Below are 56,916 nucleotides of genomic sequence, written 5' to 3'. Positions count from 1 at the left end.
TCTCTCCTTCCGCACCATTCTTGAAAAACCCAGCATTAATTTGCTGGGTTTTTTCTTTTTTCTGATTCTGGACTCGGTAGATCTCTGATTTATCGAATTAAAAAAGCGAGCTCATGGCTCGCTTTTTTTCTATCTATTGCTTTTTATCGACCGCTTTCTATGTGCTCTGAAGTCTTTTACATACCTAGCGCATACTTCAATACTTGCGCTTTGATCGGCCCTGAGTTTTCCGCCAGCTTCAATGCTGCATTACGAGCGAACTTCAATGGCCCTAAATCATTACTGAAGCCTTTGTAGAACACATCCATGCCCGTTTGCATTAACAAGTTATCTGGTCGACGGGCGCGCTCATATTTGGCAAGCAATGTATCGTTAAGTTGTTCTTGCTGCTCGGTAACCGCAAGCAGAACATCAACATCTTTGAAGCCGAGATTCACACCTTGCCCAGCAAGTGGGTTGATTGTATGAGCAGAATCCCCCACTAACACACAATTCTTGTTTGAATAGCTTTGGGCATGGCGACGAGTGAGCGGGAATGAGCCAAATTGTAGAACTTCAATATCACCCAACTCGGCAGGGAAATGACGCAGGATCTCTTCTCTTAACTGAGGTTTAGTCATAGCGCATAATTGTTTAATGCGTTTTGGCGAGTCATACCAAACCAACGAACCCTGCCCGACTTCTTTACCGTCTTCAGTTAATGAGCATAACGGCAAGAATGAACGTGGACCTGACGGAGTAAATTGTTGCCAAGTGATGTCTTGTTGCGGAAGTTCAGTTTTCACGTTGATCAGCATACAGTGTTGACGGTAGTCCCATGCCGTTACACCAATACCCGCCAATTGACGAACTTTTGAGTTCGCGCCATCTGCACCAATCACCCAATTAGCTTCAAACTGCTCGCCGCTTTCTAGCGTTACACGGTTTACCTCGGCAAATTCTATATCTTTCAATCGCTCTGGGCACATCACCGTTAAGTTGTCGTATTGTGCGAAAGTTTGCCAAAGGCCTAGTTGGATTAGGCGGTTTTCAACAATGTATCCTAACTGCTCCAACGAAAGCTCATCAGAGTGAAAACGTGTACGACACTCAGGATGTTCCCACGTTTCCAAACGACGATAAGGGCACACTCGCATGCTTTCAATCGCAGACCATGCACCTAATGAATCAAGTAACTTCACCGACTGATGAGAAATCGCGGAAACGCGAACATCCAACGCCTGAGAAACCTCAAACGCCTTTGGCTCTGCGCCTTCGACCATTACAACGCTTCTGCCTTGCTTGGCAAACCCAACAGCCACTGCTGCCCCGACCATGCCGCCACCGATTACGGCGATGTCATACTTGTTCATTTTTTGCTCTTCATCGTATTGATTAATTGGCGTTTTTTAATTGTACGTTCCATGGCTATTTTTACAAAATTGTTTAACAAAAAACCTTGCTGTATATAGGGCAAAAAACTAGATTTCATCAGGGTTTGCAGAGAATTCGTCAGATCACTAGTCAGGTGCTTTTTAAAGCAGTACAATACGCCGCTTACCGCCGAGATGGCGGCTATAATTTGGGCAATAGCTCTCCGATTTAAGTACAACTGAACGAGCGAAAGTGAGATGAGTAAGAAACTGCTAATTAAAACCTGGGGCTGCCAGATGAACGAATACGATTCATCAAAAATGGCCGACCTGCTTAATGCTGCAAACGGCTACGAGCTGACCGAAGAGCCAGAGGAAGCAGACGTACTTCTACTTAACACCTGTTCGATCCGTGAAAAAGCGCAAGAGAAAGTTTTCCACCAGCTTGGTCGTTGGAAAACACTAAAAGATAAAAAACCTGGCGTAGTTATCGGCGTAGGTGGTTGTGTAGCAACTCAAGAAGGTGACCATATCCGTCAGCGTGCTCCATACGTTGACGTAATCTTTGGTCCACAAACTCTTCACCGTCTTCCTGAGATGATTAAACAATCTCAATCGGATGAAGCACCAGTAATGGACATTTCATTCCCAGAAATCGAAAAGTTTGACCGTCTACCAGAGCCTCGTGCTGAAGGTGCAACGGCATTCGTTTCTATCATGGAAGGCTGTTCTAAGTACTGTACTTACTGTGTAGTACCGTACACTCGTGGTGAAGAAGTAAGCCGTCCAATGGATGACGTACTGTTCGAAATCGCTCAGCTAGCAGATCAAGGCGTACGTGAAGTAAACCTACTGGGTCAAAACGTAAACGCGTACCGTGGTCCTATGCACGACGGTGAAATCTGTTCATTTGCAGAGCTGCTTCGTTTGGTTGCATCTATCGATGGTATTGATCGTATCCGCTTTACAACAAGCCACCCATTAGAGTTTACTGATGACATCATCGCAGTATACGAAGACACACCTGAGCTAGTGAGCTTCCTTCACCTACCAGTACAAAGTGGTAGTGACCGAGTGCTGACTATGATGAAACGTCCTCACACTGGGATTGAGTACAAGTCGATCATCCGTAAACTGCGTAAAGCACGTCCTGATATCCAAATCAGTTCAGACTTTATCGTTGGTTTCCCTGGTGAAACAGACAAAGATTTCCAAGACACAATGAAGCTAATCAAAGACGTAGACTTTGACATGAGCTTCAGCTTCATCTTCTCTCCACGTCCAGGTACGCCAGCGGCAGATTACCCTTGTGACCTATCAGAGCAAGTGAAGAAAGAGCGTCTATACGAGCTACAACAAACAGTAAACACGCAAGCAATGCGCTACTCTCGTCAAATGCTAGACACTGAGCAACGCGTTCTGGTTGAAGGTCCTTCTAAGAAGAACCTAATGGAGCTACGCGCTCGTACAGAAAACAACCGTGTAGTAAACTTTGAAGGTAGCGCAGACCTAATTGGTCAATTCGTTGACGTGAAGATTACGGACGTATTTGCTAACTCACTACGTGGTGAGCTAGTACGTACAGAAAAAGACATGGACCTTCGTAGTGTGATTTCACCAACGCAAATGATGGCGAAAACACGTCGCGAAGATGAGCTAGGTGTAGCTACTTTTACGCCATAAGCTCGTACAAATAGCCATTGAGAGCCTGGTCGTTATCAGGCTCTCGTTAAGTGGCATAAAATGAGAGGCAACATTGAGCAATAAAATCGTAACGCTAGAAATCAATCTAGAACCTTCAGACAACCGCCGACTAGCAAGCCTGTGCGGTCCATTCGATGACAACATCAAGCATTTAGAACGTCGTCTAGGCGTTGAAATTAACCACCGTAGCGACCTTTTCACCATTGTCGGTAAACCTCATACCGCAGCAGCTGCGCTGGATATCCTGAAAACCCTTTACGTAGACACCGCTCCTGTCCGCGGCGAAACCCCTGATATCGAACCAGAGCAGATCCACCTGGCAATCAAAGAATCGGGTGTACTGGAGCAGAATACCGAATCGAACTTCGAACACGGTAAAGAAGTCTTCGTTAAAACGAAAAAAGGTGTGATCAAGCCTCGTACACCAAATCAGGGTCAATACCTGATGAACATGGTGACGCACGATATCACCTTCGGTATCGGTCCTGCTGGTACTGGTAAAACTTACCTAGCGGTTGCAGCAGCCGTTGACGCACTAGAGCGCCAAGAAATCCGTCGTATTCTATTAACTCGTCCTGCGGTTGAAGCAGGTGAGAAACTGGGCTTCCTACCTGGCGATTTGAGCCAGAAAGTCGACCCTTACCTACGCCCTCTCTACGATGCCCTATTTGAAATGCTGGGCTTTGAGCGCGTAGAAAAGCTGATTGAACGTAACGTGATTGAGGTAGCACCTCTTGCTTACATGCGTGGTCGTACTCTAAACGACGCCTTCATCATTCTTGATGAGAGCCAAAACACCACTGTAGAGCAGATGAAGATGTTCCTGACGCGAATTGGCTTCAACTCTCGTGCGGTTATCACCGGTGACGTCACTCAAATTGACTTACCTCGCGGTGCGAAATCGGGTCTTCGTCATGCAATTGAAGTACTGAGCGAAGTTGACGACATCAGCTTTAACTTCTTCCAAGCTGACGACGTAGTGCGCCACCCAGTGGTAGCGCGCATCGTTAACGCTTACGAGAAGTGGGAAGCGCAAGACCAGAAAGAACGTAAAGAGTTCGAAAAACGCCGTCGTGAAGAACGTGATGCCAAACTGCTAGAAGCAGCCAAAGCAGAACTGAACGCACAAGTCGCGGCAACTAAGGAATAACCATGGCAATTGAACTTGATTTGCAACTGGCAGTCGAAAATGAAGAAGGCTTACCTTCTGAGCAAGATTTCCAATTGTGGCTAGATAAGACTATCCCTCTTTTCCAACCACAAGCGGAACTGACAATTCGTATTGTCGACGAGCAAGAAAGTCACGAGCTAAACCACGAATACCGTGGTAAAGATAAGCCGACCAATGTGCTGTCTTTCCCATTCGAAGTACCACCTGGTATGGAAATGGACCTACTAGGCGATTTGATCATCTGTCGCCAAGTTGTTGAAAAAGAGGCAGTAGAGCAGAACAAGCCTCTACTAGCACATTGGGCGCATATGGTTGTACATGGCAGCTTGCATCTGCTAGGTTATGACCATATCGAGGATGATGAAGCTGAAGAGATGGAATCCCTCGAAACAGAAATCATGCAAGGTATGGGTTATGAAGACCCGTATATTGCTGAAAAAGAGTAACTTTGGTTGCTCGACAGGGAAAGGCGAACCACCCAGATAACCATCTCGTGCTCGTCTTTCTATGTGAGCTATCACACATCTGATAGCGTTACTTAATTGAGAAACAATGAACGAAGATAATTCTCCCTCTTCTAATGAAGGCAAGAAAGAAAAGGCAGAAGGTCCGAGTAGAAAGTCCTTCTTTGAACGTCTAGGTCAACTATTTCAAGGCGAACCAAAAGACCGCCAAGAGCTTGTGGATGTAATCCGCGACTCAGAAATCAATGACCTGATTGACCACGACACCCGCGACATGCTTGAAGGTGTTATGGAAATCTCCGAAATGCGCGTGCGTGACATTATGATCCCGCGTTCGCAAATGGTTACTGTTGAGCGCACAGACGATCTAGATACTTTGATCGCACTGATCACTGATGCTCAACACTCTCGCTACCCTGTGATCAGCGAAGATAAAGACCATGTGGAAGGCATTCTACTAGCGAAGGACTTACTCAAATACTTGGGCTCAGGCAGTAACCCATTTGATATCGAAGAAGTAATTCGACCAGCAGTCGTGGTACCGGAAAGTAAACGCGTCGACCGCCTGCTAAAAGAATTCCGTGAAGAACGTTATCACATGGCGATTGTTGTCGATGAATTCGGTGGTGTTTCTGGTCTTGTGACTATCGAAGATATCCTTGAAGAAATCGTAGGGGATATTGAAGATGAGTTTGATGACGATGAAGAAACCGATATCCGTAAGCTGAGCAAACACACGTTTGCTGTCAGAGCTCTGACAACCATTGAAGAGTTTAATGAGACATTCGGTACCAACTTCAGCGATGAAGAAGTGGATACCGTTGGCGGCATGGTAATGACTGCTTTTGGTCACCTACCATCGCGTGGCGAAGTCGTGGATATTGAAGCATACAGCTTCAAAGTAACGGCTGCCGACAACCGTCGTGTCATTCAACTTCAAGTGACGATTCCAGACGAAGAAAAGCTGGTTGAAGCCACTCAAGAGTAACGCGATACCCTAACATCGGGAATATCAGAAAAATAAAATGATGAATGTACTCTTTCATCGCCTCAAGCGGCCCTTAGTGGCCGCTTTTGTTGGCGCCTCCACTACCCTAGCATTTGCCCCTTACCAGTTATGGCCAATCGCCATACTCAGCCCTGCCATTCTACTTATTCTTCTTGCAAACCAATCGCCTAAGCGCGCGCTTTGGATCGGTTATGCCTGGGGGCTAGGTCAATTTGCGACGGGTGTAAGCTGGGTTTACGTCAGCATTGCTGGCTTTGGCGGCATGCCGCTAATTGCAAACCTCTTCCTTATGGGCCTACTGATCGCTTACCTGTCGGTTTACACCGGCCTGTTTGCATGGCTCAGCAACAAGTTCTTCCCAGAATTTACCCTAAGCAAAGCACTGCTTGCAGCCCCTGCATTATGGCTAGTCACCGACTGGCTGCGCGGCTGGGTAATGACAGGCTTCCCTTGGCTATGGCTTGGCTACAGCCAAATTGATGCGCCATTTGCTAGCTTTGCGCCTATTGGTGGTGTAGAGCTATTAACCCTGTTCATCATGATCAGTGCTGGCGCATTGGCGTACGCATGGATCCACAAGCAATGGTTAATGATCATCATCCCTTCGGTGCTATTAAGTGCGGGCTTTGGTATCCGTCAGTACGATTGGGTCACTCCACGTGTGGAAGACACCACCAAAGTTGCGCTGATCCAAGGTAACGTCGACCAGAACCTAAAATGGCTACCGAGCCAACGCTGGCCAACCATCATGAAATACGCGGACCTCACTCGTGAGAACTGGGATGCTGATATCATCGTATGGCCAGAAGCCGCGATCCCTGCATTTGAAATTGAAGTACCATCGTTCCTAAGAAACATTGATGCTGCCGCGAAGATGAATAACAGCGCCATCATTACCGGTGTCGTTAACCAAGGTGAAGATGGCCAGTTCTACAACAGCATTCTATCGCTCGGTGTGAATCCATACGGCGATTACAGCTTTGATATGGATAAGCGCTACCACAAACACCACCTATTACCATTTGGTGAGTTTGTGCCGTTTGAAGATGTACTGCGTCCACTAGCGCCATTCTTCAACTTACCGATGTCATCGTTCAGCCGTGGCGACTTTGTTCAGCCAAACATCGTGGCGAACGGTAAGCATATGGACCCAGCACTGTGTTATGAAATCATCTTCAGTGAACAAGTGCGCCAGAATGTTACCGACGATACTGATTTCATTCTAACGCTGTCTAATGATGCGTGGTTTGGTCATTCGATTGGTCCATTGCAACATATGGAAATCGCTCGAATGCGTGCTCTTGAGCTTGGTAAGCCACTTATTCGTTCGACCAATAACGGCGTAACAGCGGTAACCGACCATAAAGGTAAAATCATTGAGCAAATCCCTCAATTTGAAACCGCAGTACTTCGTGCAGAGCTTGTACCTACCGACGGACAAACTCCGTATCGTATCGTGGGCACATGGCCGCTCTACGTTTGGGCTGGATTGAGTTTGATGTTGGCTTGGTGGTTACCAAGAAAGAAAAAGTCATAAACGCAAAAAAGAGGCTCTAGAGCCTCTTTTTTATTCCATCACGTTTTAACGTCTCACTATGGTTTCAGTGACTGACGACTAAAGCCAGTATGATTGCACTTAATGCATGGAATGATCACGGTTGGGTGGTTATATGTCGTCTTGTGACCACATTCGTCACAGACTAAAGTACCAAGGCCAATCACCTCGCCCGCTTCATAAAGCCCTTGATGCTCTAAGTCATCAAATAGCTCTACCCACTCCACTTTGGTTCTGTCGGTAATATCGAGCAGACCTTGCCAAATCGAATCAGCAATCGTGAGATAGAAAGGCCCACTCTTACCTTCTTCATAATTGTCCGAGAACTCTTTTAAATCCGCTTTTACATAAGCTGATATCAGTGAGAGTTCGTCTTTGGTCATGTCGTTGGCAGCATCCACCACTTTGCCCGACGTTTCGAATACTTTGTTAACTTCATCCGGACTGTGCTTCAAGGTTTCAATCACATCCTCGAGCATTTCCTCATAACCTGCTTTACGTTTAGGCATAACTGACCTCCATCTTTCCACTACCAAGCGTCACTTCAGACGCATGGGTATAGATTGGCTATTGTTGTGATCCCTAGCTTTAGGTATTCTATGACGATCTATTTAAGTCTGTTCTAACCGAACTCACAAATTCCAAGATAACCGGATACCATCGATGCAAGAACAATACAATCCACAAGACCTTGAACAGAAAGTTCAAAAGCACTGGGATGACAACAAGACCTTTGTTGTAAGTGAAGACCCAAACAAAGAAAAATTCTACTGTCTATCCATGTTCCCATACCCAAGTGGTCGACTGCACATGGGTCACGTGCGTAACTACACCATCGGTGACGTAGTATCTCGTTTCCAACGCCTACAAGGCAAAAACGTAATGCAACCAATCGGTTGGGATGCGTTTGGTCTACCTGCAGAAAACGCAGCGGTTAAAAACAACACCGCGCCTGCACCTTGGACTTACGAAAACATCGAATACATGAAGAACCAACTTAAGCTTCTAGGCTTTGGTTACGATTGGAACCGTGAATTCGCAACATGTACACCTGAGTACTACCGTTGGGAACAAGAGTTCTTCACGAAGCTTTACGAGAAAGGTCTGGTTTACAAGAAGACTTCTTCTGTTAACTGGTGTCCAAACGACCAAACTGTTCTTGCAAACGAACAGGTTGAAGACGGCTGCTGCTGGCGTTGTGACACGCCTGTAGAGCAAAAAGAAATTCCTCAGTGGTTCATCAAGATCACAGAATACGCTCAAGAACTGCTTGACGATCTAGACAAGCTTGAAGGTTGGCCAGAAATGGTGAAAACCATGCAGCGCAACTGGATCGGTCGTTCTGAAGGTGTTGAGCTAAAGTTTGAAGTGAAAGGTCAACAAGACCTAGAAGTTTACACAACTCGTCCAGACACTCTAATGGGTGTGACTTACGTTGGTATCGCAGCAGGTCACCCTCTAGCGACTATCGCAGCTGAGAACAACCCAGAACTAGCAGCGTTCATCGAAGAGTGTAAGAACACCAAAGTTGCAGAAGCTGAGCTTGCGACAATGGAGAAGAAAGGTATGGCGACTGGCCTTACTGCTATTCACCCATTGAACGGCCGTGAAGTTCCTGTTTACGTAGCAAACTTCGTACTGATGGATTACGGTACAGGCGCTGTAATGGCAGTACCTGCGCACGACCAACGTGACTTCGAGTTCGCAACTAAGTACGGTCTAGATATCGTGCCTGTTATCAAGCCAGTTGATGGCAGTGAGCTAGACATCTCTGAAGCGGCATACACAGAGAAAGGTGTACTGTTCGATTCAGGTGAATTCGACGGTCTAGAATTCCAAGCGGCGTTCGATGCAATCGCAGCGAAGCTAGAAGCAGAAGGCAAAGGTACTAAGACAGTTAACTTCCGTCTACGTGACTGGGGTGTATCTCGTCAACGTTACTGGGGTGCGCCAATCCCTATGGTAACCACTGAAGACGGTGAAGTTCACCCAGTACCAGCTGGCCAACTACCAGTAATCCTTCCAGAAGACGTGGTAATGGACGGCGTAACTAGCCCAATCAAAGCAGACAAAGAATGGGCGAAGACAACTTTCAACGGCGAACCTGCTCTACGTGAGACAGATACGTTCGACACGTTCATGGAGTCTTCTTGGTACTACGCACGTTACTGTTCACCACAAGCTGACGACATCCTAGATCCAGAAAAAGCAAACTACTGGCTACCAGTAGACCAGTACATCGGTGGTATCGAGCACGCTTGTATGCACCTACTGTACTCTCGCTTCTTCCACAAACTACTACGTGATGCTGGCTACGTAACGTCTGACGAACCGTTCAAGCAACTACTGTGTCAAGGCATGGTACTAGCAGACGCGTTCTACTTCGAGAACGAGAAAGGCGGTAAAGAGTGGGTTGCACCAACAGATGTTGCTGTTGAGCGTGACGGTAAAGGCCGCATCACTTCTGCGAAAGACACTGAAGGCCGCGATGTTACACACTCAGGCATGATCAAAATGTCTAAGTCGAAAAACAACGGTATCGACCCTCAAGAGATGGTAGATAAGTACGGTGCAGACACAGTACGTCTATTCATGATGTTCGCGTCTCCTGCAGACATGACACTTGAATGGCAAGAGTCTGGCGTAGAAGGTGCTAACCGCTTCCTGAAACGTGTTTGGAAACTAGTAAACGAGCACACATCAAAAGGTGCAGCAGAAGCAGTAGATGCAGCAGCACTTTCTGGTGACCAAAAAGCTCTTCGTCGTGATGTTCACAAAACTATCGCGAAAGTGACTGATGATATCGCTCGCCGTCAAACGTTCAACACAGCAATCGCTGCAATCATGGAACTGATGAACAAGCTAGCGAAAGCGCCTCAAGAATCTGCACAAGATCGTGCAATCCTTGATGAAGCGCTAAAAGCTGTTGTTGCCATGCTTTACCCAATCACTCCGCACATCTCATACGAACTATGGGCTGCGCTAGGTGAAGCTGACATCGATAATGCAGCATGGCCAACGTTCGACGAGAAAGCACTGGTTGAAGACGAGAAAACTATCGTTGTTCAAGTAAACGGTAAGCTACGTGCGAAACTGACTGTTGCTGCAGACGCAACGAAAGAACAAGTAGAAGAGCTTGGTCTAAACGACGAAAACGTTACTAAGTTCACAGATGGCCTAACTATCCGTAAAGTAATTTACGTACCAGGTAAACTGTTGAACATCGTTGCAAACTAGTCTTTCGCTAAAAACGAAACGCAGCTTGCAATAACTCAAAGCAACGCGAACCAATTCGCATGCTAGGAGTCATTAAACAGGGTAGTTCGCTACCCTGTTTATTTACCTCAAACCATTCATGCCGAGTGGTTTAAGGTAAATAACCCCTTCAATTTAGGATGAATACAATCAATGCGCTTTTTCTCTTTGATTAAACTACCAGTGGTTTTGGTATTAGCGGGGCTTCTTTCTGCCTGTGGTTTTCACCTTCGTGGCGAGTACTCCGTTCCGGAAGAGCTCCACACCATGTCTTTCACTAGCTATGATGAATACAGCCCATTGACGCGTTACATCCGCGCTCAACTTGAATTGAACAAGGTCGATTTAGTAAAACCGTCATCAAATACTCCGAACCTACACCTTACTGAAGCGACCATTGACGAGCGTACGCTATCGCTTTATCAAAACAGCCGAGCAGCAGAAAAAGAACTGACTTACGTGGTGAAATACCGCGTGACGATCCCTGGCTTCGGTGCAAAAGATTTCACGACCACCGTTAACCGTAACTACCTAGATAACCCGCTAACTGCACTAGCGAAATCAGTAGAACGTGACGTTATCGAAGATGAAATGCGTCAACAAGCGGCTGGCCAAATGATGCGCCAACTAGGTCGAGTTCGTGCTGAATACGAGCAAGGCCACGTTGCTCCTGAAGCGACAAACTCTAACTCTACGAACACAAACTCTTAATCAGAATGCGAATTTTTGCCGACAAGCTGGCTGATCACCTAGCGAAACACATCAAGCAGGTTTACCTGATTTTTGGTAACGAACCGCTGTTAATTCAAGAAAGCCGTCAAGCGATCCAAAACATGGCTCGCCAACAGGGCTTTGAAGAAAGACACCGTTTTGCCGTCGACGCCAGCTTAGATTGGAATCAAGTCTATAACTGCTTCCAAGCGCTAAGCCTATTCTCTAGTCGTCAACTGATTGAGCTTGAACTACCAGAGGCTGGTGCAAACGCAGCCATCAGTAAAGAACTGGTCAATCTGTGCGAAATGCTCCATGACGACATCATGTTAGTGGTGGTTGGCAGCAAACTGACTAAAGCACAAGAAAACGCTAAATGGTTCAAAGCACTGAGTGCCAAGGGTGACTGGGTAAGTTGTCTAACACCTGATTTGCAGCGACTGCCAATGTTCGTGCAGGCGCGTTGCCGAGCGTTGGGATTAAAAGCGGATCAGCAATCTCTGCAAATGTTGGCACAATGGCACGAAGGTAATTTGTTCGCGCTATCGCAAAGTTTAGAAAAGCTAGCTTTACTCTACCCAGATGGCGAGCTGACGGTAGTGCGTCTTGAAGAAGCGCTGAGCCGCCACAATCACTTTACGACATTCCATTGGATTGACGCTCTACTAGCAGGTAAAGCAAACCGCGCGCAGCGCATTCTGCGACAGCTAGAGGCGGAAGGCATCGAAACCATCATTCTGATCCGAAGCGTACAGAAAGAGTTCAACCAACTACTAAACATGCACCGAGACCTTACTCAAATGGGCATAAGTCAGGTGTTTGAAAAACATCGAGTGTGGCAAAACAAACGCCCATTCTATAATGCAGCGCTGACTCGTCTGTCAGCCTCCCGAATTTGTGCACTTTTGTCTCTTTTGGCGCACGCCGAGATAAAAGCCAAAACCCAATATGATGAGTCTGTGTGGCCAACTATCCATCAATTGAGCCTAGAAACCTGCTCTCCTGATATTAAGCTGGCAATTTAGCTTTTAAAGCGTGATATAGTGCGCGACCAGTTTTAACCCAGCTAAGTTAAAACACCCACAGACAGAAAAGAAAATACCGAGGAAAACCGAGTGCTTCGCGAAGAACTTAAAGACTTTTTAGCCGATAAAGCCGACGACATGAAAGCGGAAGAGATTGTTATTCTAGATGTAGAAGGCAAATCAAGCGTGACAGATTACATGATCATTTGTACTGGCACATCTAAGCGTCACGTTTCATCTATCGCTGATCACGTCGCATCTGAAGTGAAGAAAGCGGGTCTAGAGCCGCTAGGTATGGAAGGCGAAAATGAAGGCGAATGGGTTGTCCTCGACATGGGCGACGCAATGCTTCACGTGATGCAAGAAGAGCACCGCGAGCTATACCAACTAGAAAAACTCTGGGGTTAATCGTTTGAAAATTCAACTAATTGCCGTCGGCACAAAAATGCCAAAATGGGTCGAAGAAGGTTTTCAAGAATACCGTCGTCGTTTCCCACATGATATGCCACTTGAGTTGGTTGAAATCCCTGCGGGTAAACGCGGCAAAAATGCAGACATCGCGCGTATCTTGCAAAAAGAAGGCGAAGCGATGTTGGCAGCCGTACCTAAAGGTGCTCGTATCGTCACTCTCGATATCCCAGGCAAAAAGTGGGATACCCCGCAACTGGCCGAGCAGCTAGAAGCGTGGAAGCTCGATGGTCGTGATGTGTCGATTCTGATCGGTGGCCCTGAAGGTTTAGCGCCAGCTTGTAAAGCCGCAGCAGACCAAAGCTGGTCACTGTCTGCATTGACACTGCCGCACCCACTTGTGCGCATCGTGATGGCAGAGAGCTTATACCGAGCGTGGAGCATTACTGCTAACCACCCTTACCACCGCGAATAATCGCTACTTAGCTGTAGAGACAAGCGTTAATGATTCGTAAACGCCGCAGTCAAATTCGAGATTACCAAGCAGAAGCGCGTCTATTTTCTAGCCGCGCTATTGTTGCATTTTTAGGTATCGTCATTTTGATGGGCTTGCTGGTTGCCAATATGTACAACATTCAGGTAAACCAGTTTCAAGACTATAAAACCCGCTCTAATGATAACCGCATTAAAGTGGTTCCAATCGCTCCTAACCGTGGTCTTATCTATGACCGCAACGGTGTATTGCTCGCGGAAAACCGTCCAGTCTTCAACTTAGAGCTGACTCCAGAGAAAATCAAAGACATCGACAGTACCATAGAAGCGCTGCAAACCATCCTTGAGATCACGCCAGAACAAGTTGAGCGTTTCCACCGTGAACGTAAGCGCACTCGTCGCTTCAAGTCTGTGCCACTGTTAACTCAATTGAATGAAAACCAAGTCGCTGTTTTCTCAGTGAATCAATACCGTTTTCCTGGTGTTGAAATCAGTGCGACATTGAAACGCTACTACCCATTCAGCGAAGTCCTGACTCACGTCATTGGCTACGTGTCACGAATCAATGACCGCGATATGCAGCGCCTAATCCGTGAAGAAAAAGACGCCAACTACCAAGCGACACGCGACATTGGTAAGTTAGGCATCGAAAAGTATTACGAAGACTTGCTGCACGGCACAGCGGGCTACCAAGAGGTTGAAGTCAACAGTCGTGGTCGCGTCATTCGAACCCTGAAATACGTTCCGCCTATTGCGGGGAAAGACATCGTCTTAAACCTTGATATCAACCTACAGCTTTACGTGCACCAACTGCTTGATGGCCGACGTGGTAGTGCTGTTGTGCTTGATCCTCGTGATAACGGCGTACTTGCGATGGTTTCAAGCCCAAGTTACGACCCGAACGCATTCGTACACGGTATCTCCGGTAAAGCGTACCGCGCACTACTGAACGACAAGAACCGTCCATTGGTGAACCGTACAACGCTAGGTATTTACCCACCAGCTTCGACCATCAAACCCTTCATTGCTGTAGCAGCGCTGGAAGAAGGAGTCATTACTCCGAAAACCACACGTAATGACCCTGGATACTGGCGTATTCCAAACTCCGACACTCGCCCATTTCGAGATTGGCTGCGTTGGGGGCATGGCCGCGTAGACATCATTAAGTCGATTGAAGAATCGGTCGATACTTTCTTCTACCAAATTGCCTACGACATGGGCATTGATCGGCTATCAAATTGGATGATGATGTTTGGCTTTGGCGATTACACAGGCATCGACATTTACGAGGAAAGTAAGGCCAACATGCCAACACGTGAGTGGAAGATGGCACGCCATAAGACACCTTGGTACAAGGGCGACACTATTCCAGTTGGTATCGGTCAGGGCTACTGGACGGCTACGCCAATGCAGATTGCCAAAGCAACCTCAGTACTGGTCAACGAAGGTGCAGTGACAGCTCCTCACTTATTGAAAGCCACCATCGATAACGGCGGTGATTTCGAGGAACAAGAAAATTCGGAATACGTCACCTACCCACCGATTCAAAATGTGCCAGACAAGTACTGGAATATGGCGAAAGAAGGCATGCGTTTAGTAAACCATGGAACGAAAGGCACCGCTCGTCGCTCTTTCTACAACATGGATTACCAAACTGGTGGTAAATCCGGTACCGCACAGGTCTTTGGCCTTGGTGAAGATGAAGAATACAATGCGGATGAAGTCGCAGAGCACTTACGTGACCACGCCTTGTTTACCGGCTTTGCACCCTTTGATGACCCTGAAGTGGTGGTATCTGTGGTGCTAGAAAACGCCGGTGGTGGTTCAAGTAATGGCGCGCCAGTCGCGAGAAAGATCTTCGACCGAGTCATTATCGGCCCTGAAAAAATTGAACCTGAAGAAGAGCAAAACAACGCGAAGAAAGAGGTAGCGCAGTGATGAAAATGGATCCCTCTACAGGCAAAAACCGCGCCCTGTTTGAACGCTTCCATATCGACTTGCCGTTATTACTCGGCATCTTTGCATTGATGGGCTTTGGCCTAGTCATTATGTACAGCGCAAGTGGCCAAAGTTTGGCTATGATGGATCGCCAAGCGATGCGTATGGTGCTGTCTTTAGTAGTCATGATCGTTTTGGCGCAAATCTCACCAAGAACGTATGAGAGTCTCGCTCCACTGATGTTCGTTGGCGGGGTCATACTCCTCTTTGGGGTGCTGTTCTTTGGTGAAGCATCCAAAGGCGCCCAACGCTGGCTAAACCTTGGCTTCGTCCGATTCCAACCATCTGAACTTCTCAAGCTTGCCGTGCCTTTGATGGTCGCTCGCTACATCGGCCGCCAGCCTCTCCCACCAACATTCAAAACCCTGATTGTGGCGCTGATTATGGTCTGTTTACCGACTATTCTTATCGCCAAACAGCCTGATTTGGGTACCTCTATCCTGATCGCGGCCTCCGGTATTTTCGTTATCTTCCTTGCTGGTATCAGTTGGAAAATCATTGCTGCCGCGGCAGTGGCACTCGGTGGATTTATCCCAATTCTGTGGTTCTTCTTGATGCGTGAATACCAAAAGGTTCGCGTACGAACGCTGTTTAACCCGGAGTCGGACCCACTTGGCGCTGGCTACCACATCATCCAAAGTAAGATTGCGATTGGTTCTGGTGGTATTTCCGGCAAAGGCTGGTTACAAGGCACTCAATCACAATTGGAATTTCTTCCAGAGCGACACACTGACTTTATCTTTGCAGTAATTGCAGAAGAATGGGGTATGATTGGCTTCCTTTGCCTATTAGCCATCTATCTATTCATTATTGGCCGTGGTCTCTACCTCGCGAGCCAAGCGCAAACCGCGTTTGGTCGAATGATGGCAGGCAGTATTGTACTCAGCTTCTTCGTGTATATTTTTGTAAATATCGGCATGGTAAGTGGCATCCTACCTGTAGTAGGCGTACCTTTACCGTTGATCAGTTATGGTGGTACCTCAATGGTGACACTGATGGCTGGTTTTGGCATTCTGATGTCGATCCACACGCACCGAAAAGCATTCTCTAAGGCGACCTAGACCATGCAAAAACGCGCTTTATATTCCTTAGTTTTTTCTGCTGTGATTTTGGCGGGCTGTTCTTCTACCGACCAAAAAACACAGGAAGGCCGTTATGAGCTTGAATCCGATGTAGCTCCTGATAAACCACTATCGGTCGAGCACATTGAGGATGCGCATCCTAAATACGAACCTTACAGCTTAGGTGGTAACAGCGATTACAACCTACGCGGTTCGGACTACAAAATCGTTCGTGACGCAAAGGGCTTTACGGAAAAAGGTCGTGCCTCATGGTATGGCAAAAAGTTCCAAGGCCATTTAACCTCGAACGGCGAAATCTACGACATGTACTCAATGACAGCGGCGCATAAAACCCTGCCACTGCCGAGCTACGTGAAGGTAACCAATACCGACAATGGCAAGTCAACCGTAGTCCGCGTGAATGACCGTGGCCCTTTCCATGATGGCCGTATCATTGACTTGAGTTACGCAGCGGCACATAAGCTAGATGTCGTGAAAACCGGTACCGCAAACGTAGAGATTGAAGTCATCACGGTAGATAAACCGACCGATAAGAAGTCGCTCGCTGCACACCCGAGATACGTGATTCAGGTTGCGTCATCAAAATATGAAGATCGAGCGCGAACTTTAGGCCAAGAGCTTGGTCAAAAGCTGGATACGGAAACTTTCTTGGAGTCCTCGAAAGATACGTATCGCTTGCTGCTAGGCCCATATACTGACTATTCCCTGACGCAAGCCACTCTGGATAAAGTAAAGTTGCTCGGCTATTCGACCGCATTTATTAAAAAACACAAAACTGACAAATGACCTTGGTGTCATGATTTTCTATGCAGAGCCCCTCTTACATAAGTGGGGATTCTGTTAAGATGTCGGCAGTTAACCAAAAAATTTGAATTACCATGAATAAAAATAAGTTTGTGAAATCTATTCTCGTTTCTACGGTTGCACTATCTGCAACCATCGCTCAATCTGCTTTTGCTTCACCAGTTGTTGTCCCAGATGCACCTCAAATCGCTGCCAAAGGCTACGTTTTGATGGATTACAACTCAGGTAAAGTTCTGGCTGAGAAAGAGATGAACACAAAGTTGTCTCCTGCTAGTCTGACAAAGATGATGACCAGCTACGTAATTGGCCAAGAGCTAGCGCGTGGTAATATTTCAGAAGACGATGATGTGACCATCAGTAAGAATGCTTGGGCGAAAAACTTCCCTGATTCTTCAAAAATGTTCATCGAAGTAGGTACAACGGTTAAGGTTCATGACCTAAACCGCGGCATCATCATTCAATCAGGTAACGATGCTTGTGTGGCAATGGCTGAGCACATTGCTGGCTCTGAAGACGCATTCGTTGATCTAATGAACGCATGGGCAAACACGCTGGGCATGAAGAACACGCATTTCGCGAACGTTCACGGCCTAGACAACCCGAACCTATACTCAACGCCTTACGATATGGCGCTACTTGGTAAAGCACTGATCCGTGACGTGCCAGACGAGTACCGTATCTACTCTGATAAGAAATTCACTTACAACGGCATCACTCAGTACAACCGTAACGGTCTACTGTGGGACAAGAGCATGAACGTTGACGGTATCAAAACTGGTCACACGAGCAATGCAGGTTACAGCCTAGTAAGTTCTGCAACAGAAGGTCAGATGCGTCTGGTTGCTGTTGTAATGGGTACAAAAGATGCAAACGCACGTAAATCAGAGAGCAAGAAGCTACTGAGCTACGGTTTCCGTTTCTTCGAAACAGTGGCACCACACAAAGCGGGTGAAACTTTCGTAGAAGAAAAAGTATGGATGGGTAACAAAGACACTGTAGCACTAGGTCTTGACCAAGATACTTACGTGACGCTGCCTCGCGGTGAAGCAAAGAACCTAAAAGCAAGCTTCGTACTTGAAAAAGAGCTAGAAGCCCCAATTAAGAAAGGTGATGTAGTTGGTAAGCTATACTATCAAATTGATGGTGAAGATATTGCTGAGTACCCACTAATGGCACTGGAAACAGTGGACCAAGGCAGCCTATTTAGCCGCATGTGGGACTACATCGTATTGTTGTTTAAGAGCTTCTTCTAACATTCGCTTCTGACCAACAAACAAGTCTGCAAAGCCGCCAACTAGGGCGGCTTTGTTAATCTTGAGTTCACCCTAATTTGACTGTACTATTTCGCACCGCAACGAATACCAACTGGAGTTACCGATATGCTAACCATCAACTCTGATGCAAAATTGAAAGACCTGCTTGAGTTCCCTTGTTCATTTACATACAAGGTAATGGGTCATGCAAAGCCTGAGCTTCCAGAGCTAGTTCTAGAAGTTATCCAGCGCCATGCTCCAGGTGACTACAGCCCAACAGTAAAACCAAGTGCTAAGGGCAACTACCACTCGGTGTCTATCAACATCACTGCAACCTCTATCGAGCAAGTTGAAACCCTATACAAAGAACTGGGTGAAATCGACATCGTACGCATGGTTCTATAATTTTTTGATAAATTAAATTTTTTTTGAAAGCAGCTTAGGCTGCTTTCTTTTTATTTATCATGTAGATAATGCAAAACAGCGAGTCTTTCAGTTAAAAATCTGTTACTCAGCTGTAGAGCATCAGGTTCATCCGGTTTATAATCCAAAAACTTTATATATTAGCGACAGGAATTCCCATGCAACACCAACTTGTTGTGAAACGACTTGGACGCCAAGATTATGAGCCTGTATGGAAGGCGATGCATGAGTTCACTGACCAACGCACAGACGACACGCCTGATGAAGTTTGGTTGGTAGAACACAACCCAGTATTTACACAAGGTCAAGCGGGTAAAGCCGAGCACCTGATTAACACTGGTGATATTCCTGTTGTTCAAAGCGATCGTGGTGGTCAAGTGACTTATCATGGCCCTGGTCAATTAGTCGCGTACTTCCTGATCAATCTACGTCGCAAAAAATTAGGAGTGCGAGATCTCGTTACACACATCGAGAACCTCGTTATTAACACTCTTAAGGCATACAATATCGATTCTGCTGCGCGACCTGACGCTCCAGGCGTTTATGTCGACGGTAAAAAAATATGTTCTCTCGGACTTCGCATTCGAAAAGGATGCTCATTCCACGGCCTAGCGTTGAACGTCAATATGGACTTAGGTCCGTTTTTACGTATAAACCCATGTGGCTATGAAGGAATGGAGATGGTTCAGGTTAGCCAAGTTGGTGGACCAGAAGACATCGAAGCCGTGGAAAAACAACTAATACAAGAACTCGTTACTTTGCTTGATTACGAGCAAGTAGAATTCAGCACAGAAGCACCTTCTCAAGGTAACAAAGCATGAGCAAACCAATCCAGATGGAAAAAGGCGTTAAATACCGCGACGCCGACAAGATGGCATTGATTCCCGTAAAGAACATGCCTTCAGAGCAGAAAGAAGTGCTACGTAAGCCTGATTGGATGAAGATCAAGCTACCAGCCGACAGCCAACGTATTCAAGACATCAAATCAGCGATGCGTAAGAACAACCTTCACTCTGTATGTGAAGAAGCATCTTGCCCTAACCTAGCTGAGTGTTTTAACCACGGTACGGCCACTTTCATGATCCTTGGCGCGATTTGTACTCGCCGTTGCCCTTTCTGTGACGTTGCCCATGGTCGCCCGCTTCCTGTTGAAGCTGAAGAGCCTAAAAAGCTAGCGAAAACCATCGCAGACATGAAATTGAAGTATGTTGTAATCACTTCAGTTGACCGTGATGACTTGCGTGATGGCGGTGCAGAGCACTTTGCTAACTGTAACCGCGAGATCCGCGAACTAAACCCGCACATCAAGATTGAAACGCTGGTTCCTGACTTCCGTGGTCGTATGGATGTGGCACTTGATCTTATGAAAGACAACCCGCCAGATGTCTTCAACCACAACCTAGAAACGGCACCTCGTCTGTACCGTAAAGCTCGCCCAGGCGCGAACTACAAATGGTCACTACAATTGCTGCAAAAATTCAAAGAGCAGCATCCAAATGTACCGACGAAATCAGGTCTAATGATGGGTCTTGGTGAAACGAAAGAAGAGATCGTCGAAGTACTGAAAGACCTTCGTGCACATGGCGTGACTATGCTGACTCTTGGTCAGTACCTAGCGCCAAGCCGTCACCACTTACCAGTAGAACGTTACGTTCCACCTTCAGAGTTTGACGAGCTAAAAGAGATCGCACTAGAACTTGGCTTCACCCACGCGGCGTGTGGTCCATTTGTTCGCTCTTCTTACCATGCCGATATGCAGGCTCAAGGTATCGAAATTAAATAAGCACTCGCTTGTTTTGAAAAGAAAGGTTGGCTCAGGGCCAACCTTTTTTGTATCTGATGAATCTAAACCACTGCTATTCGGATAACGAGCCGCTCTCCTCAAACCAAAGCACGTCATTCCGAAGAGCCTAGGCGATATCAGGAATCTCATTTCAACGCACTCTTTAAGTAGCAACGATAATTAGAGATTCCCTATCCCACTCGTACCTCGCTTGTAGGGAATGACGCAGTTGGGCTCTGAGTAAATTCAAAGTACCTTCAGAGTCTAATCGTCTCTTTCGTTTTCCACTCAAATACTCCCAAGCCACTACATAACAACCTGATTCTCAAAACCAAAAGATCGTCATTCCGAAGAGCCTAGGCGATATCAGGAATCTTGTTTCAACACTCTCTAAGTAACAACGATAATTAGAGATTCCCTATCCCGCTCGTCCCTCGCTTGTAGGGAATGACGCAGTTGGGCTCCTAAGCAAATCAAAAGTATATTCAGAGCCTAATAACCTCTTTCGTTTTCCACTCAAATACTCCCAAGCCACTACATAACAACCTGATTCTCAAAACCAAAAGATCGTCATTCCGAAGAGCCTAGGCGATATCAGGAATCTCATTTCAACGCACTCTCTAAGCAGCAGTGACAATTAGAGATTCCCTATCCCGCTCGTCCCTCGCTTGTAGGGAATGACGACGTTGGGCTCCTGAGTAAATCAAAAGTATATTCAGAGCCTAATAACCTCTTTCATTTTCCACTCAAATACTCCCGAGCCTCCACATAACAACCTGTCTCTCAAAACCCAAAGCGCGTCATTCCGAAGAGCCTAGGTGATATCAGGAATCTGATTTCAGCGCGCTCTAAACAACAGTGACAACAAGAGATCCCCTATCCCGCTCGTTCCTCGCTTGTAGGGAATGACGACGTTGGGTTCCTGAGCAAATCAAAAGTATATTCAGAGTCTAATAACCTCTTTCGTTTTCCACGCAAATACTCCCAAGCAGCCACATAACAACTTGTTTCTCAGAAACCAAAACACGTCATTCCGAAGAGCCTAGGCGATATCAGGAATCTGCTTTCAACGTACTCTGAGCTGATACTTCCATACGCTAGAAAAACAAAAAGGCCCTCAAATGAGGACCTTTAAATTGGGTGAACTTTCGAAATAGATGCGTCGAGTTCTAGGAGAAAACACGGAGTTTGCTTCTAGCAAATGAGTATGTTCGACAACGAAATCGGCGCACTCTATGAAGAAAGTTACGCGTAAACTGGTAGACGTTTACAAATTTCTAGAACTTTCTGTTTTGTCGCTTCGATAACTTCTTCGTTGCCGATGTTATCTAGAACGTCACACATCCAGTTTGCTAGCTCTTTCGCGTCTTCAGTAGTGAAGCCGCGACGAGTAATTGCTGGCGTACCAACACGGATACCAGACGTTACGAATGGGCTGCGTGGGTCGTTTGGAACAGAGTTCTTGTTTACTGTGATGTTTGCTGCACCTAGTGCTGCATCTGCATCTTTACCAGTGATGTCTTTGTCGATTAGATCAACTAGGAATAGGTGGTTCTCAGTACCGTTAGAAACGATCTTGTAGCCACGCTCTTGGAATTGACCAACCATTGCTTTCGCGTTTTTCACTACGTTAGCTTGGTAAGCTTTGAATTCAGGCTCCATCGCTTCTTTGAACGCTACCGCTTTACCAGCGATAACGTGCATTAGAGGACCACCTTGACCGCCAGGGAATACTGCTGAGTTCAGCTTCTTGTACAGCTCTTCACCTTCGTTAGAAAGGATAAGACCGCCACGAGGACCTGCTAGCGTTTTGTGCGTAGTCGTAGTTACTACGTGAGCGTGTGGAACTGGTGTTGGATACTCGCCAGCTGCGATTAGACCAGCAACGTGTGCCATGTCTACAAATAGGTAAGCGTCAACTTTGTCCGCGATTTCACGCATGCGTTTCCAATCAACGATTTGTGAGTAAGCAGAGAAACCACCGATGATCATCTTAGGCTTGTGCTCAAGCGCTAGCTGTTCCATCTCGTCGTAGTTGATTTGACCTGCTTCGTCGATACCGTAAGGAATCACGTTGTAGTGCTTACCAGAAAAGTTTACTGGAGAACCGTGAGTTAGGTGACCACCGTGCGCTAGGCTCATACCTAGAACTGTGTCGCCTGGGTTTAGAAGCGCCATGTAAACTGCGCTGTTTGCTTGAGAACCTGAGTGAGGCTGTACGTTCGCGTACTCACAACCGAACAGTTGGCATGCACGATCGATTGCCAGTGCTTCAGCTTTATCTACGTACTCACAACCGCCGTAGTAACGCTTGCCTGGGTAGCCTTCAGCGTATTTGTTCGTTAGCTGAGAACCTTGAGCTTCCATTACACGTGGACTTGTGTAGTTTTCAGAAGCGATTAGTTCAATGTGTTCTTCCTGGCGAAGTGTTTCTTCCTGGATAGCTGCGAACAGTTCCGCATCGTAATCTGCGATGTTCATATCACGCTTAAGCATCTGTATCTCCTGACTCAGATTGGTACTGAAAGTTGCAAAAAAACTGGATAACGACCTAACGCAAACGTTTTCGTCGACCTAATGGCGCGCATTCTACATAATTTGATCTAGGTCATAAAGAGAAATTTACAATTTTTCTCATGCAGTTTTTTCATGGTGACAAGCAAGAAATATCATGACGATGTTGCAATCGTTTAACCATGATCCGTTGACTGTCAATTTTGTGCTTTACACCCTGTAAAACGACAATTACATAGGTTTACCGCAAATTTTACCCTCTAGCTACCGAAAAGATCATCTTTTTACTACTATGCACGCCCGATTTATCACTAACGACTGCATAATAGATGGAAAAACACTCAAGAAAAGAAGACTGGATGGCAATTCTTACGGGGACCTTTTTGGTCGCTCAAGGCGTTTTCTTTCTCCAATCCGCGAACCTCTTAACCGGAGGCACTACAGGATTGGCTCTGCTTATTAGCCAATTTACACCTTTTACGTTTGGTGTGCTGTACTTTTTAGCCAACTGTCCTTTTTACTTGCTAGCATGGAAACGCTTCGGCCGTCATTTTGCGATTAATAGTGCAATTTCTGGCGCTTTGGTTTCTATCTTTGCGGATAATCTGTATTTGCTGATCTCACTCGAGTCGATTAATGAGATTTACTGTGCGGTTGCTGGCGGTCTGTTGATGGGCTTGGGTATGTTGATCCTGTTCCGTCACCGTTCAAGTTTGGGTGGCTTCAACGTGCTGTGCTTGTTCATTCAGGACAAATTCGGTATTTCGGTCGGGAAATCTCAGATGGCGATCGACGCGTGTATCTTGTTTGCGTCTTTCTTCTTCGTCACACCTTGGGTGATCGGCTTATCGATTCTTGGCGCCTTCGCACTGAACCTTGTACTTGCAATGAATCACAAACCGCATCGCTACTCAGTAAGTTACGGTTCATAGGATGAAAAAATAAAAGGCTTTGGGGAGCACTCCAAAGCCTTTTGTTTAGGACCGAAATCCTTAGGGGTACTTTTTATTTGCTTTTATTCTTCAATCAGCAAGATGCGAGTTTCGTAAGGACGCAGTACTTGGTGATTGGAAGCAATCGCGCTGGTCGCATTTTGATAGTTGGAAAGCAGATTCTTGGCTTTACTCATATCAAAGCGCTCTGGTAATACACACTCCACTTCTTCGCCGTAGTAGTTGTTAATACACAGCAGCGTTTGCTTGTCGTTCTGACGTGCGTAAGCAAAAATACGTTTGTGCTCAGGCAGTAAGTCCTCGTAACGACCATCGGTGATGACTGGTACCTGCTTACGCAGTTCAATCAAGCGCTTGTAGAAGTAGAACACCGAGTTCAAATCGGCAATCGCGGTTTCCGCGTTGATCTCAGAATAGTTCTGAGCCACCTCTAGCCACGGCGTGCCTTCAGTAAAGCCCGCATGTTTCGCACTATTCCATTGCATTGGAGTACGTGAATTATCACGCGACTTCTGCGCCAAAATCGCCATCATATCGTCGTGAGATACGCCATCGCGATTGACCATGATGTCGTACATGTTCGTACTTTCAACATCGCGATATTGGCTGATTTCGGTGTAACCTGGGTTGGTCATGCCGATCTCTTCACCTTGATAAACATAAGGCGTGCCTTGCATCATGTGTACCGATGCCGCAAGCATTTTGGCAGACTCGACGCGGTATTGTTCGTCGTTACCTAATCGGCTCACAACGCGTGGTTGGTCGTGGTTACACCAAAATAGCGCGCCCCAACCTTTGCCATTTAAGCCGGTTTGCCAATGGTTGAAGATCTGTTTCAGTTGAATGAAATCAAACGGCGCTTTCGTCCACTTATCACCATTCGGGTAATCGACTTTCAAGTGGTGGAAGTTGAACACCATTGACAGCTCTTTGCCATCTTGCGCTGAATACTGCTGACAATGCTCTAGCGTGGTGGAAGACATTTCACCCACCGTCACACTGCCATATTTTTGGAACACGGCTTCACTGATCTCTTGAAGGTATTCGTGCACACGTGGGCCGTCGGTGTAGAAGCGGCGACCATCACCAATATCATCACTTGGAAAATCTTGCTGCTTGGAAATCAGGTTGATAACGTCAAGACGAAAACCATCCACACCTTTCTCTGCCCAGAAGCTGATGACTTCTTTCACTTCTTCACGCACTACCGGGTTTTCCCAGTTTAAGTCCGCTTGCTCTTTAGCAAAAAGGTGCAAATAGTACTGGCCCGTTTTTTTATCCAGTGCCCAAACATTGCCACCAAACTTAGATTGCCAGTTGTTTGGCTCTGCGCCATCAACCGGATCTTTCCAGATATAGTAATCACGGTACGGGCTGTTTTTATCACCCAGTGCTGATTGGAACCACTTGTGTTCTGTCGAAGTATGGTTGACCACGATATCCATGATGATTCGAATACCCAGCTGGTGAGCCTCAGCCAACAGGGTATCGAAATCTTGCATAGTGCCGAAATCTGGGTTGATCGCGTAGTAATCAGAAATGTCATAACCGTTGTCGATCATTGGCGATTGATAAACCGGCGTCAGCCAAATCGCATCCACACCAAGGTGTTTTAGATAATCCAGTTTAGAAATGATCCCTTTAATATCGCCCGTGCCTTTACTTCCACTGTCACAAAAGCTTTTTGGGTAAATTTGGTAGATGGTTGCGGTTTTCCACCAGCTCTCATCATGCTTGGTCATTGCCATTTCTAACGCTCACTTACCATTAAACGGAAACTTAAAAATCTTAAAAAATAGAGGAGATAAACGAGGCAGCCAAATCACTGCCTCAGTTTGAATTACGCGTTAGCGGTTTCTAACTCGCCTTTCATTTGCGCACGCTTATACAACACAAGCGTCAGCGCTACAGGGACCACAATCGCCACCAACATCGCCAGAGCAAATACGCCCCAAAACTGTGGTTGGATAGACAAGATGCCCGGCAAACCGCCCACACCAATACCATTCGCCATCACACCTGCGCTGCCACAGATAGCTGCGGCAATCGCACTGCCGATCATCGCGCTCAGCATTGGGAATTTGTATTTCAAGTTGATGCCGTACATCGCAGGCTCCGTCACACCAAGGTAAGCAGAGATAGCCGCAGGCACCGAGATATCACGCTCGCCGTGTTTTTTACTGATGATAATGATGCCGACTACTGCAGACGCTTGAGCAATATTTGAAAGTGCAATCAGAGGCCAGATTGGCGTGCCACCTAGCTCTTGCATCAGTTGAAGATCAACCGCGTTGGTGGTGTGGTGAATACCAGTAATTACCAATGGCGCATATAGGAAGCCAAAGATGGTTGAGCCAATCATTGCGAAGTCACCCGTCATGGCTGCTTTTGCTGCGAAAGCAACGCCGTCACCCAACATGCGACCGAATGGACCAATAATAGAGTGCGCAAGAATCACAGACACAATGATAGAGACAAACGGTACGACCACTAGGTAAAGATAAGACGGAATGATGCGCTTTAAATTGGTTTCTATGAACGCCAAGGCAACGCCCGCTAACATCGCAGGAATCACTTGCGCTTGGTAGCCCACTTTCTCAATGGCGAATAAGCCAAAATCCCATACTTCAGGCACTTGCTTACCAATTAGGTAGGCGTTCATTAGCTGTGGCGAAACCAGTGTGACACCCAATGTGATACCCAGAATCGGAGTACCACCGAGCTTTTTCACTGTCGACCAACAAACGCCAACTGGCAGGAAGAAGAAGATTGCTTCACCAATTAGCCATAAGAAAGAGTGTACCGTTGCCCAAAACTGGCTGATTTCCGTAAGCGTTTGGCCATCAAACATCTTGATGTCGCCAATCACGTTACGGAAACCAAGAATCAAACCACCAGTGATGATCGCAGGTAGCAGTGGTACAAAGATTTCAGCAAGATGGGAAATACCACGCTCAACGATATTCATGTTTTGACGAGCAGCGTTCTTAGATTCATCTTTGCTCGCTTCACTTTTTCCGCTTAGCTCGATCAGTACCTTGTATACCTCATCGACTTCCGTGCCGATCACCACTTGGAACTGACCTGCGTTGGTAAAACAGCCTTTCACCATAGGCAGTGCATCTAACTGTTTGGTATCGGCTTTGTCTGTGTCATTCAACACGAAACGTAAGCGAGTTAAGCAGTGGCTAACACTGGCAATATTGTCCGATCCCCCGACCAGCTCAATAAGGCGCTCTACATCTTGACGCGCAATCTTACTCATAACTTTGTCCACCCTGTACTGGATACATTCAATTCGTCGTATTATTTTTATTTTGGGAACATTCCCATTTGATAATTTTAATAATGCCAGCTCGCTTTAAAAAACAAAATGGGAACAGTCCCATTAGTTGAGAATGATCACAGTATAATTTTAGAGCAGATTGTCGACAGGTGGATTAATGGCGGATCGGTTGCTGGGTAAAATGCACCACAGACTCATCACCGTTTAACTGATTGATCAGCATCTTAGCGGCTTTCTCACCGGCATGTGCATAGCCCGGATCCACGCTGAAGACATTTGGAAAAAGGAACGAGAGTAGTTCGTTGCCCCCCACACCAGTGACCACCACATCTTCACGTCCGATTTCTTGCAGACGTTTGATCACACCGAGAGCAATGGTGTCACTGGCACAAGCGATGGCTTGCGTGTCGGAATGAAGAACTTGATCCACCAGCTGGTAGGCGCTTTCGTGGCTAAGTTTGCCGGTTTGAAAACAAGGTTCAACACGCTTTTGCTCACACCAAGCGTGGTAAGCATTTAGACGAGCAAGGCCCGTTGTGCGATCTTCTGGGTCAACACCGATGTAGGCAATACGAGAAATAGATTGTTGTTCCAGATGGGAGAGCGCCATATCGATAACGCCTTGGTTGTCGTAGTTGATCGAGGAAACCATTTGCGTGTCCATGGCGATCACGACAATGCGATTGCCCCACTCCGCTAACGCTTGCTCATCGCACCCAGTGAAGCCAAACACGATCACCCCATCGACATTGCGACGTTTAAGAACGTCCAAATGCTCGTTGGTTTTATCGCGATCGAACTGGCTCTCCATGATCACCACGTCGTACCCTGCCGAGTACAAAGCATTAAGCATAGTGCCGACGGCACGGTTTTCTGATGGGGAATCAAGACGAGAAATGATCACGCCGACCACTTTCTGGCTGCCACCACGCATCGATTGTGCTGATTTGGACGGCACATAGCCTGATTCACGAATGATTTGTTCAACCTTCTCACGCGTTTGCGGTTTTACCTTGGGATCATTGGTAAGTACACGGCTAACCGTCGATTTGCCAACGCCAGCCAATTTCGCGATATCAAGAATGGTGAGTTTTTTGCTCATAAGTGTTCAGACTAAAAGAAGGAATCAAACAAAAGGGAAGCAGCGGCTTCCCTTATCTCAATCAGTAATGAAGATTACTTGTTTAGGTACGCAGGCACATCGGCAATGCTATCAAGTACAACCGTAGCAATCGCTTCGCCTTGTTCCGTTACTGGTTTACCAGTACGAACCAAAATCTTAGTGCCAACGCCTGCCGCCTCTGCTGCCATCATGTCTTCGGCTTTGTCGCCGATCATCACAGATTTCTCCATGTCGATCTTCAAGAAGTCACGCGCAGAAATGAACATACCTGGTTTTGGCTTGCGGCAGTCACAATCTTGCTTGTATTCACCGATGCCATGCTCAGGATGATGTGGGCAGTAGTAAATGCCGTCGAACTCAACGCCATTGTCAGCAAAGTTCCAATCCATCCATTGAGTCAGAGACAAGAAACGGTCTTCGCTGAATTTACCACGTGCAATGCCAGATTGATTGGTCACAAGCACCAACAGGTAGCCTTTCTCTTTCAGCGCTTTTGTCGCTTCAAACACACCGTCAATGTACTCAAAATCATGTTCATCATGAACGTAACCGTGGTCAACGTTAATCACGCCGTCACGATCGATAAAAACAGCAGGTTTTGCCAAAACGTATTTCTCTATTTACTCGGTTTCATCAGATTATTACATACCTTATAAGCACTCACACTATCTAATTGGTGTAAGTTCGCGACAAAACAGTTGATTTGCCGTCCGAGAATCGGTAAATCTTAAGTATCCCTCTTAATTGCTTCCTTCTAGCGCACATCCTCTGTTTTACTCTCCCTGCAGAACATCCATACATTTAGACGTCTAGACGTAAAAATATCTATTGACTTACTACTGCTTAACCCATAGCATCAACTGAGAATTGAGATAGAGTTCAAAATTTACTCCTGTTAAAAGCCGTTTTTAACAGCGAAGTTCCCAGTATCTCTGTGCAGGTTGAAACATGATAGAAATAAAAAACGTCAATAAAGTGTTCTACCAAGGCAGTAAGGAAATTCTTGCCCTTAAGGACATTAACCTAGATATCGCGAAGGGCACCATCTTTGGTGTTATCGGTTCATCGGGCGCGGGTAAAAGTACCCTCATCCGTTGTGTAAACATGCTGGAAGCTCCAACTTCAGGTTCCATCATCGTAGATGGCGTTGACCTAACCAAATTAAGCAAAAAGCAATTGGGAGAAACTCGCCGCAACATCGGGATGATCTTCCAACACTTTAACCTGCTGTCGTCTCGCACCGTTTTCGACAATGTCGCACTCCCTCTTGAGCTAGCAGGTAAAGACAAAGCGCAAATCACAACAAAAGTGACTGAGCTTCTTAAGCTCGTCGGTCTTGCAGACAAGCATGAAAGCTACCCAGCAAACCTCAGTGGTGGTCAAAAGCAACGTGTGGCTATCGCTCGTGCGTTGTCATCAGACCCTAGCGTGCTACTTTGTGACGAAGCAACCAGCGCGCTGGATCCTGCAACGACACAGTCCATTTTAGAACTGCTCAAAGAAATCAACCGCAAGCTAGAAATCACCATTCTTCTGATCACTCACGAAATGGAAGTGGTTAAGAGCATCTGTCACGAAGTGGCGATCATCGGTGATGGTGAGCTAGTGGAAAAAGGCACCGTGGGTGAAATCTTCGCGCATCCGAAGACTGCACTGGCACACGAGTTCATTCGCTCTACTTTGGATCTTTCTATCCCAGAAGATTACCAAGCTCGCTTACAAACCACGCGCGTGGAAAACAGCTACCCATTGGTTCGCCTAGAATTTACTGGCGCAACCGTGGATGCCCCTCTGATGACGCAAATCGCTCGTAAGTTCAACATCGATGTGAGCATCCTAAGTTCCGATCTAGATTACGCTGGCGGCGTGAAGTTCGGCATGATGGTCGCGGAGCTGTTTGGTAACGAAGAAGACGATAACGCAGCGATTGAGTTCCTGCGTGAGCACAACGTGAAAGTAGAGGTACTTGGCTATGTCCTTTAATACGATTTCTGAATGGCTGAGCTTAAACAGCAACCTACTTTTGGGCGCAACGTGGGAAACCCTTTACATGGTTGCGGTTGCAGGCATCGTTGGTTTTGCAGTGGGCATTCCTCTCGGCGTCATTCTGCACACCACTAAAAAAGGTGGCTTGCTGGAAAACACCAAACTGAATCGCGTGCTTGGCGCCATCGTTAACATCGGTCGCTCGGTTCCTTTCCTAGTACTGATGGTTGCAATTATTCCAGTAACCAAACTGTTGGTTGGTACCTTCATCGGTACAACAGCAGCGATTGTTCCTTTAACCATCGGGGCTATCCCATTTGTGGCACGTCTCATTGAAGGCGCACTACTAGAAGTACCATCAGGTTTGGTTGAAGCCGCGCAATCTATGGGCGCGACGCCAACACAAATCATCACAAAAGTGCTGCTTCCTGAAGCAATGCCGACTATTGTTAACTCAGTAACCATTACTCTAGTAACGCTAGTGAGCTACTCAGCAATGGCGGGTACGGTAGGCGGCGGTGGTCTTGGTGACGTCGCGATTCGTTATGGCTTCCACCGCTATGACGTAGTGATCATGGCAGTAACCGTCGTGATGCTGATTGTTCTAGTACAAATTATTCAGTCTATCGGTGATGCAATCGTACGCCGCGTAGACCACAGATAAGAATTGAAAATACCAATTATAAGGAGATAAAAATGAAATTTAGCCTTAAGAGTCTTTTGACTGTTGCAACTGCTGCTTCTGCACTGGTTCTTGCTGGTTGTGGTGACAAAGAAGTCGACGTGAACAAAGTAAAAGTTGGCGTAATGGCAGGTGCAGAAGCACAGGTTGCTGAAGTTGCGGCAAAAGTTGCTAAAGCGAAATACAACCTGGATGTTGAGTTGGTTACCTTTACCGATTACGTAACACCAAACGCAGCGCTGGATGATGGCTCAATCGACGTAAACGCGTTCCAACACAAGCCATACCTAGATCAACAAGTAAAAGATCGTGGCTACAAACTAGTGACTGCTGGTAACTCTTTCGTATACCCAATCGCTGGTTACTCTAAACAAGTAAAATCAGTGGATGAAATCGAAGATGGCGCACGTATCGCGGTTCCAAACGATCCTACGAACCTAGGTCGTTCTCTTCTGCTTCTTGAGCAACAAGGTCTGATCGAACTGCGTGACGGCGTTGGTCTACTGGCAACGGTACGTGACATCGTTGGTAACCCGAAAAACATCACTATCGTTGAGCTAGATGCAGCACAACTTCCACGTTCTCTTGATGACGTAGCGATTTCTATCATCAACACAACTTACGCAAGCTCAATCGACCTAACGCCAGAGCGTGACGGTATCTTCGTTGAAGACAAAGAGTCTCCATACGTAAACCTGATCGTTGCTCGTGAAGACAACGTTCAAGCCGCTAACGTACAAAACTTCGTTAAGGCATACCAAACTGAAGAAGTTTACGAAGCAGCGAAAGACATTTTCAAAGGTGGCGTAGTGAAAGGTTGGTAATCGCCACTTTCTACAAAACTTACGATTAAAAAGGGCGCTCATCGGAGCGCCCTTTTTGCATCTGTTTTGATTACAGCTTTACCGCTAGAACAGTTGAACTTCGTCTTGCTCAACGTTCTTTTTCATCTGCTCTTCCACTTGAGGATGCTTGAACACATAAGGCGCTAGAAACGCAGTAAAAGGAATAGTCAGCACAATCCCCACACTGCCCGCTAACGCGTTCACGACTGCGAGGCCCACCAACGGCATATTCATAAACTGGCTCGCTGGCATGTTAAGCCCCCACACCATCATGATGGTCGTCAATGAGCCGCCAGCAAACGCCAAGATCAAGGTGTTAGTCATGGTACCCATGATGTCCCGACCAATATTCATCGACGCTCTAACCAACTGCTTTGGCTTGAGTTTCGGATCAGTTTGTTGCAGCTCCGCGTACGCCGATGCAATCGAAATCGCAACGTCCATAACAGCGCCAAGCGCAGCAACGACAATCGTCACGAACATCAACCAACGAATACCCATCTTCACCGACGTTAGATAAATAACGTCTTCGCCTTTGTCGAGGTAAATGCCCGACAAGTGCGCCATTTCTCCAAACCACTGCGCCATGACACCCGCAGCTATCACACCCAATAACGTACCGCCCATGGCACATAAACTCTTACGGTTATAGCCAGAAACGAGAATAAAGCTGACCACGATGATCACCACCATCAATAAGATGCTGACCAACATCGGATTCCAACCTGCAAAAATACTCGGCACCAACACACCAACGATCAAGGCAGCAGTGAAATAAAGCGCGACCATAGAGTTAATGCCCTCTTTCTTACCAAAGCTCAGCAGCAGCGCACAAAACAGAGCAAGCATAAGGTAAATCGCGTCTGAGCGTTTGTGGTTATACGCCCAATAGACGGTGCCATTGGTGGTTTCGCGGATCATCATGATGAAAGTATCGCCTTCACTGACATACACGTTGTGCTGGCGACTAAGAGGATTGGTGACTTCCACCTCTAAGCCTTTGCTCTCTCCTTCAAGAATTTTTGCCATGAAGACTTGTTTACCTGTCATCACATCTGGCACAAGCGGATCAGGCGCAACATGGTTTGAGATGGAACGCGTGACAGTCGCTTCAACAAACTCTTGTTGCTGGCGAGATTTAGGACGGAAATCTTCACTCCACGAAGAAGAAAACTGAAAAATAAGCGTGGAGATAAGGGTAATCAGTAGGGTGAAACCCCATCGGTTATAGGTTCTTTTGATCATGAAGTACTCTTCTACATCACTCACTAAACGGGCTTTGCCTCTGGTGAGTAAAATTAGGCGCGGTAAAGATTACCGCGCCCACATGCAGGATTAATGAGTTGGGTTACAACCTGCGACTTTCTCATCAAGGGTCGCCGCGTCTTTGTTAGGGTTAACAAAGTAGCTAGACGAATCATTGATGTTCACAGACTTAACAATCGCTGGGTATTTCGGGTTTTCTAAATCAATCGAGACACAGATTTCCATGTTCTTCAATTGTTCCCACAGCGCTTTACCTTCGCCTTCACGCAGGGTCGTGATATCACCACTTGGTAGGTATTGAGTGAACGACCAGTTACCAAGACTGCCACTGAAATCTGCCACGTTGATACCTTTGTGCTCTTCAACATAAGCCGTCAGCATGTCGCGAATTGCGTAAACTTGCTCGTTCACTGAGTCATAGAACACGTCGTCTTTGCTTGCCCAGCCATACTTCTGGATTTGCGAACCAAAGCGGTAGCTGTTCATCGCCACTTTGTAGGTCGCGTTTGGATCGAACTGCTCACCACCAATGCTGGTAATATTCACACGGCTACCTTCATTCGTTACTGCGTTGTTCTCATCCATCTCAAGAGACGGCTTACTCAGATCCACAGTGAACTCAATATCACCATCGAATTGATCGTAAAGATAAGCTGGCGCGCCTTTCTTGAACGATACGGTAATATCACCCGGTTTATATTGGTTGAAGTAAGAGTACGACCACTCGATGAAGCGTTTTAGGTTCGTACCTGTCATCTCTACGCCAAGTAAGGTGTTATCGTACTTGTACAAGTTGGTCGACTTACCTTTGGTGTAAACTTCGTTGTCGATTAAGTTAGATTGATCAGAGAACAACGACGCAGCAGAGACAATCGCACCATTACCCTCACCCATCGCCTCTTCAATTTTCTGCATTTGGATTTGGTTAATCACATCCATCAATGGCGTATCAACGACTTTCGCTAGGTGAATCGTCGAGTACAAACGCTCTGCGGTGTAATTGTAATCCGTTGCTGTCGCTTCGTCTGGGTAACCCGTTGCACTTGGTGTGAAGTTACCTGTCACACGCCCCAATTCACGAGTTGCGTCTTCAACCGAGATATCGTGCACGTATTGGAATTTCGCTTGCAGCGCTTGCTCTTCTTCCACTTTCTTCGTGCCAATGTTGGTCAATGTAGTGTCTTCCATCGTCCACTTGCCATCGACTTTCTTCAATTGAATTTCAGCTTTCGCTAGGTAAGCACCCCACTTGCCCGGCTCAATGATTTTCACGCTTTGCGCGCGATTGTCTTGGTTGTATTCACCAGACTTCGCTTTATCTTCAATCAACGTATTTTCACCGCCAATTTCTGATGTGGATTTGCTGATTGGTGTTATCGTGCCATCAGCATTCACTTGTTCGATATAGTTGGCGTGTTCGTGACCCGCTAGAATAACGTCGAATTTATCCGCCATTGCAGACGCGATTTCGTAAACGCCCACACCACCATCTTCTTGGCGGCCAAGGTGAAGCGCACCCACAATCACATCTGGATTGTATTCAGATACCAGTTGGTCAACCGCTTCTTTGGTTGCATCCAATTCGTTTTCGAACTTCAAGCCTTTGAAGTGATCCGGCGCTGACGCTTCCCAGTTCGGCACGTTCGATGGCGTTAGACCAACGATCGCCACTTTCACGCCTTCCACTTCAAACATTTGGAACGCGCGAATGTAGTTCACATCGTTACTTTCCCACTTGATGTTAGAAGACAGTACCGCACCATTAAAATGATCGAGGTTGCGATCGACAAACGAACGCTCAAAGTTGAATTCATGGTTGCCTGGTACCCAAACGTCAAAGCCAAGAGAGTTCATGCTCTCGACCACTGGGTGAGTTGGATCATCGTTGAATAGTTGCGCGGAGTTACCCTGAACCGTATCACCGATATCAATCAGGATCATATTTGGATGTGCCGCTTTTTGGTCAGCAAGCAAAGTGGCTACACGAGTAATACCAGCGTCATCGTCTTCTGCGTTCAACGCGTAGTCAAAACCAAACAAGCGACCGTGTAGATCCGATGTTGCTGCGATAGCAATGGTTACTTCATCCGCTTGTGTTGCTTCACCTTTCACAACTACGTCAGGCGTGTTGGTTAATGTTTTTCCCTCTGCAACCACCGGGCTGTAATCCGATGGAACCTCTACGTACTTGGTTTCATCATCACAGCCAGCCATCAAGCCGACAACAGCAATACAGACTAAGCTTCGTTTAAATAAAGTCATCTCAATTCCTTCCAGATTATTTTTTTATATATATTTTCGGAAGGGGCCCACTTCCCAAAACCTCAAAAAGGATATGGATGTTATTTGAAATTTTTGAGAAGCAAACGTTTCAATGCTTATAAACCATGCAACTAGGTTACATTTTTCTTTGAATATGAACAAAGATCACAAGCAAGGGGATGAGAGGAATGGCTGACAAAAATACTTTTTAAATCAAAACATTGACACCATCAATAATGGGTAATTTTACTGAACAGGCTCGATTCATTTAAAGCGATAGGAAAAAGCTGGCATAGACGCCAGCTTTAAAAATGGGCTACTTAATGTGATCCCAAGAGATGTTGGAGACAATACGGCAATCGTCACACTTGAAGTAGAAGATATCGTGCAGCGGTTCGTCGAGTAACCATTCACCACCACATTTTGGACACTTACGCCCTTTTTCCGCTTCAAGCGACTCACCGCCAACTCGGTATTGGTAGTAGTAAGTCGGGATCTTAGTGATGTATTCAATACGACCACGTAAGTCCCAACCGCGGCGGAACAGCACACTGTCAGCATCGCAGATTTCATGCAGTGCAGCGTGTTCAGCACGGCAGCCACCCGCCATTTGGATTTCATCACACGCTTGCCATTCAGTTTGCCATTTCACCACCGCTTTGTGGTCACCATTCAGCGTCGCACCATTACGGTAAAGTGGGATTGGCAATAGCGTCTCGCCGCTGCGCAGTGGAGAGCAAGTATGAACGTACGTGGTGTACAGCACTTGCCAACTAGGTGTCTCTTCTTCCGCCGCTTCTTCTGAATTCAAATCACGACCCAACATGCGCATTTTCGGCGCAAGCAACGACGCTTCCGACAAACGATTCATACACACTTTGACGAAGTCAGAATGGTAGCGAGGATGCAAACTGTCTTGCTCTGGGCAAACCACGCGAACATAGAACTCGCCATCACCCATTACGATAGGAAATTCACGACCCAGAACTTGTCCGTTGTAACGCAGTGCGTCCATCAGACCATTAATCGCTTTATCTACGGCGCTTACGGTGGTGTTATCAAAACACTCAAACTGCAACTCAACAACGTACATGCTTACACCGCTGCCTCTAGTTTGCTCAGAAACTCAGTCAGTGTCTCGGCTAGCACATCTCGCTTATCCGAACCTAGGCGTTCAAGAATCACATTACCGGTTAGGTTACAGATAGAAATAACATCCAGCTCGGCATCTGTCGCCGCGATAAATACTGTCGGTTTTAGCTTTAGACGACGCTGAGTGACTAAGTGACCCAGAATGTTCTCTTGCAGACGAGTAAAGTCATCATCACTCCATACTTGCAGCAACGTCAGCTCATTACCTTGCCAAGTCGCGTCCATATCTGCGCTGTACTGAGAACCGTAGAACGCCTTGATGTCTTCATGCAGCGTCAGCTCAATTGCGTTCTCAACGTTAGTGAAATCCGCCATTTCTTCACGTGGGAACGCTTTCCACAGTACTGCCCCATCGCGTTTCTCTTCTACACATGGAGAAACAAGATCAGCAAGCTCTTCACTGCGTGGCAGTTCATTGTGCTTGTCTTGCCAAGCTTGTTGGTAGCGCAGGCTAAAGTCCTGTAGAGCCTGAGGAACGGTTTGGGTCATGAAGGTCTCCTGGTTTGTTTTTATCAGGTTGCGGTGTCTGCCGGATAGCAATTAAGCAGCGGATTCAGTAAAATTCTCGCCATTCTAATCGAAAATGACCACAAAGTATGAGCAAATATTCTGACGCTAAAGAGCTTGCTGGCCTGACGCTTGGTAAAAAGACTGAGTACGCAAACCAATACGACGCAAGCTTGCTGCAACCTGTACCTCGCAGCCTAAACCGTGACGACTTAGAACTGGGCGACAGCCTGCCGTTTTTAGGTCACGACATTTGGACGCTGTACGAGCTATCTTGGCTAAACAGCAAAGGCTTGCCTCAAGTGGCGGTTGGCGAAGTGTACATTCCAGCGACCAGCGCCAACTTGATTGAATCAAAGTCGTTCAAACTGTACCTAAACAGCTACAACCAAACCCGTTTTGCTACTTGGGAAGAAGTGACTGAGCGTCTAACGCAAGATCTATCGGCATGTGCAGGCGAAGCGGTACTTGTGGAAGTAAACCCAGTTAACCACTACACCAACCAACCAATCGTAACGATGGAAGGTGAGTGTATTGATGATCAAGACATTGAAATCACTAGCTACGATTTTGACGCTGCACTGCTTGAAGGTGCTGCTGGTGATGAGCAAGTAGAAGAAATTCTTCACAGTCATCTACTGAAATCGAACTGTCTAATCACCAATCAGCCAGACTGGGGCAGCGTAGAAATTCGCTACCAAGGCGCTAAGCTTGATCGTGAGAAGCTGCTTCGTTACCTAGTGTCATTCCGTGAGCACAACGAATTCCACGAGCAATGTGTTGAGCGTATTTTCACTGACCTGATGAAGTACTGCCAACCAACGAAACTTACGGTATTCGCACGTTATACTCGTCGTGGTGGTTTAGATATCAACCCTTACCGCTCAACGGAGCAAGACAAGCCAGCACACAATAATCGCATGGCACGTCAGTAATCTGAGTAGGTAATGAAAGTATTTGAGTTCCATACTCAAACACTAATTACTTAAATACTCAAAAACGCCCAGCTATCTGTTGGATTGCTGGGCGTTTTTCTCTACTATTGATTATTCAAAAATACGTAAATTACGACACAGTTCAAGGGAACGAAAAGGATGTTTTGGGACAGTTCGCGTCTATTTAGGCTGATTGGCTTTCTTTGCTTATTGTTAGCACAGCCACTTCACGCGACCATTTTATCTTCTGCTTTGCTTAATGAAGCTCAGCAACTGGCTGAGATCGAACCTTCACAAGCCAAACAAGCGGCCAAAAACTACCTTTTGCAACGTGAACTCACTGAGCGCCAAGAGAACGGCAGCCCTTCTGCCATGTCTCGTGAAGAGACCGACCGTAGCATCCGCACACCAAGCAGCACGATTGAAGCGCATAAAATCATCGCGCAAGCCGACTACGCCATGGGCAACATTCGCTCTGCCATCAACAACCTTGATGAAGCAAAACGCCTCGCCAAAGAATACCAACTACCGTACATGAATCTGGATGTGCAACTGATGCGCAATCAAATGATTTGGATGTACGACAAAAACTACGCCGCAGCGGAAGAAAAACTCGACCAAATAGAAAAGCAGATTGAAGAAGCAAATCCGGTTTTACAACGCACTGACAGCGTTCGCTACCGCTTAGTGATGCAGCGTGCACTGCTGGCGGCTAACAGCGGTAATTCGGTAAACGCCGAGCGCTTGTACGCAAAAGCCAAAACCATGCTAGAGGACAATCGCTCAGACCTAACTCTGATTGATTACCACACTGCCGTCGGCGAGTTTTATCTCAACAATAAGAAGTACAACCTTGCCCTGTCAGAGCTGCTATATGGTTACTGGCAATCCATTGAAAATGACAGCGGCGCAAGACTGGCGAAGGTAAACCGTCTGTTAGCACGTCTATTCCAAGAGCGCCGTGTGTACGATAAAGCCATCGAGTACCTCTCTCAGGCGGCCGACTTTTACGACAGCTACCCAAGCTCACCAATTCTGGCTGATGTGTTAGAGCAAATGGGCGATATCTACTTCTACCAAGGTAAATTCAACCTAGCACTGGTGCATTACTTCAATGTGCTTGACCACGACAGCACCAGCAAGAACATCAATCGCATCATCAAGATCCGTTTGAGTCTCGCGGCAACCTACTTACAGCTCTATAACTACGCGCTGGCAGAGCAGTACTTAGATCGTGCTAGGGACTTGTTAGAGTATGCAGATTTACCGCAGTTAGAAGCTAAAGCGGCGCTGCTACAATCTGGCTTGGCGTACCACCAAAACGACAGTAAAGACGTCATCGTCAATGCGAAGAAAGCGCTCGACCTAATAGAGAAAGCACCAGACGAGACGGGCTTTATCAAACAACAGTCCTACCGTTTGTTAGGCTTAGGCTACGAGCAAGCTGGCGAATATCAGCTATCTCTACAAGCGTATAAAAAGTACACCAGTCTAGTTCGACTGGAACAAAAACAACTTAACCAAATCAGTGAAGATGCCTTCCGCCAGCAAAAAGAGTTTGCTGAGCAAAGCATTCATTATGTCGGCCAGGCAGAAAAGCTGATTCAAGTGAGCATGGAGCACCGCAAGTTCCAAAAAATCTCGTTCGCATTGTTCATTATCGTATTGGTGATGTTCCTCTTCATCATGCGCCGTGGCGTCATCATGCAACGCCAAGCGACTGAAATTGAAAAACTGCGCGATGACCTGTTTACCCATTCCCGCTCGCGTTTGCGTAACCTACGCATGCTCAACGTTAAGCTATCGCGCTCTCTGAAGAAATCGAGCGATACGTTCGAGCAGTGGCAGATGGGCGAGCTGATTCACGAGCCACTCAACGACCGTTTGCGTTTCGTGATGATTGATTTGCCATTCCTACGCAGCATGTACGTTCAGCATGGTTACAAAGCAGGCTTAGAGTTAGAGCGTGCATTTGGTGAATTCCTAGCAGAACGCATCCAAAAGCCGACACGTTTGTATCATTTCTCCGATGCTAACTTGTTGTACATCGAGCCAAACGCGGATCGTGATGCCTCTGCAGAAGAAACGTTTAACAAGTTCCAAACTTGGGTGGATGAGTTCGCGGCCAAGCACGATGTGAACCGCATCATTCGTATGGGCATCAGTGACTACCCATTCTTACCACGTGCATACACGGCGATTAACGATGAAGAGTTACTCGACCTGTTACTTCTTGCCACCCACATTGCCCGTGAGGTGAGCTTAAAAGACAGACACAGTCACTGGGTATTCTTGAAGGCAATTGATAACGCACCAGCCGCGAGCTTTGCAACTGGTGACATACGAACTGCGTGTCAACATGCCATCAATCAAGGACTAATAAAGATTCATTCTTCTTATAAGAATGAGGACGACATCAAAAAAATATTAAAAAACGGGTAATTAACCAACGGTTGAGCGCGATCAGTGATGACGCTATAAAGTTTTTTGTTATTATCAAATAATCGTCAGTAGTACATGGACTTAACCGTAGTCACTTCATGGGAATCTTGGAATCCGATATTCAGTCGCAGCTTCATCAGCTGAGTTGTCAACTTGACCAACTCAGGCTGACTCATCGTGATACTTCGCTCAAATTTCAACGTGAGCAGCAAGTTCTAAAGCGAGTTGTGGCATCATTGTCTTCTGCTTGTCAGGGTTCAAACTCTCAAGTAACCAACTACCTGCTCGAAATTCAGCAAGAGCTTGAACATCAAAAAGATGTCAGTACGCTGATCCCTCGTTTAGCAGTGCTAGAAAGAATGCTCAAACAGCAGTCTAAGGCGATGGAAAAACAGACCGGTTATCTCGACGAACAAATCAAACACAGTGGTGAAACGCTTCAACGTATCACTGGCCTGCCTGCGCAGCTAAAACGCGAGTTGCGTAACCTAATGAGCTTTTCGGAAGTTCACCCCGGGACCAAAGTCGACCAAGCAACCAAACTGCTGAGCATCTACGAACGTGCGCTCAAGATCATCACTTCCAACTCACGCCTTAACCTTGGCGAACTAGAAAACGGCCCGGATAAATCTCAGTTAGAGTGCCTTGCCAGCGATCTACAACACACCATCACCGAACTCGACTTCGAGGGTGAATCCGGTGATCAACTGTTGGATATACGCGCCAAGTTACTGTTGGGGGTGAATGCAGAGTCGCTTATCGAACTGACGTTAAATACACTTAAACTGGTCGTGGAAGCCACCAAGTACGAACGTAAATCGTCAGAACAGTTCCTAGAGCAGTTGAACACCTCGCTTTCGAGCAACCTTAAAACCGTTCACCAGAACGTCGACCAACACCAAACCTACTTCGAACATCGCCAAGAGTTAAACTCTGAGATGACCTCCTTGGTGGAACGCAGCCAGGAGTCGGTCGAACAAGCACAAGATTTAGAAGAATTGAAAGGGGAAGTGTCACCACTTCTGGCCAAAATGGCGTCACTGACCGAACGCTTAAGAATGACGGAAGAGCGTGAACAAGCCCTTCAGGAGCGCTTGAGTTACAGCAAGAATCAACTGGAAGCCGTATTCGAAAGCACACAGGACTATCGTCGACGTTTGGAAGACCAAGCTCAGCGAATGCTGCTTGATCCGCTCACCAAGGTATACAACCGTGCAGCATTCAACGACCGATTAGAACTGGAATATCGTCGCTGGATCCGTTCACAACAGAACCTACGCGTGGTGCTGTTTGATGTTGATAACTTCAAAGCAGTCAATGACAGCTATGGCTACACCGCTGGCGACAAAGCACTGAAGATCATCGCTCGTACCATGAATAAGCGTATCGCTGATACAGAAACCGTAGCTCGCTTTGGTGGTGAAGAGTTCATCTTACTGATCCCAGAACAATCAGAAGAGTACACGCTTGAACTGATGAAAAATATTCAGCGTGATATCAGCAAGCTGCCATTTAAATTCCGTGAACAGAACATCATGATCACGTTGACCGCCGTTTCGACTTCATTCAGAGAAGCAGACAACCCAGAATACGTCTTAGATCGCCTTGGTAATATGCTAAAAGATGCCAAGCAGCGCGGTAACAACCAAGTCAACTGGACCTAAAAGCGTTCAAAAAACAACCAAACGAACCGCTTTCACCCTCTCTTTTGTCATATTGCCTCAAAATTTCAACGAGTTATCACGTTTCTCCCCTTCCAGTCTGCTAAGCTGTTTAAACGCTATAAAACAAAGTCTGCCAACCACTTGAGTAGAACGACACGTATAAGCTAAGTAGGTGAGTTGGTTTCTACCCTATAAAAATGCATTAGCAAGGAGGCCTTATGATTACCCATATAAGCCCCGCAGGTAGCATGGATTTGCTATCACAACTGGAAGTTGAACGTCTTAAGAAAACCGCATCAAGTGAGCTTTACCAGCTCTACCGTAACTGTACGCTTGCGGTCCTCAACTCTGGTAGCCATACCGACAACTCAAAAGAGCTGTTAGACAAATACCTTTCATTCGATGTGAATGTGGTGCGTCGTGAGCGTGGTATCAAGCTTGAGCTTGCTAACCCGCCAGAGCACGCGTTCGTTGATGGCGAAATCATTAAAGGTATCCAAGAGCACTTATTCTCTGTTCTACGTGACATCGTATACGTAAACATGCACTTGGCGGACAACCAACGCCTTAACCTCACTAACGCCACTCACATAACCAACCTTGTATTTGGTATTTTACGTAATGCCGGTGCTTTAACGCCGGGCATTGAGCCAAATCTTGTGGTGTGTTGGGGTGGCCACTCCATCAACCCAACCGAGTACCAATACACTCGCGAAGTAGGTAACGAACTTGGCCTGCGTGAGCTGAACATCTGTACGGGCTGTGGTCCGGGTGCAATGGAAGGTCCAATGAAAGGCGCAGCGATTGGTCACGCCAAACAGCGTTACACCGAGCAGCGTTACCTTGGTTTGACAGAGCCTTCAATCATTGCGGCTGAGCCACCAAACCCAATCGTGAATGAACTGGTGATCATGCCAGACATTGAGAAGCGTCTTGAAGCCTTTGTTCGTATGGCGCACGGCATCGTTATCTTCCCTGGTGGTCCGGGTACAGCCGAGGAACTGCTGTACATCTTGGGTATCATGATGCACCCAGAAAATGCTGACCAACCAATGCCAATCGTACTAACTGGCCCGAAAGAGAGTGAAGCTTACTTCCGCTCTATCGATGCTTTCATTGCGGACACGCTGGGTGAAGAAGGTCAGAAGCATTACCAAATCGTGATTGATGATCCCGCAGAAGTGGCTCGCATCATGAAACGCTCAATGGAAGACGTTCGCCAGCATCGTAAAGAAAAAGGCGATGCGTACAGCTTTAACTGGTCACTGAAGATCGAGCCTGAGTTCCAACTACCGTTTGAGCCTACTCACGATGCAATGGCAAGCTTAAACTTGAACATCAACCAGCAACCACAAGTTCTGGCAGCAAGTTTGCGTCAAGCCTTCTCAGGTATCGTAGCAGGTAACGTCAAAGCGGAAGGGATTCGAGAAATCGAACGTAAAGGTCCGTTCACCATAAATGGTGAGCCAATCTTGATGAAGAAACTCGACAAGCTATTGAAAGACTTTGTAGCTCAACACCGCATGAAACTTCCTGGCGGGACGGCTTACGAACCATGTTACCGCATTGCCCATCAGGAAAATGGTGGTCGATAGATAACTCAGCTTTGGTTACACTAGGGGCATTACGCCCCTTTTTTATTGCTAAGTCATTATGTCTATTCATCTTGTTATCATTGATGCCCTAAACCTGATCCGCCGCGTGCACTCAGCGCAACCCGATCCTACTGACATAGCAAGAACCATTACCACCACAGGCAGAACACTGACTCGCATCCTGTCTGAAGCGCAACCGACGCACATCATCGCGGTATTCGATCACCACGAGCAAGATCGCGGCTGGCGCGCAGAAATCCTCCCGGACTACAAACAAAACCGAAAGCCCATGCCAGAGCCTTTGATGAAAGGCTTAGACGCGATTCAACAAGCGTGGTGGGAACAAGGTATTGATTCGCTGCTGTCTGAAGGCGATGAGGCGGATGACTTGGTTGCAACTCTGGCCACCAAAGTCGCCAGTCACGGAGAGAAGGTCACGATAGTTTCGACCGATAAAGGATACTGCCAGTTGCTGTCCCCGACTTTGCAAATTCGTGATTACTTCCAACACCGCTGGCTAGATGAGCCGTTTATCGAAAAAGAGTTTGGCGTAAAGCCCTCTCAGCTTGCTGACTACTGGGGCTTAACGGGCATCAGTTCAAGCCAAGTTCCGGGCGTTCCCGGTGTAGGTCCAAAAGCAGCAAAGGAAATTCTCACTCAGTTTGAGGACATTGAAACGGCATACGCAAGTGAAGAGCTGGTACCGAAGTATCGTAAGAAGTTGGATGAACACATTGAGTCTGCGCGTCTATGCAAGCGAGTAGCAGCGCTGAAATGCGATATCGATCTCGGCTTTAACCTGCAAGATATTCGCTTTACCGGACCAAATAAAGCCGAGTAAGCACATCTCTTTATGCCGTCAGTTTTGGGTTAGACAACACGTTTATAAAATTTGTTGTGTAACCCTTTACATTCACAGCAATGATATTTACCCCATTATTAACCTACAAGGTACTGATTAGTTTATAAGCTAATTCACAGTCTTAGTAAGTAACTTCATTATTTTCAGATCTCCCTATAACGGAGAAAAATAATGAAAAACATAATCTTAGTATCTTTAGTAACACTCCTATCCCTCCCTGCTCTTGCTGAAACTTGCGGTCAACACCTTGATAAAGGCATGCCTTCAACCAACAGCGATCAGTTCCTTTGCCGAGATGGCTATGCGGTTGGGTACAACTATGACACCAAAAACGCAGACTGGGTTGCTTACCACATCACCGCGGAAAGCGTGAACATCACCAACAAACGCAGCAACGCCTTCAAAGAAGACTCCGAAATGCCGGATTACGCACGCTCTACCCTAGCGGACTACAAAGGCTCAGGGTACGACAGAGGACACCTTGCGCCATCAGCGACAATGGATTTCAGCCAAGAGTCAATGAAGCAAAGCTTTTTGATGAGTAACATGTCACCTCAACTTCCGGGGTTTAACCGAGTTGGTTGGCGAGTTTTAGAAGAGCATGTTCGTGATCTCGCCAATGAATACAACGAGCTTTATGTGGTAACTGGGCCGATTTATCAAGGCAACGAGGGAACAATCGGTAATGGCGTGGTGATCCCAAGCGCGTTTTACAAAGTCATTCTTGATCCAAGCTTTGATGAAGCCATTGCGTTCATTGTCCCACACCGTGATGTTTCAAGCTCTGAGTTAGCCAACTTTATTACCACCATTGACGAAGTTGAACGTCAAACTGGATTAGACTTTTTTGCTCAAACGCCAGATAGCATTGAGGACAATATGGAATCATTAAGATGGGAAGAGATGTGGCCTACAAGCAACTAAGTGACGGTCACGGTTCTTAAACCGCAATAAAAAAGCGCCCTACTGTAGGCGCTTTTTTGATTCCGCTCTATCGCATAGTAACGCGTAGATTAGTGTGGGGAGATGTTAGACAAGCACTGAATGTGAATCGTGATCTCTTCACGGTCATGGTATAAGTGCTTCGCTTGCAGCTTGAATTTCACTTTGTTCTCAATCAGGAACGTTTTTAGGTTTTCAAGATCTTGCAGCACTTCGTCGTAGCGACCTTTCATTGGTAGCTTAAGGTTGAAAATCGCCTCTTTCGCCCAACCTTTTAGCAGCCACTGACCCATAAGGTGTGCAACGCGTGCTGGCTTCTCAACCATGTCACACACAATCCAAGTCACGTTTTTACGGTCTGGTTCGAATTTAAAGCCATCCACCATGTGGTGTTTAATTTGACCCGTTTCCATTAGGCTATCCGCCATCATGCCGTTATCCACACAGTGAACAAACATCGAACGTTTTACTAATTGGTAAGTCCAACCGCCCGGACAAGCACCTAGGTCAACACCCCACATGCCAGGAGCCAAACGCTCATCCCACTCCTCACGAGGAATAAAGACATGGAATGCTTCTTCCAATTTCAGCGTAGAACGGCTTGGCGCGTCTGCAGGGAACTTAAGGCGAGGAATGCCCATAAAGAACTGCGAGTTGTTGCCTGGGTAAGAGTAACCCACGTAACAATGACCTGGCGCCACAAAACAAATATGCAGTACTGGCTTCTTCGCGTTGTCTTTGTTCCACATCAGACCTTTACCACGCATCGCTTGACGCATTGGTACTGTGAACTTTCGGCAGAACTTCAGTAGTTCTTTCGCTTCGTTAGTGTCTGGGGTTTCAATACGCAGATCACCACAACGCGGGAATGCTTCAATTTCAGACAGTTCAGCCAAAATAGGGCTGATACGGTCATCGCTTGGTAGCGCTTCAAACTCAGCAGCCACAGCAAACATCTGACGTGCAAAAATCAGTGCGCTAAAGTCGATGCCTTTTGCTAGCTTATCTGCGTCTCCATCTTGGTAACATTCGAAGACAACATAACCTGAGTTTTTCTTCACACGAGGGAAGCCATACACTTCCAGCTGTGTTGCTTTGTCCTGAATTTCACCAGCACACTCTTTCTCAAAGCCAGAACGGCAATAGAGCATTAGTTGTTTCACTTGGAGACCTCTTTGATATTAAACGCAGCAAAAAAGAACAGACACCAGCCGATCATGAACAACAATCCTCCCATTGGAGTAATTGGTCCAAACCACTTAATGCCCGTCAGCGCCAGCGCGTAAAGACTGCCGCTAAAACAAAAGATGCCGATGATAAAGCAAATCGCCGCGATGAAAAAATACTTTTGTGCTTTTTGTCCCAAATTGAGCAGCAGCAAAATCGCACAAAATGCGATAGCCAAAGTATGGATGAACTGGTACAAAACGCCGGTTTCAAATACGCCAAGTAAATAAGGCGATAACTTTGCTTTCAAACCATGTGCAGCAAATGCACCTAACGCCACCGAGGTTAAGCCAGAAAGACCTATAAACGAGAGTAACCACTTACTTTTCACGGTACACCTCTTTAATAAATGCCGCTAACTGCTCTACCGTCGAGGCAATGTTGCCTGCTTCTGTGTAACCAGAGCTCTTACGTGGCTTAAAGCTGTGGTCACCATCTGGCAGAAAGCTCACTGTGACCTGCTCTGATAATGCAAAGCCTTCGAACTCTTCGCGCTTACCGAATGTATCGCGCTCACCTTGTAGAATTAAGGTTGGCTTGTCGATGCTAGCTAAATGCTCACCTTTGTATTTCTCTGGCTTACCGGGTGGGTGAAAAGGAAAACCTAAACAAGCAATACCCGCCACCAGCTCATTGTCAGCAAGTAAGCTCGACATACGTCCACCCATCGACTTGCCACCAATCACGATAGGTCGAGTAGTAAAGTGATCGATCACTTCTTCATAGGCTTCAAGAAGCTTTGGCGCACGATCTGGCGGACGCTTCTTACCGTCTTCCGCTCGCTTAACCATATAAGGGAAATTAAAACGCACCACGCGTATACCCTGCTCAACTAATCCTTTGGCAACAGCAGTCATGAAATCGTGCTCCATGCCTGCCCCTGCGCCGTGAGCAAAAATAAACAGCGGCCCATTTTCAGGTCCCTCAGCTATCCAATGGCTCATCCAATACTTCCTCTTGTTCTTTTCTCGCAGTAGCCAGCATCCAGTCCCTAAACGTCGCGATACGGCCCATGTCCGCTTGCTGTTCGTGACACACCACATAGAAGGCATTCTTCGACACCAATACCTCATCAAATGGCGCGATTAAGCGTCCCGCTTCCATTTCAGGTTTGGCTAGCACGTTGTTACCTAGAGCAACACCTTGTCCGTGCGCAGCAGCTTGAAGCACCATGGTCGAGTGGCTGAAAATAGGACCATGGTTCACATTGATGCCTTCGATATTCTGCTGGCGAGCAAACTGCTTCCAATCTTTACGAGAAGTATCATGTAACAAGGTGTGTAATTTGAGGTCACTTAGAGATTCTAATGGTTTGTTACCCAAAAGTAACGAAGGTGAACAAAGTGGGATCAAAAACTCTTGGTAGAGTTTATCGGCACGCAAACCAGGCCAGTTACCTCGACCATAATAGATAGCCACATCAACATCATCAGTCAGTGAACCTTCATCCATATCAACCGCTTTGATACGCACGTCAATGTCTGGTTCTTGGGCATTAAAATCGGCCAAACGCGGCACCAACCACTGGATAGCAAAACTTGGTGGCAAACTGATGGTCAGCGCCCCTTTTTCGCTACGTTCCAATACCTTATCGGTCGCTTCGGCTATCGAAGTGAAGATATCTTTGATGTCCAGAAAGTAACTTTGCCCCTCTTCTGTCAGCAACAATGAACGATTGCGACGACGGAAAAGTTTCAACGATAGGAACTCTTCAAGAGCTTTAATCTGATGACTTACAGCCGCTTGAGTAACAAACAACTCTTCAGCGGCACGGGTAAAACTAAGATGGCGAGCAGCCGCTTCAAAAACGCGAAGTGAATTCAACGGAGGCAATCTGCGAGACATTATGGGACCTCAAGTAGGATTAGTTTTTTTTATCTGAAACATTATAAAATGTCCGTTGCCGAACAGCCAGATAAATTCTATATTTCACCCCGCAACACGAGCCTGAACGGCTTGATTCCATTTGTGAATCAATTGGCTTCGTTGTTGCGATGTTGTGTTTGCAAACTCGTATTTCGAGTTAGGTAGATTTCTACCATATGTTTTGTCCACACTCCCTGTGACAAAACAGATACTTCCTGTATTTATTTTGACCTGTCTGTCAAATTTCTTGCACCGCCTTATTAGGCGGTGTTTTTTTATCTAAAAAATCCCACCGTCCCTCTTCTCCAGGAATTGGTATCAACATCACCTTTTCAACCGAATTTCGGATTAATTATCGTTATATCAATACTAATTACGAAGTGTGAGATTGAGTTCAATATTATCACTTTATAAAACAAAATTTTGCACGAGTTAAAACAAAAAAAAGCGCAAACTGATTTCTCAGTCTGCGCTTTGTGATTCTCTGCTTTGCTACGCGATTAAGGACGCGCGATTAAGGGCGGTAAACCTTCACGTTGTTGAAGCCTTGTTCTTGCAAGTAAAGCGCTTGCAGACGGCTCATCACGCCACGGTCACAGTACAGTAGGTATGTCTTCGCTTGATCTAGATCGCCAAACTGAGTACCCAGCTTGTAGAACGGGATGTGTTTTACTTCAACGCCATCGATTTCTAGTGGGTTATCGTCTTCCTCTTCAGGGCTACGAATATCCAGTACGATTGCGTGCTCTTCTACAGCTTGTACTTGCTCAACTTCTGGAGCCGCTTGCTCAGACTCTTTCGCGATATCACGGATGTCCATCATGCGAGCGTCTTGAACCACTTGCTCAAGGATGCTGAAGTCGAATTTCTGCTCTTCTGCTTCTAGCTTGCCTTTCACCGCTTTCACAGTTGGCTTCTTAGAGATAACACCACAGTATTCTGGCATTGTCTTCGCGAAGTCTTCAGTGCCGATTTCACGCGCTAGGTTGATGATGTCTTCTTTGTCCCAGTTGATTAGCGGGCGAAGAATCAGCGTGTCTGTCACGTTGTCGATATGGCGTAGGTTGGTTAGCGTCTGGCTTGATACTTGACCTAGCGCTTCACCTGTCACCAATGCTTCGATCTTCATCTTCTGAGCAATCATGCCTGCTGCACGCATGAACATACGCTTCAGGATCACACCCATTTGGCCGTCATCAACTTTCTCTAGGATTTCAGCCACTACTGGTTCGAAATCAACTGAGATGAAACGTACTTTTGCTGAAGAACCGTATTTGTTCCAGAGGTAGTGAGAAACCTGCTTAACGCCGATTTCGTGCGCTGGACCACCTAGGTTAAAGAAACAGTAATGTACTTTAGAGCCACGTTTGATGTGTAGGTAGCTTGAAACACCAGAGTCGAAGCCACCTGAGATTAGGCTTAGTACGTCTTCTTGTGTACCTAGAGGGAAACCGCCTAGGCCTTTGTGACGTGCCAACACTTGGTTTAGCTTGTCGTTGGTTACTTCAACGTTGATCGTTACGTCTGGCTTGCTTAGCTTAACGCGAGCGCTTTCTACCGCTTGGTTAAGGCCGCCGCCTACGTAACGCTCTAGCTCAATAGAAGTAAAATCGTGTTTACCACGACGCTTAGCGCGCACTACGAAGGTCTTGCCTTCAATCAGTGAACCGCTTAGCTCTAAAACTTGCTCGTAAATGTCGTGCAAGTCTTTGAATTCGGTTTGCTTTACTTCAAGAACGTGGTGAATACCTGGCGTGTGCGTCAGGATTTCTAAAACTTCAGCGTGGAACTCGTCACTCTCAGAGGTCACTTCAATGTGATCACGACGGTTGAATACCGCGACAGATTCCGTACGGCTCTTAACGATGTTACGAATGTTGCACTCTAAAATCTTTGTGAAGCGCTTACGCACAGATTCACTTTTTACAAAAATTTCTGGATGGGGCTTTACAATAAATTTCATAGTCTAGTTCGCAGGTTAGTTTCGCAATCAACAATGAGTGATACTCCACCTCGATGCTTCATACGCAGCAAAAGCGCGTCTTGGTCACAAAAGTTAGTCTGAGCTCACTTCAAAGGCGCAAGATTATACACCTAAGCGAAATGGAATGACAAAAAAAGCGAGCTAACGCTCGCTTTTAGTATAAGAACAAATATCCGCTTATTGAATTACGGGCACTTCTTCGCTGTAAAGTGGCTCACCTTGCATGATGCTGATTTCAACACGGCGGTTAAGTGCGCGGTTCGCATCAGAATCGTTTGGTGCTAGCGGTTCGGTATCTGCCATGCCTCTTACGCGCAAACGTTGATGCGAGAAGCCTCGTACCTTCTCCATTTCTTGAGCAACCGACACCGCTCTTTGCGACGACAAGTCCCAATTGGAGCGATACAGCTCAGAATCCAACGGTTGGTTGTCCGTATGTCCTGACACTCGAACAATGCCTGGTACGTCTTTGACCAGTTCGGCAATCTGGCGTACCAGCGGTCTGAACTTCGGCTGCAAGAACGCAGAGCCTTCAGGGAAAGCACCTTTCTCACGCATTCGAATCACGATCTGCTGACCGAGATTTTCGACCTCAATTGCGCCTTGCTCAATTTCACGCTCCAACGCTTTCTTGATGCTTTCCATCAAGGTTTCCATCTCTTGCGATGCTTGTTCAGACTGCTGTTGTTGCATGTCTGATTCCGCCGATTGGTTGTTATGCGTTGACGTTTCTGGCGATTGGCCACCCGTTAACTTACCTTGGTCTCGCTTAGTACCACCCGCTCGGTCAGATTCTCCTTCATGGAACTCCAACGTCTGCTGAGTGATGTCCATGGTTTGCTGCATGATGACATCAATCGGTGTTGGCTCTGGTCGGCCCGGTCTAAACTCTTGCGCAATGATGCTGGTGCCCTTTGGAATGTCCTTCACTTCAAGTTGGTTCTGAACACCAAAAGCAAACTTCATCGAACCCGCAATCTGTTTGAACTTCAGTACATCCATTTCCGAGAACGAAAGCAGCAGTACGAAGAAACACATCAACAGTGACATCAAGTCAGCGAATGTCCCCATCCACAGCGGGAGGCCGGGTGGTGGACAATCACATTTGTTATCTTCATCCATCAGATGACCTCCGGATTACTCATCGATCTCGAGAGCGCGTTTACCCTCGTTGAGGTAGTTCTTCAGGTAACTGTCGATAACACGTGGGTTCTGACCATCTTGGATCGCCAAAACGCCATCCATAATCAAACGACGGTTTAAGGTTTCTTGATCGCGGCGCAGCGAAAGCTTGTCGGCAATTGGGAAAAACACCATGTTAGATAGCACCGCACCGTATAAGGTAGTCAAAAGCGCTACCGCCATCGCAGGACCGATCGCTTTTGGGTCATCCATGTTTGAAAGCATGGCTACCAGACCAACCAGTGTACCGATCATGCCCATCGCAGGAGCTACGTCACCAAACGCACGGAATACACCGGTACCTTGCGTATGGCGTTCATCGGTAAGTGCAATGTCTTTCTGTAGTGCCGCACGTACCACATCTGCATCGTGACCATCGACTAGTAAGTCGATGCCTTTCTGCATAAAGCTGTTGTTGATTTCCATCTCTTCAAGAGCAAGGAAACCACCTTTACGTGCCGCGTCTGCCATTTCAACAATCTTAGCGATCAGGTCTTCTGGCTCATCCGCTTTAAACATGAACGCTTTACCAGCGATCTTAGTCGCGCCGAAGAACTGCCCCATGGTGAACTTCATCAGCACAACAAATGCCGAACCACCAACTACGATTAGGATTGAGGTGACGTCTACGAACATGCCAATGCTGCCACCTAGCACCATCGCCATAATGACGAATGCAAAACCACCAATCAAACCTATTAGGGTTGCTAAATCCACAAAGCACTCCTCTCGCTATACTTAAACATTGCCTAGTCAGGCGAATTATTACTTGTATCGACAACTAGAACAGTTTTTTTAGAAAAATCTTGGTCAATACATCACAAAAAGATCGTTTAGGCTCGAACTAAATGATCGAGATTGTCTCATCAGACCCGTTGAGAGCTAATTTTGTGACAATTATATAAGGTTAAATTTGACCAACTTAGTAGGCTAAGGTAACTTGCGTGCATTCTATTAGAGGCTTGATTAAGGCAGATAAAAGATGGCGGTCAAGAAACCAGAAAACATGACCTTCGAAGCAACCATTGAAGAGCTAGATAGCTTGGTTGATCAACTAGAGAATGGCGATCTTGCCCTAGATGATGCCCTACGTAAATTTGAGCGTGGCATTGCACTGGCTCGTGCTGGTCAAACTAAACTGAGCGACGCCGAACAGCGCGTTAGCATTCTTCTTAGCGAAGATGATGAAGCACCACTGAGTGACTTCAACCCTGAGTCAGAATAATTATCAGTAGTGAGCAATGTGATGCAAGAGACATTGACGTCTTATCAACAAAGAAACAACCAACAACTCAATCAGTGGCTTGAGCAACTGCCTCATCAAGAACAGCCGCTGATTCAAGCGATGAAATACGGCCTACTACTAGGCGGCAAACGTGTTCGTCCTTTCCTTGTTTACATCACTGGTCAAATGCTGGGTTGTAAACCAGAAGATCTTGATACGCCCGCTTCTGCAATAGAGTGTATCCATGCCTATTCTCTGATTCATGATGATCTACCAGCCATGGATGATGATGATTTGCGTCGCGGTCAACCAACTTGTCACATCAAGTTTGATGAAGCGACAGCCATCCTAACTGGTGATGCACTTCAAACGCTTGCCTTCACCATTCTTGTCGAAGGCGAACTGAATCCGAACGCAGAGAACCAGCGTATAAAAATGATACAAGCTCTAGCGCAAGCCTCTGGTGCGGGCGGTATGTGTCTTGGCCAAGCGTTGGATTTAGGTGCAGAAAATCGTCGTGTATCCCTCGCAGATTTGGAAGAAATTCATCGCAATAAAACTGGTGCACTGATTAACTGTGCCGTAAAACTGGGCGCGTTAGCCGCAGGCGAAAAAGGCCTAGAAGTTTTGCCACACTTAGAACGCTACTCAAAAGCGATTGGTTTGGCGTTTCAGGTTCAAGACGATATTCTTGATATCATCAGTGACACAGAAACACTGGGTAAGCCTCAAGGTTCAGACCAAGAGCTGAACAAGAGTACTTATCCATCTCTACTGGGTTTGGAGGGAGCAATGGAGAAAGCTCACACTCTGCTACAAGAAGCTCTTCAAGCATTGGAAGCAATCCCATACAATACTCAGTTACTCGAAGAGTTCGCCCGATATGTCATCGAGCGCAAGAACTAAACTATAAGCGCGCATTTATATGACTCTTGATATTTCAAAGTACCCAACACTGGCGTTAGCAAATACACCGGAGGAGTTGCGTCTTCTTCCGAAAGAAACATTGCCAACATTGTGCGATGAACTACGCACGTATCTGCTAAATTCAGTGAGTCAGTCTAGCGGACACTTAGCGTCTGGCTTAGGCACAGTAGAGCTAACCGTAGCTCTGCATTATGTATACAACACACCCGTAGATCAGTTGATCTGGGACGTAGGCCACCAGGCTTACCCACACAAGATTCTCACTGGTCGTCGTGATCAGATGCCAACTATCCGTCAGAAAGACGGCCTTCACCCATTCCCATGGCGTGAAGAGAGCGAATACGACACCCTATCCGTTGGTCACTCATCTACTTCTATCAGTGCAGGTCTTGGCATGGCCATCAGTGCGCAAAAAGAAGGTGAAGGTCGTAAAGTGGTCAGCGTTATTGGCGACGGTGCAATCACCGCAGGTATGGCTTTCGAAGCGATGAACCACGCTGGTGACGTTCACCCAGATATGCTGGTGATTCTGAACGATAACGAAATGTCGATCTCAGAAAACGTAGGCGCACTGAACAACCACCTTGCTAAAGTCCTTTCTGGCAGCCTATACACCTCTATCCGTGAAGGCGGTAAGAAAGTGTTGTCTGGCGTTCCACCAATTAAAGAGCTGGTTCGTCGTACGGAAGAGCACCTAAAAGGCATGGTTGTTCCTGGCACGTTATTCGAAGAGCTAGGCTTCAACTACATCGGCCCTATTGATGGACACGATGTGAATGAGCTGGTCAAAACGCTGAAAAACATGCGTGAGCTGAAAGGCCCTCAATTCCTGCACATCATGACCAAGAAAGGCAAAGGTTATGAACCAGCAGAGAAAGACCCTATTGGTTACCACGGTGTACCAAAGTTCGACCCATCACATAACAGTTTGCCGAAGAGCAGCGGTGGCAAGCCGACCTTCTCTAAGATCTTTGGTGATTTCCTATGTGACATGGCGGCGCAAGATCCTAAGCTGATGGCAATTACGCCAGCGATGCGTGAAGGCTCTGGTATGGTTCGCTTCTCGAAAGAGTACCCAGAGCAGTACTTTGACGTCGCGATTGCAGAGCAGCACGCCGTGACTCTCGCGACAGGTATGGCAATTGCGGGCGATCATCCGATTGTAGCAATCTACTCTACCTTCCTACAGCGTGGTTACGATCAGTTGATTCACGATGTGGCGATCATGGACTTGCCGGTGATGTTCGCTATCGACCGTGCTGGTCTGGTTGGCGCCGATGGCCAAACCCACCAAGGTGCGTTTGATCTTAGCTTCATGCGTTGTATCCCGAACATGGTGATCATGGCTCCAAGTGACGAAAACGAATGTCGTCAAATGCTGTACACGGGTCATAAGCACACAGGTCCAAGCGCGGTTCGTTACCCACGCGGTAGCGGTATGGGCACAGAAATCGAAAAAGACTTCACTGCACTTGAGATCGGTAAAGGTCGTATCGTTCGTAAAGGTGAAAAAGTGGCAATTCTTAGCTTCGGTACCTTCTTAGGTAACGCGCTAGAAGCAGCTGAAAACCTAAACGCAACGGTAGCAGACATGCGCTTTGTTAAGCCACTTGATGAAGCCTTGATTCGTCAACTAGCCGCAGAGCACGATGTTCTGGTTACGCTTGAAGAAAACGCGATTGCAGGTGGTGCTGGCGCGGGTGTGATTGAGTTTATGATGAAAGATAAAATCATCAAGCCTGTACTCAACCTTGGCTTGCCAGATCGCTTCGTTCCTCAAGGCATACAAGACGAGCTACACGAAGAGCTTGGCTTAGATGCGAAAGGCATCGAGAAGTCGATCAACGATTACTTGGCTAAGTAAGCGTACGTAATATAACGAAGTAAACACAGAAAAGGGATGCCGTGGCATCCCTTTTGTTTATTTGTCGATTGTCAGAACTATGCCATAAGTACTATGCGTTAAGGTACTATGCGATAAGTACTACATCCAGCCTGCGTATTTCGCCACTAAAAACAGTGCGATCCCCGCCATAATGCCTGCCACGATATCATCAATCATGATACCTAAACCGCCGTGAACACGTTTATCCAACCAACCTATTGGCCATGGTTTTACCATGTCAAAGAAGCGGAACAAGATAAAGCCAGTTAGTAGCCACTTCCATTCCGTCACTGGAATATTCAATGCTGGCACAAGGCTCATGGTGATCCAAAAGCCCGCAAACTCATCCCACACGATAGAGCCATGGTCGTGAACGCCCATGTCATCTGATGTCACTTGGCAAATCTTAATGCCAATCACGCAGGAGAAAAGCACGACAACCACATAAAATGGAAAAGGCAGTTGTGCCAACAGGAGGAACAAAGGCACCGCCGCAAGCGTCCCCATTGTCCCAGGCACCACTGGTGATAAGCCGCTACCAAAACCTGTCGCCAAAAGATGCCACGGGTTCTTTAATGAAATCAGAGAGAGAGGGTTGGTCATTTCCTTAAACCTATACTGCAAGTTTGGTATCAATCTTAGGCTAACGCCTAGCTCAGATTATTTAAAGTGGTCAAAGCCGCTGAGATCCCAATCAAGAGGTTGATTGTTATCGTGCAGCTCAAACGTGCCTCTTGGTCGAATCTGGCCAATACACGTGACTTTACATCCCGTGTGCGACAGTGCGCTTTGCAATGAACCGTGGTTCTGCTCTGGCACAGTAAAACACAGCTCGTACTCTTCACCACTTGATAAAGCATACTGCTGAGCGCTGACCTTATCATCTAAAAACTGAACTAATTCTGAAGATATCGGCAGCTGGGAGACATCCAGGCTAACCCCCACATCAGAACGTTTGAGAATGTGCTTGATATCAGAGATCAAACCATCAGAAATATCAATCGCCGACGATGCCAACCCAATGAGTGCTTGTCCGGCTAATACGCGAGGTGTACTGATATAATGTGCTTTTTCAAGCTCTGGCGCTGCAATGCGAGAGCGCAGTGAATCATCCA

General features: G+C 46.7%; 50 protein-coding genes (1 of these 50 cut by a window edge). 30 read left to right on the top strand and 20 right to left on the bottom strand.

The window, feature by feature from the left end; all coding sequences use genetic code 11:
- Positions 1-176: 176 nt before the first annotated feature.
- A complete protein-coding gene (locus KIO97_RS23020) occupies positions 177-1,352 on the bottom strand; it encodes a 2-octaprenyl-3-methyl-6-methoxy-1,4-benzoquinol hydroxylase (protein WP_285384027.1) in 1,176 nt (391 codons plus the stop codon).
- 258 nt (positions 1,353-1,610) lie between these two features.
- Between KIO97_RS23020 and miaB the strand changes: the two genes are divergently transcribed.
- The 5 genes from miaB (at position 1,611) to lnt (ending at position 7,237) form a co-directional block, all read left to right on the top strand.
- A complete protein-coding gene (miaB, locus tag KIO97_RS23015; RefSeq protein WP_010446468.1) occupies positions 1,611-3,035 on the top strand; it encodes a tRNA (N6-isopentenyl adenosine(37)-C2)-methylthiotransferase MiaB in 1,425 nt (474 codons plus the stop codon).
- Positions 3,036-3,108: 73 nt separating this feature from the next.
- Positions 3,109-4,206, top strand: a complete 1,098-nt coding sequence (locus tag KIO97_RS23010; RefSeq protein WP_010446465.1) for a PhoH family protein — start codon at positions 3,109-3,111, stop codon at positions 4,204-4,206.
- A gap of 2 nt (positions 4,207-4,208) precedes the next feature.
- Positions 4,209-4,673, top strand: a complete 465-nt coding sequence (gene ybeY, locus KIO97_RS23005) for an rRNA maturation RNase YbeY (RefSeq protein ID WP_005425552.1) — start codon at positions 4,209-4,211, stop codon at positions 4,671-4,673.
- A 106-nt stretch (positions 4,674-4,779) separates the two neighbouring features.
- On the top strand, positions 4,780-5,679 hold the full coding sequence (gene corC / locus KIO97_RS23000) for a CNNM family magnesium/cobalt transport protein CorC (protein WP_005425551.1): 900 nt from the start codon (positions 4,780-4,782) through the stop codon (positions 5,677-5,679).
- Positions 5,680-5,716: 37 nt separating this feature from the next.
- Entirely contained in the window at positions 5,717-7,237 is a 1,521-nt protein-coding gene (lnt, locus tag KIO97_RS22995) for an apolipoprotein N-acyltransferase (protein WP_285384026.1), read from the top strand.
- Positions 7,238-7,293: 56 nt separating this feature from the next.
- Here lnt and KIO97_RS22990 read toward each other — a convergent pair whose 3' ends face one another.
- A complete protein-coding gene (locus KIO97_RS22990; RefSeq protein ID WP_005438586.1) occupies positions 7,294-7,764 on the bottom strand; it encodes a zinc ribbon-containing protein in 471 nt (156 codons plus the stop codon).
- 154 nt (positions 7,765-7,918) lie between these two features.
- On the opposite strand from KIO97_RS22990, the gene leuS reads away from it, so the two are divergent.
- The 12 genes from leuS to lipA all read left to right on the top strand — a co-directional run bounded on the left by leuS (position 7,919) and on the right by lipA (position 20,489).
- Complete coding sequence (gene leuS / locus KIO97_RS22985) at positions 7,919-10,492, top strand: leucine--tRNA ligase (protein WP_285384025.1); 2,574 nt, start codon at positions 7,919-7,921, stop codon at positions 10,490-10,492.
- A 171-nt stretch (positions 10,493-10,663) separates the two neighbouring features.
- A complete protein-coding gene (gene lptE, locus KIO97_RS22980; protein WP_285384024.1) occupies positions 10,664-11,221 on the top strand; it encodes an LPS assembly lipoprotein LptE in 558 nt (185 codons plus the stop codon).
- Between the two features lie 5 nt (positions 11,222-11,226).
- Entirely contained in the window at positions 11,227-12,246 is a 1,020-nt protein-coding gene (holA, locus tag KIO97_RS22975; RefSeq protein WP_285384023.1) for a DNA polymerase III subunit delta, read from the top strand.
- Between the two features lie 90 nt (positions 12,247-12,336).
- The gene (gene rsfS / locus KIO97_RS22970) at positions 12,337-12,654 is read left to right on the top strand and encodes a ribosome silencing factor (protein WP_005425840.1); all 318 of its coding nucleotides are present in this window, start codon (positions 12,337-12,339) and stop codon (positions 12,652-12,654) included.
- Positions 12,655-12,658: 4 nt separating this feature from the next.
- Positions 12,659-13,129, top strand: coding sequence for a 23S rRNA (pseudouridine(1915)-N(3))-methyltransferase RlmH (gene rlmH, locus KIO97_RS22965; RefSeq protein ID WP_005447517.1), 471 nt, complete (start codon positions 12,659-12,661; stop codon positions 13,127-13,129).
- 29 nt (positions 13,130-13,158) lie between these two features.
- Positions 13,159-15,084 carry a penicillin-binding protein 2 gene (mrdA, locus tag KIO97_RS22960; protein ID WP_045370448.1) on the top strand — a complete coding sequence of 642 codons (1,926 nt, stop codon included), beginning with the start codon at positions 13,159-13,161 and terminating at the stop codon, positions 15,082-15,084.
- Positions 15,084-16,205, top strand: coding sequence for a rod shape-determining protein RodA (gene rodA / locus KIO97_RS22955; RefSeq protein ID WP_005530707.1), 1,122 nt, complete (start codon positions 15,084-15,086; stop codon positions 16,203-16,205). The genes mrdA and rodA overlap by 1 nt, the downstream gene beginning before the upstream one ends.
- A 3-nt stretch (positions 16,206-16,208) precedes the next feature.
- Positions 16,209-17,012, top strand: coding sequence for a septal ring lytic transglycosylase RlpA family protein (locus KIO97_RS22950; protein ID WP_285384022.1), 804 nt, complete (start codon positions 16,209-16,211; stop codon positions 17,010-17,012).
- Between the two features lie 92 nt (positions 17,013-17,104).
- Positions 17,105-18,283, top strand: a complete 1,179-nt coding sequence (locus KIO97_RS22945; RefSeq protein WP_005530703.1) for a serine hydrolase — start codon at positions 17,105-17,107, stop codon at positions 18,281-18,283.
- A 126-nt stretch (positions 18,284-18,409) separates the two neighbouring features.
- Positions 18,410-18,688: a DUF493 family protein YbeD gene (ybeD, locus tag KIO97_RS22940; protein ID WP_005384135.1), complete on the top strand. Its 279-nt coding sequence runs from the start codon at positions 18,410-18,412 to the stop codon at positions 18,686-18,688.
- A gap of 176 nt (positions 18,689-18,864) precedes the next feature.
- Positions 18,865-19,527: a lipoyl(octanoyl) transferase LipB gene (gene lipB, locus KIO97_RS22935; RefSeq protein WP_005438575.1), complete on the top strand. Its 663-nt coding sequence runs from the start codon at positions 18,865-18,867 to the stop codon at positions 19,525-19,527.
- Positions 19,524-20,489: a lipoyl synthase gene (lipA, locus tag KIO97_RS22930; RefSeq protein WP_012127184.1), complete on the top strand. Its 966-nt coding sequence runs from the start codon at positions 19,524-19,526 to the stop codon at positions 20,487-20,489. The genes lipB and lipA overlap by 4 nt, the downstream gene beginning before the upstream one ends.
- Before the next feature lie 1,245 nt (positions 20,490-21,734).
- On the opposite strand, the gene glyA is transcribed toward lipA, so the two are convergent.
- The gene (gene glyA / locus KIO97_RS22925; protein WP_038865388.1) at positions 21,735-22,985 is read right to left on the bottom strand and encodes a serine hydroxymethyltransferase; all 1,251 of its coding nucleotides are present in this window, start codon (positions 22,983-22,985) and stop codon (positions 21,735-21,737) included.
- A 347-nt stretch (positions 22,986-23,332) separates the two neighbouring features.
- On the opposite strand from glyA, the gene KIO97_RS22920 reads away from it, so the two are divergent.
- Positions 23,333-23,935, top strand: a complete 603-nt coding sequence (locus KIO97_RS22920; RefSeq protein ID WP_005530699.1) for a YitT family protein — start codon at positions 23,333-23,335, stop codon at positions 23,933-23,935.
- Positions 23,936-24,018: 83 nt separating this feature from the next.
- On the opposite strand, the gene treC is transcribed toward KIO97_RS22920, so the two are convergent.
- The 4 genes from treC to gmhB all read right to left on the bottom strand — a co-directional run bounded on the left by treC (position 24,019) and on the right by gmhB (position 28,970).
- Entirely contained in the window at positions 24,019-25,704 is a 1,686-nt protein-coding gene (gene treC, locus KIO97_RS22915) for an alpha,alpha-phosphotrehalase (protein WP_285384021.1), read from the bottom strand.
- 92 nt (positions 25,705-25,796) lie between these two features.
- On the bottom strand, positions 25,797-27,221 hold the full coding sequence (gene treB / locus KIO97_RS22910; RefSeq protein ID WP_005530695.1) for a PTS trehalose transporter subunit IIBC: 1,425 nt from the start codon (positions 27,219-27,221) through the stop codon (positions 25,797-25,799).
- Positions 27,222-27,396: 175 nt separating this feature from the next.
- Positions 27,397-28,344, bottom strand: coding sequence for a trehalose operon repressor TreR (treR, locus tag KIO97_RS22905; protein ID WP_285384020.1), 948 nt, complete (start codon positions 28,342-28,344; stop codon positions 27,397-27,399).
- A 74-nt stretch (positions 28,345-28,418) separates the two neighbouring features.
- Positions 28,419-28,970, bottom strand: coding sequence for a D-glycero-beta-D-manno-heptose 1,7-bisphosphate 7-phosphatase (gene gmhB / locus KIO97_RS22900; RefSeq protein WP_005432670.1), 552 nt, complete (start codon positions 28,968-28,970; stop codon positions 28,419-28,421).
- A gap of 343 nt (positions 28,971-29,313) precedes the next feature.
- Between gmhB and metN the strand changes: the two genes are divergently transcribed.
- Genes metN through KIO97_RS22885 form a run of 3 tightly spaced genes read left to right on the top strand, consistent with a single transcriptional unit; the run spans position 29,314 to position 31,857 of the window.
- Complete coding sequence (metN, locus tag KIO97_RS22895; protein WP_005530689.1) at positions 29,314-30,348, top strand: methionine ABC transporter ATP-binding protein MetN; 1,035 nt, start codon at positions 29,314-29,316, stop codon at positions 30,346-30,348.
- On the top strand, positions 30,338-31,015 hold the full coding sequence (locus KIO97_RS22890) for a methionine ABC transporter permease (RefSeq protein WP_005432672.1): 678 nt from the start codon (positions 30,338-30,340) through the stop codon (positions 31,013-31,015). The genes metN and KIO97_RS22890 overlap by 11 nt, the downstream gene beginning before the upstream one ends.
- A 32-nt stretch (positions 31,016-31,047) precedes the next feature.
- The gene (locus KIO97_RS22885; RefSeq protein ID WP_045370441.1) at positions 31,048-31,857 is read left to right on the top strand and encodes a MetQ/NlpA family lipoprotein; all 810 of its coding nucleotides are present in this window, start codon (positions 31,048-31,050) and stop codon (positions 31,855-31,857) included.
- Positions 31,858-31,941: 84 nt separating this feature from the next.
- On the opposite strand, the gene KIO97_RS22880 is transcribed toward KIO97_RS22885, so the two are convergent.
- The 4 genes from KIO97_RS22880 to syd form a co-directional block, all read right to left on the bottom strand.
- Positions 31,942-33,123 (bottom strand): YibE/F family protein, encoded by a 1,182-nt coding sequence (locus KIO97_RS22880; RefSeq protein ID WP_285384019.1) that lies wholly within the window; start codon positions 33,121-33,123, stop codon positions 31,942-31,944.
- A 90-nt stretch (positions 33,124-33,213) separates the two neighbouring features.
- A complete protein-coding gene (locus KIO97_RS22875; protein ID WP_285384018.1) occupies positions 33,214-35,406 on the bottom strand; it encodes a bifunctional UDP-sugar hydrolase/5'-nucleotidase in 2,193 nt (730 codons plus the stop codon).
- Positions 35,407-35,722: 316 nt separating this feature from the next.
- The gene (locus KIO97_RS22870; protein ID WP_005432677.1) at positions 35,723-36,499 is read right to left on the bottom strand and encodes a Zn-ribbon-containing protein; all 777 of its coding nucleotides are present in this window, start codon (positions 36,497-36,499) and stop codon (positions 35,723-35,725) included.
- A 2-nt stretch (positions 36,500-36,501) separates the two neighbouring features.
- Positions 36,502-37,047: a SecY-interacting protein gene (syd, locus tag KIO97_RS22865; RefSeq protein ID WP_005432679.1), complete on the bottom strand. Its 546-nt coding sequence runs from the start codon at positions 37,045-37,047 to the stop codon at positions 36,502-36,504.
- A gap of 107 nt (positions 37,048-37,154) precedes the next feature.
- Here syd and queF point away from each other — a divergent pair, with 107 nt between their 5' ends.
- The 6 genes from queF (at position 37,155) to KIO97_RS22835 (ending at position 45,487) form a co-directional block, all read left to right on the top strand.
- Complete coding sequence (gene queF / locus KIO97_RS22860) at positions 37,155-38,000, top strand: NADPH-dependent 7-cyano-7-deazaguanine reductase QueF (protein WP_038891670.1); 846 nt, start codon at positions 37,155-37,157, stop codon at positions 37,998-38,000.
- Between the two features lie 159 nt (positions 38,001-38,159).
- Entirely contained in the window at positions 38,160-40,442 is a 2,283-nt protein-coding gene (locus tag KIO97_RS22855) for a lipopolysaccharide assembly protein LapB (protein WP_285384017.1), read from the top strand.
- A 98-nt stretch (positions 40,443-40,540) separates the two neighbouring features.
- The gene (locus KIO97_RS22850; RefSeq protein WP_233966695.1) at positions 40,541-42,106 is read left to right on the top strand and encodes a diguanylate cyclase; all 1,566 of its coding nucleotides are present in this window, start codon (positions 40,541-40,543) and stop codon (positions 42,104-42,106) included.
- A 218-nt stretch (positions 42,107-42,324) separates the two neighbouring features.
- The gene (gene ppnN, locus KIO97_RS22845) at positions 42,325-43,701 is read left to right on the top strand and encodes a nucleotide 5'-monophosphate nucleosidase PpnN (protein ID WP_258471833.1); all 1,377 of its coding nucleotides are present in this window, start codon (positions 42,325-42,327) and stop codon (positions 43,699-43,701) included.
- A gap of 58 nt (positions 43,702-43,759) precedes the next feature.
- Positions 43,760-44,542, top strand: coding sequence for a flap endonuclease Xni (gene xni, locus KIO97_RS22840; RefSeq protein WP_285384016.1), 783 nt, complete (start codon positions 43,760-43,762; stop codon positions 44,540-44,542).
- 192 nt (positions 44,543-44,734) lie between these two features.
- On the top strand, positions 44,735-45,487 hold the full coding sequence (locus tag KIO97_RS22835) for a DNA/RNA non-specific endonuclease (RefSeq protein WP_005530666.1): 753 nt from the start codon (positions 44,735-44,737) through the stop codon (positions 45,485-45,487).
- Positions 45,488-45,576: 89 nt separating this feature from the next.
- On the opposite strand, the gene rlmM is transcribed toward KIO97_RS22835, so the two are convergent.
- The 7 genes from rlmM to pomA all read right to left on the bottom strand — a co-directional run bounded on the left by rlmM (position 45,577) and on the right by pomA (position 52,481).
- Positions 45,577-46,668 carry a 23S rRNA (cytidine(2498)-2'-O)-methyltransferase RlmM gene (gene rlmM, locus KIO97_RS22830; RefSeq protein ID WP_010648228.1) on the bottom strand — a complete coding sequence of 364 codons (1,092 nt, stop codon included), beginning with the start codon at positions 46,666-46,668 and terminating at the stop codon, positions 45,577-45,579.
- Positions 46,665-47,063 carry a DUF423 domain-containing protein gene (locus KIO97_RS22825; RefSeq protein WP_285384015.1) on the bottom strand — a complete coding sequence of 133 codons (399 nt, stop codon included), beginning with the start codon at positions 47,061-47,063 and terminating at the stop codon, positions 46,665-46,667. Before KIO97_RS22825 ends, rlmM begins: the two co-directional genes overlap by 4 nt.
- Positions 47,053-47,676 carry an alpha/beta fold hydrolase gene (locus tag KIO97_RS22820; RefSeq protein WP_285384014.1) on the bottom strand — a complete coding sequence of 208 codons (624 nt, stop codon included), beginning with the start codon at positions 47,674-47,676 and terminating at the stop codon, positions 47,053-47,055. Before KIO97_RS22820 ends, KIO97_RS22825 begins: the two co-directional genes overlap by 11 nt.
- Positions 47,657-48,577: a transcriptional regulator GcvA gene (locus tag KIO97_RS22815; protein ID WP_005447583.1), complete on the bottom strand. Its 921-nt coding sequence runs from the start codon at positions 48,575-48,577 to the stop codon at positions 47,657-47,659. The genes KIO97_RS22820 and KIO97_RS22815 overlap by 20 nt, the downstream gene beginning before the upstream one ends.
- A gap of 535 nt (positions 48,578-49,112) precedes the next feature.
- Positions 49,113-50,561, bottom strand: coding sequence for a tRNA uracil 4-sulfurtransferase ThiI (gene thiI / locus KIO97_RS22810; RefSeq protein WP_045397280.1), 1,449 nt, complete (start codon positions 50,559-50,561; stop codon positions 49,113-49,115).
- 198 nt (positions 50,562-50,759) lie between these two features.
- On the bottom strand, positions 50,760-51,704 hold the full coding sequence (locus KIO97_RS22805) for a flagellar motor protein MotB (protein ID WP_285384013.1): 945 nt from the start codon (positions 51,702-51,704) through the stop codon (positions 50,760-50,762).
- Positions 51,705-51,719: 15 nt separating this feature from the next.
- Positions 51,720-52,481 carry a flagellar motor protein PomA gene (pomA, locus tag KIO97_RS22800; RefSeq protein ID WP_005427558.1) on the bottom strand — a complete coding sequence of 254 codons (762 nt, stop codon included), beginning with the start codon at positions 52,479-52,481 and terminating at the stop codon, positions 51,720-51,722.
- A gap of 265 nt (positions 52,482-52,746) precedes the next feature.
- On the opposite strand from pomA, the gene xseB reads away from it, so the two are divergent.
- From xseB to dxs, 3 genes are read left to right on the top strand one after another with little or no spacing between them, the layout of a single operon-like run.
- Positions 52,747-52,989 carry an exodeoxyribonuclease VII small subunit gene (xseB, locus tag KIO97_RS22795; RefSeq protein ID WP_005427560.1) on the top strand — a complete coding sequence of 81 codons (243 nt, stop codon included), beginning with the start codon at positions 52,747-52,749 and terminating at the stop codon, positions 52,987-52,989.
- A gap of 21 nt (positions 52,990-53,010) precedes the next feature.
- Positions 53,011-53,895, top strand: coding sequence for a (2E,6E)-farnesyl diphosphate synthase (gene ispA, locus KIO97_RS22790; RefSeq protein WP_285384012.1), 885 nt, complete (start codon positions 53,011-53,013; stop codon positions 53,893-53,895).
- Positions 53,896-53,914: 19 nt separating this feature from the next.
- On the top strand, positions 53,915-55,780 hold the full coding sequence (gene dxs, locus KIO97_RS22785) for a 1-deoxy-D-xylulose-5-phosphate synthase (protein ID WP_285384011.1): 1,866 nt from the start codon (positions 53,915-53,917) through the stop codon (positions 55,778-55,780).
- 120 nt (positions 55,781-55,900) lie between these two features.
- Here the strand turns inward: dxs and pgpA are convergent, their stop codons facing one another.
- Positions 55,901-56,404 carry a phosphatidylglycerophosphatase A gene (pgpA, locus tag KIO97_RS22780; protein ID WP_285384010.1) on the bottom strand — a complete coding sequence of 168 codons (504 nt, stop codon included), beginning with the start codon at positions 56,402-56,404 and terminating at the stop codon, positions 55,901-55,903.
- A 57-nt stretch (positions 56,405-56,461) separates the two neighbouring features.
- Positions 56,462-56,916, bottom strand: partial view of a thiamine-phosphate kinase gene (thiL, locus tag KIO97_RS22775; RefSeq protein WP_045397272.1) — the final stretch only. It continues 511 nt past the right edge of the window; only the last 455 of its 966 coding nucleotides appear in the window; its start codon lies beyond the right edge, outside the window — the gene reads right to left on this strand; the stop codon is at positions 56,462-56,464.

Source organism: Vibrio sp. B181a (genome assembly GCF_030248375.1).
GTDB lineage: Bacteria > Pseudomonadota > Gammaproteobacteria > Enterobacterales > Vibrionaceae > Vibrio > Vibrio campbellii.
The sequence above is the reverse complement of the archived record's forward strand: the minus strand, read 5'-3'. Positions and strand labels throughout refer to the sequence as shown.

Excerpts from the sequence above, each read along its gene's own strand:
- ybeD (WP_005384135.1), top strand. The coding sequence starts at position 18,410 with ATGCTAACCATCAACTCTGATGCAAAATTGAAAGACCTGCTTGAGTTC.
- lipB (WP_005438575.1), top strand. The coding sequence starts at position 18,865 with ATGCAACACCAACTTGTTGTGAAACGACTTGGACGCCAAGATTATGAG.
- KIO97_RS22990 (WP_005438586.1), bottom strand. The coding sequence starts at position 7,764 with ATGCCTAAACGTAAAGCAGGTTATGAGGAAATGCTCGAGGATGTGATT.
- corC (WP_005425551.1), top strand. The coding sequence starts at position 4,780 with ATGAACGAAGATAATTCTCCCTCTTCTAATGAAGGCAAGAAAGAAAAG.
- metN (WP_005530689.1), top strand. The coding sequence starts at position 29,314 with ATGATAGAAATAAAAAACGTCAATAAAGTGTTCTACCAAGGCAGTAAG.
- KIO97_RS22945 (WP_005530703.1), top strand. The coding sequence starts at position 17,105 with ATGAATAAAAATAAGTTTGTGAAATCTATTCTCGTTTCTACGGTTGCA.
- queF (WP_038891670.1), top strand. The coding sequence starts at position 37,155 with ATGAGCAAATATTCTGACGCTAAAGAGCTTGCTGGCCTGACGCTTGGT.
- xni (WP_285384016.1), top strand. The coding sequence starts at position 43,760 with ATGTCTATTCATCTTGTTATCATTGATGCCCTAAACCTGATCCGCCGC.
- KIO97_RS22820 (WP_285384014.1), bottom strand. The coding sequence starts at position 47,676 with ATGAGCCATTGGATAGCTGAGGGACCTGAAAATGGGCCGCTGTTTATT.
- KIO97_RS22880 (WP_285384019.1), bottom strand. The coding sequence starts at position 33,123 with ATGATCAAAAGAACCTATAACCGATGGGGTTTCACCCTACTGATTACC.
- treR (WP_285384020.1), bottom strand. The coding sequence starts at position 28,344 with ATGAGCAAAAAACTCACCATTCTTGATATCGCGAAATTGGCTGGCGTT.
- syd (WP_005432679.1), bottom strand. The coding sequence starts at position 37,047 with ATGACCCAAACCGTTCCTCAGGCTCTACAGGACTTTAGCCTGCGCTAC.
- KIO97_RS22885 (WP_045370441.1), top strand. The coding sequence starts at position 31,048 with ATGAAATTTAGCCTTAAGAGTCTTTTGACTGTTGCAACTGCTGCTTCT.
- KIO97_RS22855 (WP_285384017.1), top strand. The coding sequence starts at position 38,160 with ATGTTTTGGGACAGTTCGCGTCTATTTAGGCTGATTGGCTTTCTTTGC.
- KIO97_RS22835 (WP_005530666.1), top strand. The coding sequence starts at position 44,735 with ATGAAAAACATAATCTTAGTATCTTTAGTAACACTCCTATCCCTCCCT.
- ybeY (WP_005425552.1), top strand. The coding sequence starts at position 4,209 with ATGGCAATTGAACTTGATTTGCAACTGGCAGTCGAAAATGAAGAAGGC.
- ispA (WP_285384012.1), top strand. The coding sequence starts at position 53,011 with ATGCAAGAGACATTGACGTCTTATCAACAAAGAAACAACCAACAACTC.
- KIO97_RS22890 (WP_005432672.1), top strand. The coding sequence starts at position 30,338 with ATGTCCTTTAATACGATTTCTGAATGGCTGAGCTTAAACAGCAACCTA.
- KIO97_RS22870 (WP_005432677.1), bottom strand. The coding sequence starts at position 36,499 with ATGTACGTTGTTGAGTTGCAGTTTGAGTGTTTTGATAACACCACCGTA.
- KIO97_RS22875 (WP_285384018.1), bottom strand. The coding sequence starts at position 35,406 with ATGACTTTATTTAAACGAAGCTTAGTCTGTATTGCTGTTGTCGGCTTG.
- KIO97_RS22805 (WP_285384013.1), bottom strand. The coding sequence starts at position 51,704 with ATGGATGAAGATAACAAATGTGATTGTCCACCACCCGGCCTCCCGCTG.
- mrdA (WP_045370448.1), top strand. The coding sequence starts at position 13,159 with ATGATTCGTAAACGCCGCAGTCAAATTCGAGATTACCAAGCAGAAGCG.
- xseB (WP_005427560.1), top strand. The coding sequence starts at position 52,747 with ATGGCGGTCAAGAAACCAGAAAACATGACCTTCGAAGCAACCATTGAA.
- treB (WP_005530695.1), bottom strand. The coding sequence starts at position 27,221 with ATGAGTAAGATTGCGCGTCAAGATGTAGAGCGCCTTATTGAGCTGGTC.
- leuS (WP_285384025.1), top strand. The coding sequence starts at position 7,919 with ATGCAAGAACAATACAATCCACAAGACCTTGAACAGAAAGTTCAAAAG.
- KIO97_RS23020 (WP_285384027.1), bottom strand. The coding sequence starts at position 1,352 with ATGAACAAGTATGACATCGCCGTAATCGGTGGCGGCATGGTCGGGGCA.
- lptE (WP_285384024.1), top strand. The coding sequence starts at position 10,664 with ATGCGCTTTTTCTCTTTGATTAAACTACCAGTGGTTTTGGTATTAGCG.
- lipA (WP_012127184.1), top strand. The coding sequence starts at position 19,524 with ATGAGCAAACCAATCCAGATGGAAAAAGGCGTTAAATACCGCGACGCC.
- holA (WP_285384023.1), top strand. The coding sequence starts at position 11,227 with ATGCGAATTTTTGCCGACAAGCTGGCTGATCACCTAGCGAAACACATC.
- thiI (WP_045397280.1), bottom strand. The coding sequence starts at position 50,561 with ATGAAATTTATTGTAAAGCCCCATCCAGAAATTTTTGTAAAAAGTGAA.
- dxs (WP_285384011.1), top strand. The coding sequence starts at position 53,915 with ATGACTCTTGATATTTCAAAGTACCCAACACTGGCGTTAGCAAATACA.
- miaB (WP_010446468.1), top strand. The coding sequence starts at position 1,611 with ATGAGTAAGAAACTGCTAATTAAAACCTGGGGCTGCCAGATGAACGAA.
- treC (WP_285384021.1), bottom strand. The coding sequence starts at position 25,704 with ATGGCAATGACCAAGCATGATGAGAGCTGGTGGAAAACCGCAACCATC.
- KIO97_RS22815 (WP_005447583.1), bottom strand. The coding sequence starts at position 48,577 with ATGTCTCGCAGATTGCCTCCGTTGAATTCACTTCGCGTTTTTGAAGCG.
- rodA (WP_005530707.1), top strand. The coding sequence starts at position 15,084 with ATGAAAATGGATCCCTCTACAGGCAAAAACCGCGCCCTGTTTGAACGC.
- ppnN (WP_258471833.1), top strand. The coding sequence starts at position 42,325 with ATGATTACCCATATAAGCCCCGCAGGTAGCATGGATTTGCTATCACAA.
- KIO97_RS22850 (WP_233966695.1), top strand. The coding sequence starts at position 40,541 with ATGGGAATCTTGGAATCCGATATTCAGTCGCAGCTTCATCAGCTGAGT.
- KIO97_RS22950 (WP_285384022.1), top strand. The coding sequence starts at position 16,209 with ATGCAAAAACGCGCTTTATATTCCTTAGTTTTTTCTGCTGTGATTTTG.
- lnt (WP_285384026.1), top strand. The coding sequence starts at position 5,717 with ATGATGAATGTACTCTTTCATCGCCTCAAGCGGCCCTTAGTGGCCGCT.
- glyA (WP_038865388.1), bottom strand. The coding sequence starts at position 22,985 with ATGCTTAAGCGTGATATGAACATCGCAGATTACGATGCGGAACTGTTC.
- KIO97_RS22920 (WP_005530699.1), top strand. The coding sequence starts at position 23,333 with ATGGAAAAACACTCAAGAAAAGAAGACTGGATGGCAATTCTTACGGGG.
- pgpA (WP_285384010.1), bottom strand. The coding sequence starts at position 56,404 with ATGACCAACCCTCTCTCTCTGATTTCATTAAAGAACCCGTGGCATCTT.